This window comes from Rhizobium sp. AN80A (assembly GCF_030053015.1).
GTDB lineage: Bacteria > Pseudomonadota > Alphaproteobacteria > Rhizobiales > Rhizobiaceae > Rhizobium > Rhizobium metallidurans.
Genome location: NZ_JASJPX010000003.1, coordinates 1591414 through 1646415 on the forward strand (window position 1 = coordinate 1591414; position 55002 = coordinate 1646415).

At 65.0% G+C, this 55002-nt stretch carries 56 protein-coding genes and 7 pseudogenes (2 of these 63 cut by a window edge); 10 read left to right on the top strand and 53 right to left on the bottom strand.

Annotated features, from left to right (window positions below; genetic code table 11):
- Nucleotides 1–1201, top strand: a pseudogene (locus tag P3R82_RS19455) (ATP-binding protein); it begins 1125 nt to the left of the window's first position.
- On the opposite strand, the gene P3R82_RS19460 reads toward P3R82_RS19455, so the two are convergent.
- From P3R82_RS19460 to P3R82_RS19630, 35 genes and pseudogenes are all read right to left on the bottom strand, one after another.
- Nucleotides 1198–4152, bottom strand: a complete 2955-nt coding sequence (locus P3R82_RS19460; RefSeq protein ID WP_283194958.1) for a bifunctional [glutamine synthetase] adenylyltransferase/[glutamine synthetase]-adenylyl-L-tyrosine phosphorylase — start codon at nt 4150–4152, stop codon at nt 1198–1200. The pseudogene P3R82_RS19455 and the gene P3R82_RS19460 overlap by 4 nt on opposite strands.
- Before the next feature lie 125 nt (nt 4153–4277).
- Nucleotides 4278–5676 (bottom strand): annotated as a pseudogene (locus P3R82_RS19465) (ATP-binding protein).
- A complete protein-coding gene (locus P3R82_RS19470) occupies nt 5673–6350 on the bottom strand; it encodes a response regulator transcription factor (RefSeq protein ID WP_283196380.1) in 678 nt (225 codons plus the stop codon). Before P3R82_RS19470 ends, P3R82_RS19465 begins: the two are co-directional and overlap by 4 nt.
- A gap of 138 nt (nt 6351–6488) precedes the next feature.
- Nucleotides 6489–8058: pseudogene (locus P3R82_RS19475) on the bottom strand (Do family serine endopeptidase).
- A 159-nt stretch (nt 8059–8217) separates the two neighbouring features.
- A complete protein-coding gene (locus tag P3R82_RS19480) occupies nt 8218–8673 on the bottom strand; it encodes a cytochrome c-type biogenesis protein (RefSeq protein ID WP_283194959.1) in 456 nt (151 codons plus the stop codon).
- Nucleotides 8670–10658: a heme lyase CcmF/NrfE family subunit gene (locus P3R82_RS19485; protein ID WP_283194960.1), complete on the bottom strand. Its 1989-nt coding sequence runs from the start codon at nt 10656–10658 to the stop codon at nt 8670–8672. The genes P3R82_RS19480 and P3R82_RS19485 overlap by 4 nt, the downstream gene beginning before the upstream one ends.
- The gene (ccmE, locus tag P3R82_RS19490; RefSeq protein WP_183899447.1) at nt 10655–11107 is read right to left on the bottom strand and encodes a cytochrome c maturation protein CcmE; all 453 of its coding nucleotides are present in this window, start codon (nt 11105–11107) and stop codon (nt 10655–10657) included. Before ccmE ends, P3R82_RS19485 begins: the two co-directional genes overlap by 4 nt.
- Nucleotides 11104–12330 carry a c-type cytochrome biogenesis protein CcmI gene (gene ccmI, locus P3R82_RS19495; RefSeq protein ID WP_283196381.1) on the bottom strand — a complete coding sequence of 409 codons (1227 nt, stop codon included), beginning with the start codon at nt 12328–12330 and terminating at the stop codon, nt 11104–11106. Before ccmI ends, ccmE begins: the two co-directional genes overlap by 4 nt.
- A 111-nt stretch (nt 12331–12441) precedes the next feature.
- The gene (locus P3R82_RS19500) at nt 12442–12870 is read right to left on the bottom strand and encodes a hypothetical protein (RefSeq protein WP_283194961.1); all 429 of its coding nucleotides are present in this window, start codon (nt 12868–12870) and stop codon (nt 12442–12444) included.
- Nucleotides 12871–12978: 108 nt separating this feature from the next.
- Nucleotides 12979–14382, bottom strand: coding sequence for a HAMP domain-containing sensor histidine kinase (locus P3R82_RS19505; protein WP_283194962.1), 1404 nt, complete (start codon nt 14380–14382; stop codon nt 12979–12981).
- Nucleotides 14372–15043, bottom strand: a complete 672-nt coding sequence (locus P3R82_RS19510) for a response regulator transcription factor (RefSeq protein WP_183899444.1) — start codon at nt 15041–15043, stop codon at nt 14372–14374. Before P3R82_RS19510 ends, P3R82_RS19505 begins: the two co-directional genes overlap by 11 nt.
- A gap of 53 nt (nt 15044–15096) precedes the next feature.
- Nucleotides 15097–15345: a hypothetical protein gene (locus P3R82_RS19515; RefSeq protein WP_283194963.1), complete on the bottom strand. Its 249-nt coding sequence runs from the start codon at nt 15343–15345 to the stop codon at nt 15097–15099.
- Between the two features lie 190 nt (nt 15346–15535).
- Nucleotides 15536–15751 carry a hypothetical protein gene (locus P3R82_RS19520; RefSeq protein ID WP_183899442.1) on the bottom strand — a complete coding sequence of 72 codons (216 nt, stop codon included), beginning with the start codon at nt 15749–15751 and terminating at the stop codon, nt 15536–15538.
- 24 nt (nt 15752–15775) lie between these two features.
- Nucleotides 15776–19621, bottom strand: a complete 3846-nt coding sequence (locus tag P3R82_RS19525) for a glycoside hydrolase/phage tail family protein (protein WP_283194964.1) — start codon at nt 19619–19621, stop codon at nt 15776–15778.
- Between the two features lie 6 nt (nt 19622–19627).
- A complete protein-coding gene (locus P3R82_RS19530) occupies nt 19628–20077 on the bottom strand; it encodes an NlpC/P60 family protein (RefSeq protein ID WP_283194965.1) in 450 nt (149 codons plus the stop codon).
- Nucleotides 20074–20964: a DUF2163 domain-containing protein gene (locus P3R82_RS19535; RefSeq protein ID WP_283194966.1), complete on the bottom strand. Its 891-nt coding sequence runs from the start codon at nt 20962–20964 to the stop codon at nt 20074–20076. Before P3R82_RS19535 ends, P3R82_RS19530 begins: the two co-directional genes overlap by 4 nt.
- Entirely contained in the window at nt 20961–21602 is a 642-nt protein-coding gene (locus P3R82_RS19540; RefSeq protein WP_283194967.1) for a DUF2460 domain-containing protein, read from the bottom strand. The genes P3R82_RS19535 and P3R82_RS19540 overlap by 4 nt, the downstream gene beginning before the upstream one ends.
- Nucleotides 21603–21609: 7 nt before the next feature.
- A complete protein-coding gene (locus P3R82_RS19545; protein WP_283194968.1) occupies nt 21610–22155 on the bottom strand; it encodes a phage tail tape measure protein in 546 nt (181 codons plus the stop codon).
- Complete coding sequence (locus P3R82_RS19550; RefSeq protein WP_183899436.1) at nt 22145–22390, bottom strand: rcc01693 family protein; 246 nt, start codon at nt 22388–22390, stop codon at nt 22145–22147. Before P3R82_RS19550 ends, P3R82_RS19545 begins: the two co-directional genes overlap by 11 nt.
- Nucleotides 22391–22401: 11 nt before the next feature.
- On the bottom strand, nt 22402–22821 hold the full coding sequence (locus P3R82_RS19555) for a gene transfer agent family protein (RefSeq protein ID WP_283194969.1): 420 nt from the start codon (nt 22819–22821) through the stop codon (nt 22402–22404).
- Nucleotides 22821–23228: a phage major tail protein, TP901-1 family gene (locus tag P3R82_RS19560; RefSeq protein ID WP_283194970.1), complete on the bottom strand. Its 408-nt coding sequence runs from the start codon at nt 23226–23228 to the stop codon at nt 22821–22823. Before P3R82_RS19560 ends, P3R82_RS19555 begins: the two co-directional genes overlap by 1 nt.
- Nucleotides 23229–23336: 108 nt before the next feature.
- A complete protein-coding gene (locus tag P3R82_RS19565; protein ID WP_283194971.1) occupies nt 23337–23744 on the bottom strand; it encodes a DUF3168 domain-containing protein in 408 nt (135 codons plus the stop codon).
- The gene (locus P3R82_RS19570; protein ID WP_283194972.1) at nt 23741–24076 is read right to left on the bottom strand and encodes a phage head closure protein; all 336 of its coding nucleotides are present in this window, start codon (nt 24074–24076) and stop codon (nt 23741–23743) included. The genes P3R82_RS19565 and P3R82_RS19570 overlap by 4 nt, the downstream gene beginning before the upstream one ends.
- Nucleotides 24076–24645: a head-tail connector protein gene (locus P3R82_RS19575; RefSeq protein WP_283194973.1), complete on the bottom strand. Its 570-nt coding sequence runs from the start codon at nt 24643–24645 to the stop codon at nt 24076–24078. Before P3R82_RS19575 ends, P3R82_RS19570 begins: the two co-directional genes overlap by 1 nt.
- Nucleotides 24646–24890: 245 nt before the next feature.
- A complete protein-coding gene (locus tag P3R82_RS19580) occupies nt 24891–26156 on the bottom strand; it encodes a phage major capsid protein (protein WP_283194974.1) in 1266 nt (421 codons plus the stop codon).
- 25 nt (nt 26157–26181) lie between these two features.
- Nucleotides 26182–26796: an HK97 family phage prohead protease gene (locus P3R82_RS19585; protein ID WP_283194975.1), complete on the bottom strand. Its 615-nt coding sequence runs from the start codon at nt 26794–26796 to the stop codon at nt 26182–26184.
- A 32-nt stretch (nt 26797–26828) separates the two neighbouring features.
- Nucleotides 26829–27146 carry a DUF6107 family protein gene (locus P3R82_RS19590; RefSeq protein WP_283194976.1) on the bottom strand — a complete coding sequence of 106 codons (318 nt, stop codon included), beginning with the start codon at nt 27144–27146 and terminating at the stop codon, nt 26829–26831.
- A gap of 207 nt (nt 27147–27353) precedes the next feature.
- Nucleotides 27354–27662: a type II toxin-antitoxin system RelE/ParE family toxin gene (locus tag P3R82_RS19595; RefSeq protein ID WP_283194977.1), complete on the bottom strand. Its 309-nt coding sequence runs from the start codon at nt 27660–27662 to the stop codon at nt 27354–27356.
- Entirely contained in the window at nt 27659–27919 is a 261-nt protein-coding gene (locus tag P3R82_RS19600) for a ribbon-helix-helix domain-containing protein (protein WP_111561014.1), read from the bottom strand. Before P3R82_RS19600 ends, P3R82_RS19595 begins: the two co-directional genes overlap by 4 nt.
- Complete coding sequence (locus tag P3R82_RS19605) at nt 27916–28560, bottom strand: alpha-ketoglutarate-dependent dioxygenase AlkB (protein ID WP_283194978.1); 645 nt, start codon at nt 28558–28560, stop codon at nt 27916–27918. The genes P3R82_RS19600 and P3R82_RS19605 overlap by 4 nt, the downstream gene beginning before the upstream one ends.
- A gap of 40 nt (nt 28561–28600) precedes the next feature.
- Nucleotides 28601–29776, bottom strand: a complete 1176-nt coding sequence (locus P3R82_RS19610; RefSeq protein WP_283194979.1) for a phage portal protein — start codon at nt 29774–29776, stop codon at nt 28601–28603.
- 231 nt (nt 29777–30007) lie between these two features.
- On the bottom strand, nt 30008–30370 hold the full coding sequence (locus tag P3R82_RS19615; RefSeq protein WP_283194980.1) for a transcriptional regulator: 363 nt from the start codon (nt 30368–30370) through the stop codon (nt 30008–30010).
- Nucleotides 30357–30653 (bottom strand): DUF6516 family protein, encoded by a 297-nt coding sequence (locus P3R82_RS19620; protein WP_283196382.1) that lies wholly within the window; start codon nt 30651–30653, stop codon nt 30357–30359. Before P3R82_RS19620 ends, P3R82_RS19615 begins: the two co-directional genes overlap by 14 nt.
- A gap of 35 nt (nt 30654–30688) precedes the next feature.
- Nucleotides 30689–30997 carry a Dabb family protein gene (locus P3R82_RS19625; RefSeq protein ID WP_183899423.1) on the bottom strand — a complete coding sequence of 103 codons (309 nt, stop codon included), beginning with the start codon at nt 30995–30997 and terminating at the stop codon, nt 30689–30691.
- A 28-nt stretch (nt 30998–31025) separates the two neighbouring features.
- On the bottom strand, nt 31026–31712 hold the full coding sequence (locus P3R82_RS19630) for a glycoside hydrolase family 19 protein (protein WP_283194981.1): 687 nt from the start codon (nt 31710–31712) through the stop codon (nt 31026–31028).
- Nucleotides 31713–31861: 149 nt separating this feature from the next.
- Here P3R82_RS19630 and P3R82_RS19635 point away from each other — a divergent pair, with 149 nt between their 5' ends.
- Nucleotides 31862–31993: a hypothetical protein gene (locus P3R82_RS19635; protein WP_281393562.1), complete on the top strand. Its 132-nt coding sequence runs from the start codon at nt 31862–31864 to the stop codon at nt 31991–31993.
- Between the two features lie 54 nt (nt 31994–32047).
- On the opposite strand, the gene P3R82_RS19640 is transcribed toward P3R82_RS19635, so the two are convergent.
- The gene (locus P3R82_RS19640) at nt 32048–33313 is read right to left on the bottom strand and encodes a terminase family protein (RefSeq protein WP_283196383.1); all 1266 of its coding nucleotides are present in this window, start codon (nt 33311–33313) and stop codon (nt 32048–32050) included.
- 352 nt (nt 33314–33665) lie between these two features.
- Entirely contained in the window at nt 33666–34253 is a 588-nt protein-coding gene (locus P3R82_RS19645) for a hypothetical protein (RefSeq protein ID WP_283194982.1), read from the bottom strand.
- Nucleotides 34254–34571: 318 nt separating this feature from the next.
- Here P3R82_RS19645 and P3R82_RS19650 point away from each other — a divergent pair, with 318 nt between their 5' ends.
- On the top strand, nt 34572–34916 hold the full coding sequence (locus P3R82_RS19650; RefSeq protein WP_183899419.1) for an MmcQ/YjbR family DNA-binding protein: 345 nt from the start codon (nt 34572–34574) through the stop codon (nt 34914–34916).
- 21 nt (nt 34917–34937) lie between these two features.
- Here the strand turns inward: P3R82_RS19650 and P3R82_RS19655 are convergent, their stop codons facing one another.
- A complete protein-coding gene (locus tag P3R82_RS19655) occupies nt 34938–35429 on the bottom strand; it encodes a YcgN family cysteine cluster protein (protein WP_283194983.1) in 492 nt (163 codons plus the stop codon).
- Between the two features lie 185 nt (nt 35430–35614).
- On the opposite strand from P3R82_RS19655, the pseudogene P3R82_RS19660 reads away from it, so the two are divergent.
- Nucleotides 35615–37743: pseudogene (locus P3R82_RS19660) on the top strand (PBP1A family penicillin-binding protein).
- A 250-nt stretch (nt 37744–37993) separates the two neighbouring features.
- Here P3R82_RS19660 and P3R82_RS19665 read toward each other — a convergent pair.
- A complete protein-coding gene (locus P3R82_RS19665) occupies nt 37994–38284 on the bottom strand; it encodes a GIY-YIG nuclease family protein (RefSeq protein WP_112983289.1) in 291 nt (96 codons plus the stop codon).
- 313 nt (nt 38285–38597) lie between these two features.
- Between P3R82_RS19665 and P3R82_RS19670 the strand changes: the two genes are divergently transcribed.
- Together P3R82_RS19670 and P3R82_RS19675 are read left to right on the top strand one after the other, a co-directional pair.
- Nucleotides 38598–39185, top strand: coding sequence for a DUF1214 domain-containing protein (locus P3R82_RS19670; RefSeq protein ID WP_183901147.1), 588 nt, complete (start codon nt 38598–38600; stop codon nt 39183–39185).
- Nucleotides 39178–39729 carry a DUF1254 domain-containing protein gene (locus P3R82_RS19675; protein ID WP_283194984.1) on the top strand — a complete coding sequence of 184 codons (552 nt, stop codon included), beginning with the start codon at nt 39178–39180 and terminating at the stop codon, nt 39727–39729. Before P3R82_RS19670 ends, P3R82_RS19675 begins: the two co-directional genes overlap by 8 nt.
- 44 nt (nt 39730–39773) lie before the next feature.
- Here P3R82_RS19675 and P3R82_RS19680 read toward each other — a convergent pair whose 3' ends face one another.
- A complete protein-coding gene (locus tag P3R82_RS19680) occupies nt 39774–39962 on the bottom strand; it encodes a hypothetical protein (protein ID WP_283194985.1) in 189 nt (62 codons plus the stop codon).
- A gap of 530 nt (nt 39963–40492) precedes the next feature.
- On the opposite strand from P3R82_RS19680, the gene P3R82_RS19685 reads away from it, so the two are divergent.
- Both P3R82_RS19685 and P3R82_RS19690 read left to right on the top strand, forming a co-directional pair.
- Complete coding sequence (locus P3R82_RS19685) at nt 40493–40699, top strand: hypothetical protein (protein ID WP_183901144.1); 207 nt, start codon at nt 40493–40495, stop codon at nt 40697–40699.
- A 286-nt stretch (nt 40700–40985) separates the two neighbouring features.
- Complete coding sequence (locus P3R82_RS19690; protein ID WP_283194986.1) at nt 40986–42305, top strand: hypothetical protein; 1320 nt, start codon at nt 40986–40988, stop codon at nt 42303–42305.
- Between the two features lie 6 nt (nt 42306–42311).
- Here the strand turns inward: P3R82_RS19690 and P3R82_RS19695 are convergent, their stop codons facing one another.
- From P3R82_RS19695 to P3R82_RS19705, 3 genes and pseudogenes are all read right to left on the bottom strand, one after another.
- Entirely contained in the window at nt 42312–42668 is a 357-nt protein-coding gene (locus P3R82_RS19695; protein WP_283194987.1) for a DUF1491 family protein, read from the bottom strand.
- A 55-nt stretch (nt 42669–42723) separates the two neighbouring features.
- Nucleotides 42724–43863 carry a peptidoglycan-binding protein gene (locus P3R82_RS19700; RefSeq protein WP_283194988.1) on the bottom strand — a complete coding sequence of 380 codons (1140 nt, stop codon included), beginning with the start codon at nt 43861–43863 and terminating at the stop codon, nt 42724–42726.
- A pseudogene (locus P3R82_RS19705) lies at nt 43835–45372 on the bottom strand (ATP-binding protein). Before P3R82_RS19705 ends, P3R82_RS19700 begins: the two are co-directional and overlap by 29 nt.
- Nucleotides 45373–45825: 453 nt before the next feature.
- Here P3R82_RS19705 and P3R82_RS19710 point away from each other — a divergent pair.
- Both P3R82_RS19710 and P3R82_RS19715 read left to right on the top strand, forming a co-directional pair.
- Entirely contained in the window at nt 45826–46335 is a 510-nt protein-coding gene (locus tag P3R82_RS19710) for a DUF5330 domain-containing protein (RefSeq protein ID WP_283194989.1), read from the top strand.
- 204 nt (nt 46336–46539) lie between these two features.
- On the top strand, nt 46540–46962 hold the full coding sequence (locus P3R82_RS19715) for a SufE family protein (RefSeq protein WP_283194990.1): 423 nt from the start codon (nt 46540–46542) through the stop codon (nt 46960–46962).
- A 28-nt stretch (nt 46963–46990) separates the two neighbouring features.
- On the opposite strand, the gene P3R82_RS19720 is transcribed toward P3R82_RS19715, so the two are convergent.
- From P3R82_RS19720 to P3R82_RS19765, 10 genes and pseudogenes are all read right to left on the bottom strand, one after another.
- Nucleotides 46991–47818: a DUF6456 domain-containing protein gene (locus P3R82_RS19720; protein WP_283194991.1), complete on the bottom strand. Its 828-nt coding sequence runs from the start codon at nt 47816–47818 to the stop codon at nt 46991–46993.
- On the bottom strand, nt 47811–48248 hold the full coding sequence (locus P3R82_RS19725; protein WP_283194992.1) for a helix-turn-helix domain-containing protein: 438 nt from the start codon (nt 48246–48248) through the stop codon (nt 47811–47813). The genes P3R82_RS19720 and P3R82_RS19725 overlap by 8 nt, the downstream gene beginning before the upstream one ends.
- A gap of 270 nt (nt 48249–48518) precedes the next feature.
- The gene (locus tag P3R82_RS19730) at nt 48519–48950 is read right to left on the bottom strand and encodes a MucR family transcriptional regulator (RefSeq protein ID WP_018901192.1); all 432 of its coding nucleotides are present in this window, start codon (nt 48948–48950) and stop codon (nt 48519–48521) included.
- 443 nt (nt 48951–49393) lie between these two features.
- A pseudogene (mnhG, locus tag P3R82_RS19735) lies at nt 49394–49727 on the bottom strand (monovalent cation/H(+) antiporter subunit G).
- Nucleotides 49724–50203, bottom strand: coding sequence for a cation:proton antiporter (locus P3R82_RS19740; RefSeq protein ID WP_283194993.1), 480 nt, complete (start codon nt 50201–50203; stop codon nt 49724–49726). The pseudogene mnhG and the gene P3R82_RS19740 overlap by 4 nt, the downstream one beginning before the upstream one ends.
- Nucleotides 50200–50673 carry a Na+/H+ antiporter subunit E gene (locus P3R82_RS19745; protein WP_283194994.1) on the bottom strand — a complete coding sequence of 158 codons (474 nt, stop codon included), beginning with the start codon at nt 50671–50673 and terminating at the stop codon, nt 50200–50202. Before P3R82_RS19745 ends, P3R82_RS19740 begins: the two co-directional genes overlap by 4 nt.
- A complete protein-coding gene (locus P3R82_RS19750; RefSeq protein WP_283194995.1) occupies nt 50670–52229 on the bottom strand; it encodes a Na+/H+ antiporter subunit D in 1560 nt (519 codons plus the stop codon). Before P3R82_RS19750 ends, P3R82_RS19745 begins: the two co-directional genes overlap by 4 nt.
- Before the next feature lie 299 nt (nt 52230–52528).
- Nucleotides 52529–52906, bottom strand: a complete 378-nt coding sequence (locus P3R82_RS19755) for a Na+/H+ antiporter subunit C (RefSeq protein WP_283196384.1) — start codon at nt 52904–52906, stop codon at nt 52529–52531.
- Nucleotides 52906–53324 (bottom strand): annotated as a pseudogene (locus tag P3R82_RS19760) (Na(+)/H(+) antiporter subunit B). Before P3R82_RS19760 ends, P3R82_RS19755 begins: the two are co-directional and overlap by 1 nt.
- Nucleotides 53321–55002: the 3' portion of a putative monovalent cation/H+ antiporter subunit A gene (locus P3R82_RS19765; RefSeq protein ID WP_283194996.1), read on the bottom strand. Its footprint extends 697 nt past the window's final position; only the last 1682 of its 2379 coding nucleotides appear in the window; its start codon lies off the right edge, out of view — the gene reads right to left on this strand; the stop codon is at nt 53321–53323. The pseudogene P3R82_RS19760 and the gene P3R82_RS19765 overlap by 4 nt, the downstream one beginning before the upstream one ends.

The window sequence follows — 55002 nt, forward strand, 5'->3', positions numbered from 1 at the left end:
CCGTCTCGCGCAGCGCTACGCGGAAGCCGACCAGCGGCTGGCGGACGCGATCGAAAGCACCTCCGAAGCCTTCGTGCTGTGGGACAAGAACGACCGGCTGGTCATGTGCAACACCCACTTCCAGCAGGCCTATGGCCTTCCCGACAACGTGCTGGTGCCCGGCACGGAGCGCGCCGCTGTCAACGCCGCCGCCGCCCGCCCCGTCATCGAGCGCCGGATCGCCGACGCCCATGGCAGCGGCTACTCGCGCACCAGCGAAGTGCAGCTCGCCGACGAGCGCTGGCTGCAGATCAACGAGCGGCGCACCCGCGACGGCGGCATGGTTTCCGTCGGCACCGACATCACGCTTCTGAAGCGCAACCAGGAGCGCCTGCGCGATTCCGAGCGCCGCCTGATGGCGACGATCGGCGACCTCTCCTCCTCCCGCCAGTCGCTGGAAAGCCAGAAGTCGGCGCTGTCTTTGGCAAACGCCAACTACCTTGCGGAGAAGGAACGGGCGGAGGCCGCCAACAAGGCGAAATCCGAGTTCCTCGCCAACATGTCTCACGAACTGCGCACGCCGCTCAACGCCATCCTCGGCTTCTCCGAGATCCTGCAGGACGAGATGTTCGGTCCGCTCGGCTCGGCCAAGTACGACGAGTATGCCCGCGACATCCACCACAGCGGCCGGCACCTGCTCAACGTCATCAACGACATTCTCGACATGTCGAAAATCGAAGCGGGCCACATGAAGCTTCAGTGCGAGACGATCGACCTCGCGCCGCTGATCGAGGAAAGCCTTCGCTTCACCGCGATCCCGGCACGCGAAAAGCGGATCGAGATCCAGCAGCGCATCTGCGATGGCATGACGCTGACGGCCGATCGCCGGGCGGTGAAGCAGATCCTGCTCAACCTGCTGTCCAACGCCGTGAAGTTCACCGACGAAGGCGGCCGGATCGCGGTGCGCACGCGGCGCACCTCGGGCGGCGTGATGCTGACGATCGCCGATACCGGCATCGGCATCCCGACCACCGCGCTCAGCAAGATCGGCCAGCCCTTCGAACAGGTCCAGAACCAGTACGCCAAGAGCAAGGGCGGCTCCGGACTTGGCCTCGCCATCTCCCGCTCGCTGACGACGCTGCACGGCGGGCGCATGAAGATACGTTCGCGCGAGGCGATCGGCACGGTGATTTCGCTGCTGATCCCCGACAGCGCCGCTTAATTTTTGACGACCGACTGGAAGACCTTCCGCACCGTCCTTGACAGCTGCTTCATCTCTCCCTCGAGCGTCTTGATGTCGGGGCAATCCCCGGCCCGGCAGACGAGATCGATGAGACCCGCCGGAGCGTCCTTGGGGTCGAATGGGCCATCGATGCAGAGGCGGATGAGCTGCGAGAGCTCGGTGTAGAGCGCGAAGGCCTTGATGCAGCTATCGAGATCGGCCGCCGCCATCAACGGCGCGCCCAGTTCTCTCAGCGCTTCGCCGGTGCTGACCCCATTGACCTTGACCGCGACATCCTTCGCCGGCGCGATCAGCGCCAGATATTGCGCGATGAACTCGATATCCACGACACCGCCGGGGACGAGCTTCAGGTCCCACATGTTGGCCGGCGGCTTTTCCTGTTCGATGAGCGCGCGCATCTCGGCCACATCCTTCGCCACCTTCTTCACGTCCCGCCGCATCGACAGCACTTCCACGATCACGCGCTCGACGTCATCGATCAGGCTGGCATCGCCGCAGATCAGCCGCGCACGGCTGAGCGCCATATGCTCCCAGGTCCAGGCCTCCTCGCGTTGGTATTTCGCGAACGAGCCGACGCGGGTGGCGACCGGTCCCTTGTTGCCCGAGGGGCGCAGGCGCATGTCGACCTCGTAGAGCACGCCCTCGGCCGTCGGCGCCGACAGGGCGGCGATCAGCCGCTGGGTGATGCGGGTGAAGTAGCGAACCGCGTCCAGCGGCTTGGCGCCATCGGATTCCTCGGCCGCATCGTCGTAGTCGTAAAGCAGGATGAGGTCGATGTCGGAGCCCGCCGTCAGTTCGAAGCTCCCGAGCTTACCCATTCCGGCGACGGCGACGCGGCCGCCGGGGAACTTGCCGTGCGCCGCCTCGATTTCCGAGAGCACCGCATTCAGCGCCGCCTCGACGATGAGATCGGCCAGGTGCGTGAAGGCGCGGCCGGCCATCGCGCCGTTGATCGAGCCCGTCAGCAGGCGAATGCCGATCAGGAAGCGCTGCTCGGCGGCGAAGATGCGCAGTCGGTCCAGCACCTCCTCGTAGTAGCGCGCCTGCTGCAGCGAGCCCTTGAGCCGTCCCGCCAGATAGTCCCGCGTCGGAAGCTCGGCCATCAGGCCGGGATCGAGCATGCCGTCGAAGACGTGCGGCCTGGCGGCGATGACTTCGGCGAGCTTCGGCGCCGCCGACATGATGTAGACGATCAGCGACAGCAGCGCCGGATTGCTGCCGAGCAGCGAGAAGAGCTGGATGCCCGCGGGCAGCCCCGAGATGAAGCTGTCGAACCGCAGGATCGCCTCGTCGGCGCGCTTGCTTTCGCCGAAGACGCGCAACAGTTCCGGCGTCAGTTCCGTCAGCCGTTCGCGCGCCTCGACGGACTGCGTCGCCTTGTAGCGCCCGTAGTGCCAGGTGCGGATGACGCGCGAGATGTCGGAGGGCCGTTCGAAGCCGAGCTTGCGCAGGGTGACCAGCGTGTCGGGATCATCGTTCTGGCCGGTAAAGACGAGGTTGCCCGTCTCCGTCGACAGCCTGGTCTCCTGCTCGAACAGCCGGGCATAACGGCGCTCGACGGTCTTGAAGACCTCGACAAGGCGCTCGGAGAAACTCGGCGTGTCGCTGAAACCCATCATATAGGCGATGCGCTTCAATTCACCCTCGGTCTCGGGCAGCAGGTGGGTCTGCTCGTCGCGGACCATCTGGATGCGATGCTCGACGTCGCGCAGGAACCAGTAGGCTTCCGTCAGCTCCTCGCGGGTCTCCTCGTCGATCCACTTGGCCTTGGTGAGCTCGTGAAGCGTTTCCTCGGTGGCGCGCGAGCGCAGCGCCGGCATGCGTCCGCCGGCGATCAGCTGCTGCGTCTGGGCGAAGAACTCGATCTCGCGGATACCGCCGCGACCGAGCTTGACGTTGTGCCCCTTGACGGTGATCGCCCCATGGCCCTTGTGCGCGTGGATCTGCCGCTTGATCGAGTGGATGTCCGAGATCGCCGCGTAGTCGAGATACTTGCGGAAGACGAAGGGGGTGAGATCGCGCAGGAAGCGGTCGCCGGCCGCGATATCGCCCGCAATCGGGCGGGCCTTGATGAAGGCGGCGCGCTCCCAGTTCTGCCCCCTGCCCTCGTAATAGACCATGGCGGCATCGATCGACACCGCAAGCGGCGTCGCGCCGGGGTCCGGGCGCAGCCTTAGATCGGTCCTGAAGACGTATCCGTCGCCCGTCCGCTCCTGCATGATGCGGACGAGCCGCCGCATCAGCCGCGGGAAGATATCGATCGCATCGTCGGGATCGGACAGGATACCGGCATGCTCGTCGAAGAAAACCACGAGATCGATGTCGGACGAATAGTTGAGCTCGCAGGCGCCGAGCTTGCCCATGCCGAGCACGACAAGGCCCGATCCCTCGCTCGGGCGCGCCACGTTTTTCAGCTGCAGCTTTCGGGCCTCGTGCGAGGAGAGCAGCAGGTGATCGATCGCGGCAGAGACCGTAGCCTCGGCAAGCCTGCTCAGCCACGCCGTCGTGATGCGGCCATCGAAGACGCGGGCAAGATCGGCGAGCGCCAGCAGAAACGCCACCCGGCGCTTGACCGTACGCAGGCGACCCATGACCTCGCTCTCGCTCGGAGACGCGCCGTCGCGCGGCATCCAGGCGTCACGCGCCTCGAGGATCAGCGCCTCCAGGCGCGGCTCCAGCGGCTCGCTTATCGCAATCGTGAGGATGCCGGGATCGATGTTGGGGATGTCGCGCAGATAGGGCGAGAGTGTCAGCACCGCCGGGATGAAATCGCGGAGCGCGCCGTCGCTCTTCAGCATATCGGCCACGGCGGGTTCGTCGGCGCCGATCTTGTGCAGATCGTCAAGAACGAGCTTCAATTCGGTCTTGCTCAACGGCTTCAACAGGCCGTCGATCCCCTCGCTCAGGCTGTGCGTCGAATTCGTCAGCATGCGCCCTCCCTGGCATCAGGTGGCGAAAGTCGAAGCAGAATCAAAGCTGCCTGCGCCACCTGAGGCTAAGTTAGGGTCTGCGACGCAAATGGCCAACAGGCAAATCGGCGCGTCGCCGGCAACGCCTACTTCACGGGAAAGACGAGCGTGACGGCGAGGCCTCTATTGGCCGTCGCGTCCGGCTCGGTGTCGGACAGTTCCAGCTTGCCGCCATGCAGTTCCATCACCGCTTCGACAAGCGACAGACCCAGGCCGGTGCCGGGCTTGGAGCGGCTCTCGTCAAGCCGCACGAAGCGCTTCAGCACGTCCTCGCGCTTGTCGGCCGGGATGCCGGGGCCATGATCGGCGACCTGCAGGCAGATGGCATCGGGACGGCGCGTTAGCCGCAGCGAGACCTCGCCGTCCGCGCCCGCGGAATATTTCACGGCGTTGTCGATCAGGTTGAAGATCGCCTGGCCGATCAGTTCGCGGTTGCCCTGCACCTCGATGCCGGGTTCGATATCAGTGGTCATGGCAAGGCCCGCCTCGTCGGCCACCGGCTCGTAGAGTTCGGCGCTGTCGGCGACGATGGCCGAGAGATCGATCGTCGTCATCTCGGCGGCGACGGAGCCTGCCTCGACGCGCGAGATCATCAGCAGCGCGTTGAAGGTGCGGATCAGCTGGTCGGATTCCGAAATGATCCCTTCCAGCGCCACGCGGCGGGTATCGGCGTCGGGTGTATCGATCGCGTCGGCCGCCTTGTTGCGCAGTCGCGTCAGCGGCGTCTTCAGGTCGTGGGCGATGTTGTCGGAGACCTGGCGCAGTCCCTCGTTCAACTTCTCGATACGGCCGAGCATCGCATTCAGCGACACGGAGAGACGATCGAATTCGTCGCCGGAGCCGCCGACCGGCAGGCGTTGCGAGAGATCGCCGGCCATGATCTTTTTGCTCGCCGCCGACATGCGATCGATGCGCTTCAGCGCGTTGCGGCCGATGCCGAACCAGATGATGACCGCGCCGAGGCCCATGATCGCCAGCGCGACCATCAGTGCCTGCCTGACGAGCACGCGGAACGCCTCCGGCTCGCCGAGGTCGCGGCCGATCAGGATGCGCAGGCCATTGTCGAGCACGTTGATGTTGGCGACGGCCATGTGCGGCTTGCTCTGGCCGGCCTCCGCGTATCGCTGGTAGCGAAACGGCACGCTGGTCCAGCCCTGCTCGTCGAGTACGCCCGGCTGGACGGAGGCGACGTTGCCGGCAAGGATATCGCCCGAGGGGCCGGCGATGATGTAGAGGTTGGCGCCCGGCTGACGGGCTCGGCGCTCCATGGTTCTCAGGAGCAGGTTCATGCCGCCGTTGTCATAGGCGCGCTGAACCTGATCGACCTCCTGCTGCACGGCCTCGCGAGATCTGGTTGGTCATCAGCCGCTCGGACATCGCCGTCACGTAGAAGACGAGCGTCGCGGCGCAGATGGCGAAGAGCAGGATGTAGAGAGCCGAAAGGCGGACTGCCGTGGACTTGAAGAGAACCAGGAAGCGGTTCATCCGTCATCCTTGATCATGTAGCCGGCGCCGCGAATGGTTTTCAGCAGCGGCATGCTGAAATCCTTCTCGATCTTGGAACGCAGCCGCGACACATGCACGTCGATGACGTTGGTCTGCGGGTCGAAGTGATAATCCCAGACGTTTTCGAGCAGCATGGTGCGTGTGACCACCTGGCCGGCGTTCTTCATCAGATATTCGAGCAGGCGGAATTCGCGTGGCTGCAGCGGAATGTCCTTGCCGCCGCGGCGCACTTCATGGGCGAGCCGATCGAGCTCGAGATCGCCGACGCGGTAGACGACGTCCTGATCGGGCGTTCCCTTGCGACGGCCGAGCACCTCGACGCGCGCCAGAAGTTCGCTGAAGGCATAGGGCTTCGGGAGATAGTCGTCGCCGCCGGCGCGCAGGCCGGTCACGCGGTCGTCGACCTGGCCAAGGGCGGAGAGAATGAGAACGGGGGTGTGGATGCCCTTGCGGCGCAGCTCGGCGATGACGGAAAGGCCATCGCGGCGCGGCAGCATGCGGTCGATGACAAGCACGTCGTAGGTGTTTTCGGTCCCCATGAAGAGGCCGCTTTCGCCGTCGCTTGCGTGGTCGGCGACGATACCCGCCTCACGAAAGGCTTTCGTGAGATAGGCCGCCGCTTCCAGATCGTCTTCGATGATGAGAATCTTCATGCGGCCGACATTACCCGCCGGCTGTGTTTCGGCAAGGCTCAAAGCGTGATCGTCTTGCTGGAAGGTCATTGTCGTCACCCGCGGTGGTTTGACAGGAGGAGCCGCGCGCTGGCGCGGCTCCTCATTCAGTCTGATCGCTTAGCCCTGGTTTTCCACCGGAAGGGCCACGAAGCGGCTGCCTTCCTTGGACTGGATCTGGAACAGCGCGCGGGTGCGGCCTTCCTTCTTCGCCTGGTTCAGCACCTTGACCACATCGTCGGCCGAAGAGACTTCCTGGTTGTTGACCGAGGTGATCTTCTCGCCTTCCTTGATGCCCTTGTCGGCGGCGTCGGAGTTCGGGTCGATGCCGGTGATCTGCAGGCCCTTGCCGTCGTCGGCGGGGCCGACCGACAGGCCGAGATCGGCGAGCGCCTTCTCGGATGCCGGGGTCTGTGCTTCCGGCGCCTGATCGCCGTCGTCTGTCGAGGCCTGCTGCTGTTCGGCCGGCAGCGTACCGAGTTCAACCGTCACCGGCTGCACCTTGCCCGAGCGCCATACAGAGAGCTCGACCTTCTTGCCAGGGGTCATCGCGCCGATGCGGCGGCTGAGGTCACGGGCGTCCTTGACGGTCTCGCCATTGACAGCGGTGACGACATCGCCAGCCTTGAGGCCGGCCTTTTCACCCGGCGTTCCGGCCTGCGCCGAAACGACCAGCGCGCCGCTTGCCTCGGACAGGCCGAGCAGAATCGGCGATATCCTTGTTGACCGGCTGGATCTGCACGCCGAGATAACCGCGCGAGACCTGGCCGTTCTTCATCAGGTCGGCGACGACGTCCTTGGCGGTCGAGGCGGGGATGGCGAAGGCGATGCCGACGCTGCCGCCCGACGGCGAGAAGATGGCGGTGTTGATGCCGACCACCTCGCCGCTGAGGTTGAAGGTCGGGCCGCCGGAGTTGCCACGGTTCACCGCGGCATCGACCTGGAGATAGTCGTCATAAGGACCGGAGCCGATATCGCGGCCGCGGGCCGAAACGATACCCGCCGTCACCGTACCGCCGAGGCCGAACGGGTTGCCGACGGCCACGACCCAGTCGCCGACGCGGACGTTGTTGTCGTCGGCCCAGTTGACGTAGGTGAACTTCTTGCCCTTGCCGTCGACCTTCAGGACCGCGAGATCGGTGCGCGGGTCCTTGCCGATCAGCTTCGCCTCGAGTTCGGTACCGTCCTTCATGACGGCGACGAAGGCCGCGCCATCTGCGACGACGTGATTGTTGGTGACGATGTAGCCGTCTTCCGAGATGAAGAAGCCGGAGCCCTGGGCGACGGGACGCAGGCGACCCTTTTCGTCATGCTGGCCCGGGCCGCCTGGACGCGCGCCGGGAGGTCCACGACGACCCTGTTCCTCGCCGAACTGGCGGAAGAACGGCTTCAACGCATCGGGCACGTCATCGAAGTTGCGGCCGCCGAAATCGAAGGAGAAGCCATTGCCTTCTTCCTCGGAGACCGGCTTGATGCGGCTTTCGACGCGAACCGACACGACGGCCGGAGAAACGGCGTCGACGACATTGGCAAAGCTCGGAACGGACGGCGCCTCGACCTTGACCGCCTCGGCGTAGGACGGCGTGAGTTGGAGAGGAATGCCGGTCGCCAGAACGGCGGCGGCGAGGCCCGCGACGGTGGAGGCCTTGAGCACGGTCGACAACGACGGAGCTTTGATAGTCTTCAGCATGAGACGCACCTTTTTATATTCAGATCCACGGGACCGACGATTATCGGATCGGTCAATGGATGAAGATATAGAACGGCACACCTTACTGCGAACTGTCCGAGGCATGAAAAATTCGTAATGTCCGTCCCTTTCGCGCGAATGGCGGACAAACGGACGGCGCTACTTCTTCAACAACTCGTCCAGACGGGCCTGCTCGTCCGTCGTCAGCGGCGATCCCGTCGGCTGCCCGGCATAGCGCCGGGCGAAAACGACGAGCGACAGAGCGCCCAGCAACGCCAGAAGGATCGGCGCGCCCCACAGCAGAACCGTCTTCGTCCCGAAGCGCGGCTTGAGCAGAACGAACTCTCCGTAACGCGACACGATGTAGTTCATCACCTGTTGGTCGCTGTCGCCATCGGTCAATCGCTTCCTGACCAGCAGCCGGAGATCTTTCGCCAGTTCCGCGTTGGAATCGTCGATCGACTGGTTCTGGCACACCATGCAGCGCAGTTCGGCCGATATGGCGCGCGCTCGGCTCTCGAGCGCGGGATCGGCCAGCATCTCGTCCGGATTGACCGCGAAGGCGGGAAACGACAAGCCCAGCAGCATGACGGCCAGAAGCAGGCGACGTATCATTCGGCCGGCTCCATGGCGGGTTGCACCGGCCTTGCCTTGCGGCGCGGGGCGCCGACGCGCAGACGCCGATCGCTGAGCGAGACGAAGCCACCGATCGCCATCAAGATCGTGCCGCCCCAGATGAACAGGATGAAGGGCTTCCACCATATGCGCACGACCATGCTGCCGTCGTCGGCGGCATCGCCCAGCGAAACGTAGAGCTGGCTCGCGCCGAAGGTGAGGATGCCGGCTTCCGTCGTCGGCATCTGGCCAGCGGTGTAGATACGCTTGGAAGACCAGAAATCGCCCACCTCGTCCACACCCCTGGACACGGTGAAATGGCCCCGCTCTTCGGTGAAGTTCGGGCCGTTGGCCTTCTTCATGCCGTCGAAGCGCAGCCTGTATCCGCCGGCGTCCGTCACCTGGCCCGGCTTCATCTGAATGACACCTTCCGTCTGGAACGTCGTCACCGCCACGATGCCGAGTACGGTAACGCCGAGCCCGCCATGCGCGAGCGCCGTGCCGAAGGCCGAGCGCGGCAGTCCCTTGAGGCGTCGCCAGGCAATATCCAGCCGCTGCTTGCCGATGCCGGCACGGTACCAGAGGTCGGCGATGGCGCCGAAGACCATGAACAGGCCGGCGGCTAGGCCGAGGACCGACAGGATCGGCCCGCCGTGCTGGATATAGAAGAAGACGAGCGCGACGACGAAGGCGAGGATCGCGACCATGTAGAGCCGCTGCAGGGCGCCGAGCATATCCCCGCGCTTCCAGGCGAGAAGCGGGCCGAACGGCACGATGACGAGCAATGGCGCCATCAGGAGGCCGAAGGTCATGTTGAAGAAGGGCGGGCCGACGGAAATCTTGTCGCCGGTCAGCGTTTCCAGCACCAGCGGATAGAGCGTCCCGGTCAGCACGGTGCCGCAGGCGACCGTCAGGATCAGGTTGTTGACGACAAGCGCGCCTTCTCGGGAAATCGGCGCGAAGAGGCCGCCGGCGGTCAGCCTCGGCGCCCTGAAGGCGAAGAGTGACAGCGAACCGCCGATGAACAGCAGCAGGATGCAGAGAATGAAGAGGCCGCGCGAGGGGGCGCTGGCGAAGGCGTGAACCGACGTCAGCACGCCAGAGCGCACGAGGAAGGTTCCCATCAGCGACAGCGAGAAGGTCAGGATCGCAAGCAGCACGGTCCAGATCTTCAGCGCCTCGCGTTTTTCCATGACGAGCGCGGAGTGCAGCAGCGCCGTGCCCACGAGCCAGGGCATGAAGGAGGCGTTCTCGACCGGATCCCAGAACCACCAGCCGCCCCAGCCGAGCTCGTAATAGGCCCAGTAGGAGCCCATGGCGATGCCGAGTGTCAGGAAGGTCCAGGCGGCCAGCGTCCAGGGACGGACCCAGCGGGCCCAGGCGGCGTCGATGCGGCCCTCGATCAGGGCCGCGACGGCAAACGAGAAGCAGACGGAGAAGCCGACATAGCCGAGATAGAGCAGCGGCGGATGGATGGCGAGACCGATATCCTGCAGGATCGGGTTCAAGTCCTTGCCCTCGGCCGGTGCCGGATCGAGGCGCTCGAAGGGATTGGAGGTCAGCAGGATGAAGAGCGCGAAGGCCACGCAGATCCAGGCCTGCACCGAGAGCACATTGGCCCTCAGCGTCTCGGGCAGATTGCGGCCGAAGAGGGCGACGAGCGCGCTGAACAGGGCAAGGATCAGCAGCCAGAGGAGCATCGACCCTTCGTGATTGCCCCAGACGCCGGAGTATTTGTAGATCAGCGGCATCAGCGAATGCGAATTTTCCCAGACGTTCTTGACCGAGAAGTCCGACGAGACATGCGCGTAGGTGAGCGTGGCGAAGGAGAAGGCCACCAGCAGGAAGGTGACCAGCGAACCGACCGGCCCGACATCCATCATCGCCTGATCCATGCGCCTGGCGCCGACCAGCGGGACGATCGAAACGACGATCGCGGTGGCGAGCGCCAGAATGAGAGCGTATTGGCCGATTTCGATAATCATTTCCGCGCCTCGTCCTCTTTCCAGAGCCCCTGCTGCTTCAGCCTGTCGGCGACGTCCTTGGGCATGTATTTCTCGTCATGCTTGGCAAGCACGGTATCGGCGGTGAAGACGTCGCTGCCGCTTTCGAAGGTGCCCTCGGTCACCACGCCCTGCCCCTCGCGAAAGAGATCGGGAAGAATGCCGGTGAACCGCACGGGGACCAGATCGCCCGAGGCATCGGTCACCGCGAAACGCACCGTGGAACCCGCCCCTCTGATGACGCTGCCCTCGCCGACCAGGCCGCCGAGGCGGATACGGGTTCCGGGCGGCACCGGGTTGCTCGCCAGATCCGCTGGCATGTAGAAATAGGCGACGGAATTGCTGAAGGCGAACATGACCAGCAGCACGGCCGCGACGATGAAGCTCATGCCGCCGCCGATCACCGCAAGGCGTTTCTGCTTGCGCGTCATTGCACCGTTCCTTGTGTCGCCGTGGCGTCCGCCGGCAGACCGAGCTCGCGGGCGAGCGCGACCAGCTGCTTGCCCTTCTCGCCGTCGGCGGGGAAAGCAGCAAGCCCGCGCTGCAGCGCCGCCGCCGCGCGGTCCTTGTCGTTCAATACCATATAGGAGCGAACCAGCCGCAGCCATCCATCGAGATTGTCGGGGTTCTCGGTCAGCTTCGCGTCGAGACTGTCGACCATGCCGCGGATCATCTGCTGGCGATCGCCGCTGTTCATCTGGTCAGCCGCCGCGACATCGGCCTGCGTCGGTCCGCCGAGCGGGGCCGGCGCGGCGGAAGCGCTGCCGGCGGCCGGCGTGCCGCCGTTTTCGCCCGCCGCCGTCTCGGCGCCACCCTTCTGGGCGCCACCGTTTTGGGCGCCACCGTTCTTGGCGATATGCTCGTTGACCAGCGGCATCCATGGCGCATCGGCCGGAGATTGGCTGGCGATCGCCTCGAAGCCGGCGCGGGCCTCGTCGGCCTTGCCCGCCTGCTCGAGGCCAAGCGCGATGTAGAAGCGGGCGCGCGGGTTTTCCGGTTCCAGCGCCAGCGATCGCGTCAGCGCGTCGCGGGCATCGTTGGTCACCACACCGCTCGATGCCGCCATCAGCGTTTCGGCGAGCCCGTCAAGCCGGACCGGCGTTTCGCCGAGCAGCCGGATGGCGTTGCGGTAGGCTGTCTCGGCATCGGCGATACGCATGGTGTTGAAGTAGATCGGCGCCAGGATATCCCAGCCCTTGCCGTCATCCGGGTTCTGGGCCAGATGCCGCTCGGCCTTGGCGACGAGAATCGCCATGTCGTTGCCCGGATTCTCCAGGCGCGCCTGGAGGGGCTGCGAGGGCAGATCGGGCCTGCCCATCATGATGTAAAGACAGAGCCCCGTCAGCGGCAGCATTACGATGACGAAGAGCTCGGCGGCGCGTCGATATCCGCGTGTCTGCCTGGGAGCGGCCGCAACTCCGGCGCTCGATACGGCAATCAGCCGGCGGCCGATCTCGGCGCGGGCGTATTCGGCCTCCTCGGCTGAAATCAGGCCGACGGCGCGGTCACGGTCGAGCTCGGCAAGCTGGTCGCGGTAGACCGCGCTCTCGCCGGCACGGCTATCCTCCCCCGCCTTCGAGCCCCGCATGAGCGGAAAAAGCAGAATAGCGGCGACCGATGCCGTCATTACGGCCAGGAGAATCCAGAAGATCATCATCGCCAATTACTCGAAGCGCGTGATCATTCCAATATGCAAAGCCGCGATGACGATGATTTGAAGCAATTTGCCGCATCTTACCGGGCGGGCGAGACGTCAGGCGTTCGTTCAGCCCAGTGGCGACCAGCTGCCATCGCCGTTGCGGCAGGCCGAACCGCGCGCCAGGGTGTCCTTGCCGTCGATGGTGAGCGTGTGGGTGTACTGGCGGCAATTCTGCGAGCCGACCTGATAGGGCGCAGAGGCGACGACCTTGCCGCTGACGTTGCGGCCGCTCCACGCGACCGCCTGACCGGCGGCGGCCCCTTCGAGCGCGCGATATTCGGCTTCCAGCGCCCGCTGCCGGTCGCTGTTGCTCAAGGTCACGCCGGTTCGCCCGACGATGCCGCCCTGCAGGGCTTCGATGATGGAGGCGGAGGCCGAGGTCTTGTGTCCGCCGAAAAGGCTGAACGACGGGCTGCTCTTCGTCGTCTGGCAACCGGACAACGTCACGCATGCCACGAGAGAAAGACCAATTATGCCTTTTGAGCGAAGTATCATCCAGCTGAACCCGAACAAGGTGTCAAACGCGCCACAGATGCAGGCCCACCCGCCTCAGGCCAAGGTAAAGCATGCTATGCAAGTGCCTTTCTGGCATCAAGCCGCCCGTCACGCAACATCCTTTGTCACACCGGGAAGAATAAGGCGCGCTTTCAGCCCGCCCCACTCGCCGCGCGACAGTTCCAGACGCCCCTGATATTCGTTGGCGATCTCGGTGACGATCGACAGGCCAAGGCCGGTGCCGGGCTTGCTCTCGTCGAGCCGGCGTCCGCGTTTCAGCGCCTCGCGGATCTGGTCGGGCTCCAGACCCGGACCATCATCCTCGACGATCGCCTCGACCCAATGGCGGCGGGCGCTGCCCTCCCCGCCCTTGACGTCATCGGGCGCTTCGGCGACCGAAAGCCTGACCTTGTGCACGGCGAAGCGCGAGGCATTCTCCAGCAGGTTGCCGACGACCTCTTCCAGATCCTGCTGCTCCAGCGCCACGGCCAGATGCGGCGGATTGACGACGAGGTCGAATTCCTTGTCGACGTTGAGGCGGCGCATGACGCGCACCAGCCGTTCCAGCGCCGGCTCGGCGTCGGTGCGGGCGAGAACGGATCTGCGCTGGGCGGCGATGCGGGCGCGGTTGAGATAGGATTGCACCTGGCCCTGCATCGATTCCGCCTGGCTCTTCACCAGCTCGCCATGCGAGCGCTCCAGCACGCGCGCCTCGTTGAGCAGAACCGCGATCGGCGTCTTCAGCGAATGCGCGAGATTGCCGACCTGCATGCGGGCGCGCTCGACGATGCGGCGGTTGCTGTCGATCAGCGCGTTGACCTCGTTGGCGAGCGGCAGGATTTCGCGCGGGAACTCGCCCTTCAGCTGCTCGCTTTCGCCGGCGCGGATGCGCTCCAGCGCGGCGCGCGCCTTGTCGAGCGGCTTCAGGCCATAGAGAATGGCGAGCGCGTTGACGATCAGACTGCCGACGCCGAAGCCGGCGAGCGCGAGATAGAGACTGTGGGAGAAATTGCGGACGTCGTCCTCGACGACCCCGACATTGCCGGTGACGCGAAAGCGCGCCGCGCGTCCGTCGGTGTCGAGCACCACTTCCGTCTCGGCCACCTGGATGCGGTTTTCGGAGGTGTCCGTCACCTGGTAGTAGCGCTCGTAATTCTTGTCGAACGGCGCTTCCAGTACGGAGGGAACGGGGATGGTGGTGACGCCGAGCGAAGGCGAAACCAGCGGCGGGGCGGTGTAGGTCCCGAGCGGCTCGACCATCCAGTACCAGCCGGTCTTGGGCTGGGCGAAGCGCAGGTCGCCGAGTTGCGGGCTCCCCGACAGCGCGCCCTGATCGCCGATCGCCACAGAGTTGATGACGTTGTAAAGCTGGGCGCGCAGGAGATCCTGAAAGCCGCGCTCGGCGCTCTTGCGATAGAGCGTCGAGATCAACAGGCCGATCACGACAAGCGCCACGGTCGACCAGATCGTGGTCAGAAGCAGGACGCGTGCGGTGAGAGACTTAATTCGCATTGGTCGGCGCTTGGATGCGGTAGCCGAGACCGCGCACCGTTTCGATCAGATCGACGCCCATCTTCTTGCGCAAGCGGCCCACGAAGACTTCGATCGTGTTGCTGTCGCGGTCGAAATCCTGGTCGTACATGTGTTCGACCAGCTCGGTGCGCGACACCACCTCGCCCATGTGGTGCATGAGATAGGCGAGCAGCCGGTACTCGTGCGAGGTCAGCTTCAGCGCCACGCCGTTGACCACGGCCTTGGAGGTCTTGGTGTCCAGGCGGACGGGGCCGCAGACGATCTCGGAGGACGAATGGCCGGCGGCGCGACGGATGAGCGCGCGGATGCGGGCCAGCACCTCCTCGACGTGGAACGGCTTCGTCACATAGTCGTCGGCGCCCGCGTCGATGCCGGCGACCTTGTCGCTCCAGCGGTCGCGGGCCGTCAGGATCAGCACCGGCATGCCGCGACCGGCGCCGCGCCACTTCTCCAGAACGCTGACGCCATCAAGTTCGGGAAGGCCGATATCGAGGATGATCGCGTCATAGGGTTCGGTATCGCCGAGGAAGTGTCCCTCCTCGCCGTCGAACGCCTGATCGACGACGTAGCCGGCCTCCTTGAGCGTATCGCTCAGCTGACGGTTCAGATTGACGTCGTCTTCGACTACCAGGATGCGCATCGGTCCGCTTTGCTCCGCTTAATGTCTTCGATGTCTAGATAGGGCGATTCTGCCTACATCGGAACCTTGACGGTCACTTTACGCGGTCGCTGGCCGTTGCCCTGGACGAGCACGGTGATGATGCAACTGTCGCCGGAGGGCTGAACGGAGAGCAGCTGCCCCCCGGTCTTGTCCACGACCTGCTGGGCGGCTTCACTGCAATCGCCTGCTACGCGCACCAAAAGGTTGTGCGTATTATCCGGTGAGGGCGACGGTACCGTCAGCCAAACGGCCAAGGCTGCGACGCTCATAGGAGAGGCCATGTGCTATGCTTTCAATGGATACCAACTTGACCTGACTATGTACTCAGGAGACCTGAATGGCAAATGAATGCACTGTAATCCGGGGCTTTTGAGAGGCGCCGAAAGCAGGCGGCAACGCAGCGGGGACCGTTGCTGTGGCCGGAAAGGCACGGTCGGCGGCAGCGCGCCCGCCGCCGCGCGCCCATGCGATTCACGTTTTCGGTTTGATCACCGATGTCGCGGTCACCCGCCCGTAGACCGCCAGCAAGCCACCCAGCGCGCCCGCGATGTTGACGATCGCATCGACGATCTCGCCACGATCGGCGGTCGCGATGTCCACACCCGTAAAGTGCAAAGCCGAAGCGATCATCGCAACGACGGCGCCCCATATCGTCTTCGAGCTGTACCAGTTTTTCAATTCAGGCATCGTGCTTCTCCTTCTGTTGAAATGTCATGTCTGAAAGATCGCCCGCGCGGGCAGCCCAAGCGGCACGCGCTCGCCGATCTGGCGAATGCTGACCGCGAGGCTCGTCTGCCGCCCGCCGAAATCGAGCACCTCGTCGGCGAGCGGATAGGTCCATTCCGGCGTCCCGACCTCCGCCGCCCGGATCACGGCGTCGACACCATCCAGCACCTCGACCCGGTAGCGCTCGAAGGGTTCGTCGAGCGGAATGTCGGCGCCGGTCCAGCTGTCGGCATTGTCGCGTCCGCGCCGTGTCCACGAAATCCGGGCATCCCCGGCTTCGGTGCGTCGGCAGCGCAGGTGAACCGGCGCGAGCGGTGTCTCGGCCCTGAGGCCGCCCGCGAATGTGAACGGCCCCGCCATCGCAAGCGAACCGGCCGCCTCGGCGATCCAGTTGAGCGACAGGCCGGCCTCGTCGCCACGCAGACCGAGCGGTTTGACCGCCTCGTCGAGCAGCACGACCGCGGCACCCTCGGGAAGGCCTGAGACCATCGCGTCCTCGGTGCCGGCAAGCGCGCGCAGCAATCCTCTCAGCCGCCAGCGGCCGGCCGCGATCTCGTCGGCCTGCAGGAAGGACAGGATTTCCCAGACGCCGCTCGCCGAGCGCACAGCCAGCCGATTGGCACCGTTCAGCACCGATATCCCGGCCGCCGAGGACAGTTCGCCGTAAGCGAGATCGACGACCAGCGCCTGCGACCAGTCGAAGCGGCCGGTGACACCGGGCGCGAGTGCGGCCACAAGCGTTCCCGTGGTTGCCGGACGGTCGAAGACCGCCCTGCCCCGATATCCCTCCGTCGTCGCCGACGACGACAGGCCGACGGTGCGCCACGGCTTGGCGAAGACCGCGCCGCGCGCGAAGCTCGTCGCCGCCTCGCCGTCGAACCGCGGGAGATCCATGAGGTGCACGACGGGCTTGAACAAATTCGACGCGGTGCCGCCGCCATTGCGGCCGTCGGTCATGGCCGGCGGCGCGCCGCCAGCGGACGGCGCAAACGCCCGCGCCTCGATCCGGCGCGCATCGCCATCCTCGATGCGCGACACCAGGAAGCGGCCATCGGGGCCATCCGCGGGCGAGACGACATCGCCCGGCTGCACATCCAGCCGGCCCGGCGCCAGCGAGAAGCGCAACGAGCGGCGGGCGATGCGATTGTCGCGCAACAGCGCCTCGGCCGCATGGAGCGCCGTTTCCTCGGCGAGAACGGCCGGCAGATCCTGCTTGATCAGCCGGCTCGTCGCCTGCCCGGCGCGGTGCGAGCGGGCGCTTGCCTGCTCGTAATCGAGATCGGGATTGTAGAAGGTCATCACCGCCTCGGCGGCGAAATCGCTGTCGTGGCCGCGGGTCTCCTGCCACAGCGGCTCATCCTCCCTGTCGACAAGCGTTGTGATCGCCAGCGCCGGCATGCTGGCGCGGGCCCGCGAGCGGAAACGCAGGAGGCCGGCATCCTCGAAGACATCGATCTGGAATGCCTGCAGCAGCGGCTCGATCAGGTCGCGGGCGGAACCGAGCTCGCCCTTGACGTAACCGATCAGGTCGCCGCTCACCTCGGAGATGTCGAAGTCCGAAAAGCCATGGTCACGCAGCACCGCCGCCATGACGTCGGCCAAGGTGCCGGCTCCCAGCCTGCCGTTCAGCCAGTGCCCGGTGCGCCAGTTGTTTCCGTCCGACCAGATATCCGTCGACAGCGGAAAGGCCGGGAATGGCCGCGCGTCCCAGCACCAGACGAAGAGATGCGAGGGATCGACCATGCCGGCAGGCGCATCATCGCCGGCCCACCGCAAATGGTGCGCCTCGAGGAACCGGCGCTGCATGCCGTCCGCGCGCATGCCGGTCGAAAAATACGGCGCCCCGCTTTCGGCCGACTTCGGGTCGGCGAAGACATTGGGCTGGTTGGCGCCCTTGTCGACGGCGCCGCAGCCGAGCTCGGTGAACCAGACCGGCTTCGACGATGCTACCCAGGCCGTCGGCTGACCGCGCTCGGCGCCGCCGATGCGCTCGTAATGCGGATTGGCCCACCAGGCGGCGATATCCTTGTAGCGGAAGACCCAGGGCTTGCCGGCCAGGCCATCGGTGATCGGGCTGCGCTGCCGGGCTTTGCGGGCATCGCCATCCTGGTAATACCAGTCGAAGCCCTCGCCCGCGCTTATCGCCGCCATCAAGGCGTTTCGATCGTCGGCAAGGCGGAAGCCGTCGGGATTGGCGCTGGCCAGATCGCCGTCGCGCCAGTCGGCGAGCGGCATGTAGTTGTCGATGCCGACGGCATCGATCGCGGGCGAGGCCCAGAGCGGGTCGAGATGGAAATAGACGTCGCCGCTGCCATCCGCCGGGTGATAGCCGAAATACTCGCTCCAGTCGGCGCCATAGGTGATCTTGCTTGAAGGCAACAGCGCCCTGACATCGGCCGCCAGCCGCACCAGCGCCTCGACGAAGGGGAAGGCATCCGCGCCGTCGCGCAGCTGCGTCAGGCCGCGCAGCTCGGAGCCGATCAGGAAGCCGTCGACGCCGCCCGCGAGACGCGCCAGCTGCGCGTAGTGCAGGATGAAGCGCCGGTAGCTCTCCTCGCCGCCGGGATAGGTCACATGGCCGCCCGCGATCGTGAAATCGCTTGCTCGCGCATTGCCGGCGAAGGCTTGCACCTGGCCGCGCGCGACCGCCGTACGGTCAGCGCTGCCTTGTCGCCCCGGCGCCGGGTCGCAGGTGATGCGGCCGCGCCAGGGATAGGACGCCTGACGCGCGCCGCCATAGGGATCGGCGAGTGCGTTGTCGGCGGGAATGTCCATCATCACGAAAGGATAGAGATAGACCTGAAGGCCCCGCGCCTTGAGATCGGCGATCGCCGAGAGCACGCTGGCATCATCGGGCGTGCCGCCATAGGCCGGGCCGCCATTGCTGCGGCTGACGAGACGGGCCGCGGCGCGCGTGACGCCGGAGACGGACCACGGTGCGCTTTCCTCCGCGCGGCTCGCAACCTCGACGCCAGGCACGACGCGGCATTGGCCGGCGCGCAGATCGGTCCCGAACCAGGAGACGACGAGCGCCACGCGCTCGAGATTGGGGCAGAGCGCCATCAGTTCGTCGATCGAGATATCCCAATCGCTTGCGCCGCGCAGGCTGTTGCGATTGAGAATGCGCGCACTGCCGGCACCGAGGCTTTCCGAAACCTGCGCCAGCTGGTAACCATGCTCGGTGGCGCCGGGAATGATGCAGACGGCCCTGATCTCATTTTCCAGCTCGCCGACCGATCTCACGACCTCGAACTGCAGCAACGGAATGCGGTTTCCGTAGGCATCCAGCGGCAGCCGTTCGAAGACGACATAGGCAAGGCCGCGATAGGCCGGCGCGTTGCCCGCACCCTGCTTGGCCTCGACCAGCGGATCGGGCAGCTGCGCCTCGTCGCCACGGTAGACACGCATCTCGATCCCCGTCAGGTCGAGTTCCTTGCCATCGGCCCAGACGCGCCTGACATGCCCGATCGGCCCTTCGGCGAGGCCTACCGCGAGATTGGCGAAGTAGCGGAAGCTCTCGACGCGGGTGCCGCCGGTGGCCTTGCCGCCCTGCCGCTCGGTCGTCACCTCCTCCTCGAAACGCGTCGCCCAGATCAGCGTGCCGCCGATGCGGACGCTGCCATAGACGCGGTTGACCGCCGTGCCCTCGTCGGCGCCGGGAATGCGGGCGCTCGACAGGCGGGCGCCGCGCACGGTGGAGCGGCCGTTGATCAGCGCCTTGTCGACGACACTGCCGGCAAGAGCGCCCGCCGCGCGGCCGATGACGGCACCGACGGGGCCGAAAACGCCGCCCAGTGCCGCGCCGGCCGCCTGGAAGAGAAGCGTTGCCATTTTTCTCTACCTCTCCGGAAAACGAAAGACGCCCGAGATGCGCCGGCGCCAGCTCGGCACCAGCGGCGAGGTCACCACCGCCGCCTGCTCGTAGGCATGGATGAACCGCCGCTCGCCGCAGAGGATGCCGGCATGCTTGGCGGCCAGCTGCGGGCGCCAGCGAAACAGAAGCACGTCACCCGGCCTCGCCTCGACAAGCGGCAGCGACGGGCCGAAATGCCTGAGTGCCGCCTCCATCAGCCGGTCCCCGCCGCCGCGCTCGGCCCAATCGGGCGCATAGGGCGGCGGGCGCTCCGGCTCCTGTCCGTAAAGCTCGCGCCAGATGCCCCTGATCAGCCCGAGACAATCGCAACCGACGCCCTTCAGCGAGGCCTGATGCCGGTAGGGCGTGCCGATCCAGCCTTCGGCCAGCCGCAGCACGTCGTTGGCGATGCCGGTGCTCGCGATATCGGTCATTTGAACAGCGCGCTCCCGTCGTGAAGGCTCTCGCCATCGGCATACGTGTAGGCGAAATCGGTGCCGGGAATGTGTGGGAAGCCGCGAAAGTTCAGATAGTTGGCGAACTTTGCCCGGCAGGTCGAGAAGGCCTTGTCGCAGCCCGCCGTGAGCACGACGCGATCGCCCGCCCGTGGCGTCGCCTCGAGCGGCAGCCAGAGCGTCACCTCCAGGAGATCGTCCTTCACCGCATGCGTCTCGATCTCCAGCCGCTGGCCGTGATTGCCGCCGTCGATAAAGCTCAGTACGCCGAACCGGAAGAAGCCGTCGGGCACGGCCCTGATACCCGAGAGCAGGAGCCGGCTGGCATCCGGCACCGAGGCCACGACGCCTTCGGCGCGCATGCCGGGCGCCAGGAGATCGACGCCGCATCTGCCGTCGCCCAGCGTGGCGTCGCAGCGCCTGCCGTAGACGCGCCCCTGCGGCTCGTCGAGGCGGCTGGCGAAGCTGCGCAGTTCCGCCTGGAACTTGCCCGCGTCGCGCGTGACGTCACCGATTTCCTGCACCTTCAGCAGTATATGCTGGTCGGGTTCCGCCCAGTTTACGAGATGGACCTCGACGCGAGCACCGTCATAGCGGCCGCGCTTGAGGTCCTCCTCGGTGATCGCCGCGCTGGAGAATCCGCCGGCGACATCGCTGGTGGCGGCGGGCAGGCCCGCCTCCTCTTCCGCGGCACTGGCGGAAAAGCCGCTGGCCGCCAGGAAGGTGGTGCCCGAAAACGTCAGGTCGCGATCGTGTTCGGTGAACCCAAGCACGACGCCATCGCGACGCGTCACCCGCCAGGCCCGGCATACCGTGGTGGCGTCGCCCGAAAGATGCGCCTGAAGTGCTTGCGGAATATGCCTCATGGCACGATCTCCATCAGCGGAATGCTGGGAATGCGCCCGGCGTTGAAGGCCGAGAGGTTGACGTCGATGCGCCCGGTCGCAAAGCGCACCGGCACGTCGAAGAGGAACCCCGCCGTCACCGACGCACCCTGTTGCGGAACGGCATCGGCCGCGAAAGTGACGATGCCGGTCGCGACATCGCAGGCGAAGGCGGACGCCGGCAGCGGTACGCCATCCACCGCGACGACGACCGAGCCCTCGACGGGCTTGGCGATCCGCCGCGTGGCTCTGGCCCCGGCATCGCCATAGGTCTTGACGAGCGGGAAAGCGGCGGTCACGCCGTCGCCGATCCCGATCGGCTGGTCGCCCGGTCCGATCTCGGCACCCGGCCGGGTCGAGGTCCAGTCGACCGGGTCGCGGAAGCGGAAGCCATAAAGCTCGCCGCTACGCGCCTCGAAGAATTCCAGCACCTCGTAGAGATCCGCCACCGAGCGCAGGCCGGAGCCGGCATCATAACTGCGGCGCGCATCGCGCCAGCGGCTGTTGCGGCTTTCGCGGCCGTTGGAAAGATTGACGATATCGGTGCGCCTGACCGGCCCGCCGCTCGTCGACAGCGACAGGCGGAGCGGAAAGCGCACCTCGTGGAAACCGGATGTCATCATCACCTCACAGGTTGCGCTGGCCGCGCATCGCGGTGCGCGCCAGCATCGAGGAAATCTGCGCCTCGCTCTTGCGGAAGCTTTCCGCATCCGTCGCGGTAACGTTGAAGACGATCTGCGGTGCGGCCCCGGCACCCGGTGCGGCGACGCCGAGCGAACCGTCGGCACCGCGCTTCAAGGGCAGGATCGCCTCGCTGCCCGCCTCGCCCATCAACCCCGTGTCGCCGCCGAGAGGGAAATAGGTGGGCTGCGACACGACACCGCCATTGGCGAAGGGCAGCAGCTTTCCCGCGCCGCCGAAAAGGCTCGATGCGGCGCCCGAGATCATCGTCTCCAGCGGCTTCAGGCCTGCCGAGAGCGCGATATCCGTCATGCGATTGGCCAACCCGCGCAAAACATCGTCCAGCCCCTTGCCGCCGGTAACCGCGCTTCGCAGCGCCCCTGACAGCGCCGAACCGAAGGAGCGCGAGCGGCCTTCGAGATCGTCGAGCGCGCGCCGCAGCGTTTCGGCTTCGTCGGTCATGGCCGACAGGTCGGCCTGGTCATCGGTCATGGTCGTTCCTCGCTTCGGATGTTGCCCGGCTGTCGGGAAAGCGCGCCATCAGCCCGTCGAGATCGGCGCGTGAGACGGGCGCGCGCGGCGGCGAGAGGCCACCGGCGGCCGCGTGAAACTCCACGGGCGTCATCGCCCAGAAGGATTGCGGGGGAAGCCGCAGCAGGCAGAGACCGACATGCAGAACCCGCGCCCAGGGGAATGGCGTGGCACCCGCATTGTCCGTCGTCTTCATGTCCGCTGCGGCTAGAGGGGGCGCGCGGAGGCGTCGGCGCCATCCCCCAGGAACGTCGCCGTCAGCAAATCGCCGACGATCGCGGCATAGCCGCTGATGCCGCCCTCGACATCGGCCTCAGCCACATCCTCGTCGGAATAGAGATTGCCGCCGCCGCGCAGGCCGGCGCCGATGATGCGGATCATGTCGGCCGCCTTCAGCCGACCACCGGCGAAACGCTCGGCCAGCCCGTTCAGGCTATCGACCGAAAACGCCGTCTCGAGCTCGGCCAAGGCCCCCAGCGTCAGGCACAACACCCGCCGCTCGCCATCGATTTCGGCCTCGATCTCGCCGCGCCGTCGATTGGCCCTTCGCCCGCCAACTGCCGGCCCTCCCGCATGGCCCGACAAAGCCTGTTCGCGAGCCTGTCCGCGTACGGCCCCGCCCGCCATCACAGCGCCTCGAACGATATTGCGCCGGCCGATTCCAGCGCCAGCTCGAACATCACCTCACCATTATACTGGCCGGAATATTCGAGCGCACTCGCCTGGAACGGGCCGGTGACGGTGCCGAAATCCGGCACGACGATCTGCCAGCCGAGGATCGAGGCATTGAAGAAGGCATTGCGCACAAGCTGGTCGGAGGCCGCGTCCTTGAAGATGCCTGACCCCGACACCGAGGCCCGCTGCACGCCAGCCCCGCCCAGAAGCTCGCGCCAGCGCCCGGCGCTTTCGGCATCGGTCACATCCACCGTCTCGGCATTGAAGGCCAGCCGCTTCGAGCGCAGCCCCGCCACCGTTTCATAATCCGTGCCGTTGAAAACCCTCAACAGCAGGTCCTTGCCCGTCTGCGCCACCATGGCCTTATCCCTTCCACGAAAAAGGGCGCCCCGTGAGGGACGCCCGCGATGTCATCGACGATGTATTGAATTGGCCGGCCGGGGCCGGGCTGCGTCAGTGTCTGCTTCTCAAACCACCACCTCCGTCACCGCCCGGAACCGCATCTCGGCGACATGCAGCCGCGTCTTCGGTTCGCGGCGGGTGCGGGTCGATTGATGCAGCAGGCCGACGAGGTGGTGGGTCTCCAACGACAGCGGCGCGTCTTGCAGCATTGCGCGCAGGCGTTCCGCGATGGTGGATGCCTGCCCGCGGCCGCCGGCGTCGGTCCAGATCTCCAGCGTCAGCAGGTGCTCGGCGCCGGTTTCGGTCGCCGTCGAATAGTCGTTGCTCGCGATGTCGGCGACGACGACGGCGGGGAGTTTTCGGCCCGAGACGAGCCGGTCGCGCAGGCCTTCCGGGCCGATCATGGCCGATAGTTCCGTGTCGTCGGCGAGGCGTGCCTGGATCGCCGTCAGCAGCTGGTTTGCGGCGCTCATCGGCTTTCCTCCTCGCACAGGCAGACGAGATAATTGCCGCGCTCGTCGGGATCGCGCCAGGCACGAATCGAAAAGGCGCGCGTGCCCTTGCGCAGCCGCATGCCGGCCTTGAGATCGTCGCGGAAGCGCAGCCAGACGCGGTGGGTCAGCGTGAAGACGTCGGCTCCCGCCTGCTCCTCGCGGAGTTCGCCGACAGGTTCGATGCGTGCCCAGAAGGAGGCGATTTCGGCAAACGCGACGGTGGCGCCGCCCTGCCCGTCCGGCGTCTCGACCGGCGCTTCCAGCGCCAGCCGCGCGGTCATCTGGCCGGGGTCGAAGAAGACCGAGCGCATCAGAGCCTCCTGATCATGAAGGGCGCTATCAGGCGGTCGTAACCCGAGGGAATATCGGCCGGCTGATCCTCCGCCGCGACCGTGCCGCGAAACGAAAACATCTGCGCGACATGCATCAGCATCGCCCGCTTTAGGGTGTCCGGCACCTCGGCGCCGCTCTCGCCAAAGCCTGAGGTGAAATCGATCTCGATGCCGTTGATGGGCTGGCCGGCACTTATGGCGCGGCCGAGTACGAGACGCGCCGGACGGGCGCGGCCGTCGAGGACGTGGCCGGTCAGCGGCAGTTGGACCTCTTCGCCGGATGCATCGTAAAGCCTCAGGCTTTCAATGGTTTGGACGGGACCTCTCGCGATCTGAATCACGCCGTCTTCAGGAACTGAATCAAGATAGAGGCGCCAGGTCTGGGTGATGAGGCTGAGGCCGGTGGTGCGCTCCAGGTGCTCGCGGGCGGTGCGGATGAGGGAGATGAGCAGTGTGTCCTCGTTGGTATCGTCGAGGCGCAGGTGGGATTTGGTCTCGGCGAGGGTGATGGGTTCGGATGCGGGTGGGGTGATGAGGGCGTAGGTCATGGGTGGGGTTCCTGGTATGGTAGAAGGTGGAGGCTTCTTGTGAGAGGTCGTGCTGTGTGGCCCCCTCATCCGCCTGCCGGCACCTTCTCCCCGCTGGGGAGAAGAGACTCGGGGTTGGCCGCTCGCGCCGACCTCCCCTTCTCCCCCATGGGGAGAAGGTGGCCCGAAGGGTCGGATGAGGGGGCTCCGGGCGCGACGCCAGCCGCATTCAAGGCTGCGCACCGCACCCACACCCTCTCACCCACTCAACTCACGGCAAACTTCACCAGCTTGATCGCCTCGAAGTTCTGCACCCCGCCGCCAACCCGTTTCGTCGTGTAGAACAACACATACGGCTTGGCCGAATAGGGATCGCGCAGCACCCGCACCCCCGTACGATCAACCACCAGATAGCCGGCGCGGAAGTCGCCGAAGGCGATCGACAGCGCATTGGCGGCGATGTCGGGCATGTCCTCGGCTTCGACGACGGGGAAGCCGACGAGCGAGGCGGCTTCGCCCGCCGTTGCCGGCGGCTGCCAGAGGTAGCGGCCTTCGGCGTCCTTCAGCTTGCGCACCTCGGCCTGGGTCTTGCGGTTCATCACGAAGTTGGCGTTCTGGCGGTGGCCCGCCTTCAGCGAATAGATCGTGTCGATCAGCGTGTCGGAAGCACCGGTCGCCTTGAAGCCGCCGGCGGCGCCGGTGGCGATGTAGCCGAGATTGCCCCAGCTCCAGGCGCTGTCGGCGACGGCCGGATAGGCAAGAAGACCCTTCGGCTTGTTGACGCCGTCGCCGGCGACGAAGGCCGCACCTTCCTGTTCGGCGAAGACGGTATCGACCTCGCTAGAGATCCAGGCCTCGATATCGACGGCGGCATCGTCGAGCAGCGCCTGGGTGGCGGCCGGCATGGCGTAGAGCTCCATGGTCGGGAAGCTCAACTCGGCAAGCTGGGCGCTATTGGTCTGCGGCCGCGCGGCGGTCTCGGCCACCCAGCCGGACGCCATGCCGGAGATCGCGAAGGGCTTCTTCAGCACCGCGCCGGAAACCTGACGCACCGTCGCGATCGAGCGGATCGGCGAGACCACGGAAAGGCGGCGGCCGATCGCGCTGTCGGTTTCGTCGGGCACGAGATAGCCGCCATCGGCACCCGAGCCCGAGGACATGGCCTTGGCCTCGATCTCGCGCAGGCCGGCCTCGTCGCCCCGGCGGATGTACTGCTCGAAGGCCTGCTTGTGCTCGGTGATCTCGGCGCTCGCCGATGCGGTGCGGCCAAGCGGCGGGCGGGCCTTCTTCAGCGCCAGCTGGTCGAGTACCTTCTTCTGCTCGTCCATCGCGCGGCTGATGCGGTCCATCTTGTCGCGGGTGACGACATCCGACGTCAGCTTCTGCTCGATCTCGCCGAGCCTGGCATCGTTGGTTTCCTTGAAGGCCTCGAAGGCTTCCATGAACTCGTCGAAGGCGGCGGTCATTTCGGGCGCGGCCTTGATCTCGGGTGCGGCCTTCGCGTGGGAGGCGGCAATCTGCGTGTCGGTCATTGCGGGATCATCCTTTCTGGAGGGTCTACTTGAATGTGTCTTGCAGCATCATCCGGGCGGCCCGGCGCATGGCGCGGACGAGCTCGGTCTCCTTGTCGCGGAACCACCGCGCATTCTTGATGTTCTGCACGCGGGCGGACGGCAGCATCGGGAAGGTCACCACCGAGATCTCCCAGAGGTCGGCCTCGAGGATGCGGCGCACGCCGGACTTGGCATCGGTCCTGGCGCGGACGGTGCGAAAGCCGATCGACAGGCCATCGAGCGCGCCGTTCTTCAAAAGCTGATGCACCTCGCGGGCTCGACTGACGCCATCGGCGAGCACGCCCTCGACATAGAGCCCGCGGCTATCCTCGCGGATCGTCTTCCAGGCGCCGATCGGCTCGGCCGGATCATGCTGGAAGAGCATGCGCACGCCAGCCGCACCACGCGTCTTGAGCGAACGCAGAAAGGCGCCGCGCTCGATCGCGTCCTTGCCGAGATCGACCTCGCCGAAGACGCTGGCATAGCCGGAGAAGGTGCCGTCACGGCTGAGGCCGCGCAGCTCCAGATTGGCGAACTTGCGCGTATCCGCGCCGGGAACGGCCCGGGTGGACAAGCGCGTGGGGGGTCGCGCCAGCGCGCGGCTTGCGGTCATGATCATGCTCCTCGTTTCATGGTTCTGTGGCCGGTGCCTTACCGATTGCGGGCGCCGTAGCGGCCGGCGATGCGCTGGAGAATGCCGAGCCCCCACCAGGCGCAGAGGCTGGATGCGGCCGAGCCCGACAGCATCACCTCGGACACGGAGAGCTGGTCGGAAAGCTGCAGCTGCTCGGCGATCCAGAGCCCGCTCGGACCGCCGAAGATGAGGCCGCAGGCAAGGCCGGTGAAAAACCGGCTCGCCGCCTCGCGCCGGCTCTTCGGCAAAAGATAGATCAGCGACACGGCGGCACCCGCCGACGCGCCCAGCGCCCTGGTCGCCCAGAGCCCTGTTTCGTTGGAGAAATCGGCCATTGGTTTGGGCCTTTGTGCGTGGGGTGTGGGGGTGCGCGAGGCGCACGTCTTCCATCGCAGCGATGCTGCGGCCGATTCAATTCTGCTGTCTTTTGAGTCTGTTGCGGATAGCCGTTCTAAGATTGAGTCCGGCGGTTCACACGGTGAATCAATTACCGATGAGGTCAGCCCAACGAGGCTCAAAACCCGCGCGGCACCCGTGACGCGTCAGTCGCTCTCGTCGAGCCCGTCGTCCCTGTCCAGTTGCTCGCGCTGTCTGCCGTGGGTGATGTTGGAGACCATGATGGCATCGCGGCCGATGCGGTAGGTGATGATATAGGGGCCGACGACCAACTGGCGGCGTCCTGTCAGCACAGGCACGGGAGCGCCGACCTGGGGATAGGCGGCGAGCCTTCTAATGCCGCCTTGGATTCTTGCCATGGCGGCGTCGGCAGCGCGGGAATTGAACGCGCTGAGATAGCCATATTCGTGGCTGAGATAGTCCGCGGCATCCTTGGAAAGAATGACCTTCATCATGCCGCGTCATCTCTGGGAGACGATGTCAGTTCCCGCATGAACTCCTCGAAATCAACGGTCTCGCCATTGCGGATCTGCTCTTCGCCCTTCAGCGTCTGCAGAACATCATTCCCCTCTTCCATCAGATAGTATTTCAGCGCCCGGACAATGACCCAGCTGCGGCTGCGGTCGGTGGCCTTTGCGATGGTCTCGATGTCCTTCAGCATGTCTTCTGGAATGCGCAGGGCAATCGGGTCGGAGAGAACGGGCTTGGTCATCGGCTTGCTCCTCGATTTGTAATACGCTGTATAACAAATTTCGAAACAGGCCTCAACGTCAGCCCCGCACTCGTCGTCCTGACGACGTTGCGAAACGTCAGCGATATCCGCCGTCCGCGTGGGCGCTTCTCGCCATCGACGATATCGGCAAGCCGCGCTGGAATCTCATGCGTCCATTCATAGCGCGCCGGGCCATCCATTTTCAGCAGCGAACGCGGTTCCAGCGTCAACGTCCGTTTCTCGCCGGTGGCGGGATGACGGAAGATCATCTCGCAGGGCGACAGGAGGCTGAGCGAGGCGATGTCGCCGAAACAGGGGACGCAATCGACGTGGGCGCTGATCCCCTGCCCCGGATGATATTCGTTGGCGATGACCTGATCAGGCGGCTCTACGAAGTGCTGACCCGATACTAGGCGGGCAACCACGTCGCGAAGCCAATCCGGCAGAGCCCCAAGATAGGCATCACCGGTCACCGCCCGGGCGCGATAGTCATAGCGATATCCGAAATGCTGGACGCGGCGCTTCAGGGTCTCGTCCCATGGCGACCCATCCAGCGCCGCGACGAGCGCATCGGCCATCTCCTCGGAGATGAAATCCGGCCGGTATGTCAGACCGTCGGGAAGCGCTGAGTGCATCGGCATCATTTACACTCTATGCCTGCATTTGGCCAGACGACTCCCCTCAATACCCCACCGCCTGCCGCTTCTCCTCATCCGTCAGAAACGCCGCCTCGCCCACGCGTTTCCAGAGCTCGCCGCGCTCGGCGCCGAGACCCGCGACCTTGTCGAGATCCGGTTCCAGCCGCAGCCCGTCGCCGTAGCCTGCGGCCGCCCAGGTCGACAGCGCCGCCAGCGTGCGGGTCAGCATCGGCAGCACGGTCAGCCTATAGAAGGCGCGGTTGGCTTCCTGGTAGTTGGCGTAGGTGTTGTCGCCGGGGATGCCGAGCAGCATGGGGGGCACGCCGAAGGCGAGCGCGATGTCGCGGGCAGCACCGTTGCGGGCCTCGACGAAGTCCATGTCCTTGGGCGACAGGCCCATGGATTTCCAGTCGAGCCCGCCTTCGAGCAGCAACGGCCGGCCGGCGCGCATCGGGCCGGAATAGCCCTCGTCGAGCTCCTGCTTCAGCCGCTCATACTGATCGGGCGAAAGGTTGCCGCCCTCCTTGGGCTGGTAGACGAGCGCACCGGAGGGGCGCGCGGAATTATCCAGCAGCGCCTTGTTCCAGGTGGCGGCCGCATTGGAGAGATCGAGCGCCACCTGGGCTGCCGCCAGCGGCGGAAAACCGAGATGATCGTCGAGCGGGTGGAAGAGTTTCAGGTGCAGCAGGCCAAGCCCGTCCGTCTCGACGGGAAAGCGGCGGACGAGGCCGCCGGCGCGATAATCATAGGCCTCCGGCCAGCCGTCGCGGCCCTCGACGAGGCCAATGCGATCCGGCCGCAACAGATGCAGCTCGCGCAGCGCGCCGCCGATCTCGACCGGCTCGACGTAGGCATTGCCCGACAGCAGCAGGTGGCCGTAGAGCGCCTCGAAGAAATCGGGGCCGCTCATGCGGGCGTTCGGCTGGCGCAGGAGATGAAGCAGGGGGTGATCGGGCCGCTCGCGGTCCTGCTCGTAGATCAAGAGCGGCACCGAGGCCGCCGCCTCCGAAATCATCCTCACGCAGCGATGCGCCACCGGATTGCGCATGAAGCCCTCGCGTGACAAGGCCGCGTAGGAGCGCCCGGTCCAGCTCGCGCTGCCCTGCGATGTCAGCGACACGAAGCCGGTGGCGGCTTTTCGTTCGGGTACGTCATGACGTTCGGGCACGGGCTTGCGGCCCGCCGGGGAGCCCCACGGCAGGAGAGATCGAAATTTCATGATCCGGTTTCCTGATGTTTGCGACCGGCATTTGGCCGGCCGATGCTGTCGTCTCTATCTTGCGATCGAGCCTAAGTCGCCTCGGCGGCGTGGTCGCGAGCATTTCCCGGCAACGTGAACACTCCAGGATGAAGCGCGGCCGAACCACGTCCAGCCGCCGGCATCACAGTGCCGAGCCGATGATGTTGCAAAGCCGGCGCGCACCACGCACCGGGTGGTGCGCGGCGGCGATCAGGCTGCCAGATCGATCGCCATCTCGGCTATGATCCGGTCCCACGGGACGAATATCTGGTTATTGTCGTTGCGCTCGATCAGGTCGATCAACATCAGCGCATGCACGTCGTTGTGCACGGCGCGGTAATCGCGCTCCAGAAGCCTCGCGAGTTGGCGGATGGAGGTTTTGCCCTGGTGCCTCAGCGTCCGCAAAAGCTGCCAGCGGCTGGCGGTCAGGACCTTCAGCAGCGTTTCCATGCTCTCGAAGGCGACGACACCCGGCTGCTCGCTGACGTCGCCGCTGTCGATACGGCGCGCACCTTCCATCGCACCCTTGAAGAATTCGTCGAGATCGGTGACATGCAGCTTAACTTCTGGCATTCGCAATCTCCCGTCTCACATCCATGTCGAAATCGAGAAGCAGCTGCTCCAGCGTCTTGAACGCATAAGGCTCCTCCCGGTCGCGGTAGTGCCGGTGGTCGCCTTTACCCGCTTCATTGTCATAAGCGATGATTCGCTCGCCCGGCCTGCCGTAAAAGAGCGAATATTTCAGGCCATGCGGTCGCTCGGGGCTCGGCGCCTGCAGCCGCCAAACCCTGATCTGCAAGATCGCTCCGTCGTCTAGAACAACCTTTCGGCTGTAAATCAGGGTCGCAGGCGGCATATGCTCTATATAACATATGCTCCGGAAGCCATCAATCACCCCAGCGGCTGCTTCACCGCCAGGTCGCTCTCGTAGTCCGCCGCCATGCGCAGTTCGCGGATGGGGCGAACGAGGCTGGTGGAGAGCTGGTAGTTCGGGTGCGCCTTGTAGGCGGCGAGCGCTGCTTCGTCGTCGAACTCGCCGTAGACGACAAGATCGACCTCGGTGCCGAACTGGTCGGTCTTCACGTTGGTGCCGATCTCCAGCAGCCGGGCGTGCGGGATGGCCGTCAGGATCGACAGGCCCTCGCGGACCTTGTCCATGTTTTCGATCGGCGCCGTGAAGAAGACGATGTGACGGATCACGCGGGACTCCTGTATGTCTGATGAGGGCTCAGCCCATAAGCCGGGCGATACCACGGCAAAGCCACTGCTTCAACCGGGCGAACCAGCCCCGCGGGCGGTCGGGGCGCAGGGCGGCGAGAAAGGTCTTGCCATAGCCCGCCAGTTTTTCGGCCCGGTCGGTGCCGTTGACGATGCGCCGCGCGTTGATCCAGTCGTCGCTCGTGGCGTTCAGATGGTCGGCAAGCTTGTGCCTGGAGAAGCTGCCCCGCACCATGCCCTCGATCAGGATCGACACCGCCGGCCCCATCTCCATCGCCCGGTCGGGATTGGCGACGAGATCGATGCCGACGAGCGGGCTCATGGCCTCGTAGTTGCGCTTGTGGGTGAGCTGCACGAGGCCGCGGCCGAGCCAGCTCTTGCCGTCCGCGTCGGGCCGCCAATAGGGCGTCTTCACCCAGGAGAGCTTGCCGCCGGCGAAGGCTTTTTCGAGAATCTCCACGGCGCGGGCATCCGTCGTCGCCAGCGTCTCGCGCACGGGCTGCATGGTGTAGGCGGTCTCGTGGAAGGCGGTCGCCAGGATATAGGCCAGCCAGCGGGGGTCGGCATCGGGCATCCGCTCCTCCCAGAAATTCAGAATCGCCGTCATGCCCTCGACCTGCGGCGCGGAAAGCGTGCCGTTGAACAGCGTGCCGCGCACCGTGTCGAAGAAAAACCGCCTGTCGATGTGGATAACCATAGCGTGTAATCCTAAAAGCTAATGAGCACTTCGTGTCCTTAATCGATTAAATTTATTTTAATCGTTTAAAGCGTTTAAGGCCCTGATTTACAGACCGTTTGGCGCGTGGCAGTGATGATCCATCATTCAATCCGTCTCTGGAGGACCGCATGACGCAGCCCGTTCACAGCAATCAGCCAATCATTCCGCAGCACGTGACGGACCAACTCGAAAGCGAGTGGCGTCAGGTTCGCCCGGTGCCGCAGGCGCCGCGCCCGGCCCCGCAGCAACAGCAGCGTTAAGCGCAAGTGCCAGGGGGTGTCAAACACCCCCTCATCTCCAGGCATTGCGGAATTTCATATTCCCCGCACCCTCGGCTCGCCGCCGCCTTCAAGCATCAATGCCGTCAGCGCCCAGACCAGCGCGTCCAGCCGGTCGGGAGAACGGCCCGAGGACAATCCGTCCGGGCCGAAATCGCACATCTGATCCTCCAGCGCCATGAAACGCCCGGCATGGGCGACACGCCCCTGCTCGTAGAGAGCCGCCACCGGCTCGGCACGCAGGAACTTGCCGCGCGTGGCGCGCACCGTCGCCACCGGCAATGTCTCGTCGATGCTTTTGAGCATGGCGGTCACCATGTCGCCGCCCTGGTTGATCTCGGCCACCACGCGGTCGGCGGCGAAGCGGCGATAGGCTTTCGCCACCGCGCTCGCCCAGCCGGCCGGGCTCGCGCCCTCCACCGAACAATCCGCCAGCACCACCGCGCGGCCCGCGCCATCGAGCCCGGCCACGACGATGCCGCAGCAGGAATTCGGTCCGGCCGCCGCCGGCGGATCGACCGCCACGACGATGCGGCGCAGATCGCCGGACATGCGTATCGTCACGGCGTCGAACATCTCGCGGCGCCACAGCGCATCCTCGCGATCCTCGATCAGCTCACCATCGAGCTCCTGGCGCCCCAGCCGGGTGCCGCCATAGCGATTTGCCAGCGCCTCGATGAAGCCGGGCGCCAGGTTGTGTTGATTGTCGCGGGTGCTGATGCGTGTCGTCAGCGTCGCCGGGTCCGATATCAGCGCCTTCAAGAGCGGGACCGGGCGCGGCGTCGTCGTTACCAACTGGCGCGGCGCGGTGCCCAGTCTCAGGCCAAACTGCAGCATGTCCCAGGTCTCCTGCCCGTGCTTCCATTTGGCGAGCTCGTCGCTCCAGGCGAAATGGAATTGCGGCCCGCGCAGGCTTTCGGGATCTTCCGACGAGAAAATCTGCGCCACCGCGCCGTTCGGCCAGACCAATCGGCGGCGGGATATCTCGAACTCGGGACGGTAGCGGCGGGCGATCCGCATGATGCCCGAGATGCCGTCGATCATCACCTCGCGGGCGTCGCCAAGCGTTTCGGCGATCAGCGCAATGCGCAGATCCGAGGAGCGACCGGCGCTGGCAATAGCATGCACCCATTCCGCGCCCGCCCGCGTCTTGCCGGAGCCGCGTCCGCCCATGATCAGCCATGTGCGCCAGTCTCCCGGCGGCGGCTGCTGTTCGTCGCGGCCGGTGAAGGCCCAGAGGTCGCCGAGCGATGGCCAGAGCTTCAGCCGTTCCGCCAGGTGCTCGGCGGAGAGATCGAGCATGTCGGCCGGCGAGAGATTGGGCTGGCCGTTATCGGGAACGGCGCCAGCTTCGGCATCGGCGCCAGCATGGACATCGGCGTTGGCATCAGCGTCAGCATGGAGGTTTGCGTTGGCGGACCGGGGCACACTGTTCGCCACTGCGTCAACCACCGGTGCCTCACCGGAAACCACCGCTGCGACCGTCCCGTTATCCGTTTGCGACATCGCCCCGATCAGCGTGGCGCCGGGCCTGCCGGCACCCAAGATCACTGCGCGGTCATCAGCCCGTTTCGCCACGATCGCATCCATCTTATGACTGTAGTCCAGCAAGGCGCCAACGACCTTGCTCGCATTGGCGTCCGCGACGCGCTTCTCAACCCGGTTCGGCTTCGCGACTGGCGAGCGCTGGTCCGTCGTCAGCGGCTGGGGGAGCGCCGTCGCGCTGCCATTCGGCCAGCAATTGCCGGGCGCGGGTTTCGGCCCGCTCTTCGATGCGTGCGAGGAATTTCGCTTTGGCATGGTCGAGTCCCTTCGCCGCTTCGCTTTCCTCGGCAGCCTGCTCGCGGTCGCGGGCGAACTGGCGCTGCAGCTGGTCGATTTTCTCCAGCGTGCGCACGATCAGCGACATGGCATCGGTCGCGGCCTTCAGATCAGCGCGGGCAAGCTTTGCGGCGGCATCGTCGCCACCGCTCGACGCCACCTGCTCGGCCGCCCTTCGCAGGTCGCGAAAGGCCGCGAACTGCTCACGCATCTCGGCCGTCATCTCGTTCAGGAGCACGCGCAGCTCTTCGGCGGGCGATGCGGCGGATTTAGTCTCCAGCAAGCAGGCCTCGGCCACTGCCTTCGCCCTGTCCGCGTCGAGCGCCTGCGAGGGATCGCCGTCATAAGCATGGTATTGGGAGGCATGGTGAGCCGGCCAGAGCCCAAACAGCTCCAGCGCGAAATCGTCGATATCGGTCATGGGAAATCCCGTGGCAACTGGTGTTGCGTGGAACGGCGGAGGGCCGGCAAGGCCTGTCGATCGGCCAGGAGACCATGCTCCCCGCCGCGTTCTGCCCGCAACTTTCCGACTATGCCATAAACCTATCAAAGCACCGTAACGCCGTCAAGGATTATTTTCCTATTCTCGCCGATTTCATATCAGCGGCCTTGCGGGCGACAACACGGTCGAGCGCAAGCCATTGCGCGACAATGGTTTTCCTTGCGCGTGCCGATCACCGGCGGCGGGTCAGTATTTCTGATTGGCCTCGCAATATTCTATTGTGCTAAAATAAAAATCATGACCCGCGAAGAGCTTGCATCTTTCGCGCTCAGCCTGCCCGAGGCGGTCGAGAGCGCGCATCACGGCACACGCGATTTTCGCGTGCGAACCAAGATTTTCCTGACGATGCCGGAGCAGGATTATTGCGTCGTCCGGCTGACGCCGGAACAGCAGCACATGACGCTGGCGGTCTCGCCGAAGGAGACGGTCGCGGTTCCCGGCGGCTGGGGGCTGCGCGGGTCGACGCGGCTGTTCTTTCAGCTGGCGAGCGACGCGCTGGTGCAGGATCTGGTGCGCCGCTCCTGGCAGAACGCCGCGCCGAAAACCCTGCAAAGACAGTTCGTTGTCATCCCTTCCCCATAAGTCGATTCAGCTAGAACCAACTCAGCGATTGCCCACCTCATCCGGCGTCTTCGGCGCATCGTCGCCCACCGTCAGCGGCCAGTCGACCACATAGTCCTCGTAATTGTCGACATCGATGCCGGTCTCGTCGATGGTGCGTCCGCGCGCCGAAATGCCGGCGATGTGCACCGTCTCGGGGTCGCCCGAGACCAGCGGATGCCACCAGTAGAGTTCGCGTCCCTCGTTGAGCAGCCGGTAGCCGCAGGTCGGCGGCAGCCACGGGATCTCGTCGACATTCTGCTTGGTCAGCTGCACGCAGTCGGGCACGAAATCCCAACGGTTCGGGTAGCTGGAACACTGACAGCTCTCGCCATCCAGCAGCTTGCAGCGGATCGAGGTGAAGTAGATATCGCCGCTCTCCCACTCCTCGAGCTTGTTGAGACAACAGAGACCGCAGCCGTCGCAGATGCTTTCCCACTCGGCATTGGTCATCTCGTTCAGCGTCTTTTGCTTCCAGAAGGGTTGCTCTTCCATCATTCCGTTCTTGCAACAGCACCCGCAAAATCGCGTGAGTGCTTTCCATTTCTCTTGTTCTTCCGTGGCAAATCAACCAAAGATTCACCCTGTGCCGGTAACCCCGGATGCGAGCGGCAGATTTGCCATAGTTCGACGTCAGGCTATTCCACGTCGAACCGACTGATCGGGCGGGAATATAAGACGTGACGGATCCGGACAATCCAGAAAACCAGCCGCGCAAGAAACGCCACTTGCTGCTGAAGATCGATTCCTGGATCGATTCCACGATCTGGAACGCCGGTTTCCGCTCCGCCGAAATCTGGGAAGACATCACCATCTTCTTCCGCCGCTTCCGCGTTCGCGGCTGGAAGCGCGCGGTGTTCGAGGTCGCCGGCGAAGGCCTGACATGGGGGTCGGTCGGCGCCGTCTTGATGCTCGCCCTTGCCCAGCCAGCCTTCGAGGCTACCAAGGAAGATTGGCGCAATCGCGGCGACTACGCCGTGACCTTTCTCGACCGCTATGGCAACGTCATCGGCCATCGCGGCGTCATCCACCAGAATTCGGTGCCGATCGACGAGCTGCCCGACAGCCTGATCAAATCGGTGCTGGCGACCGAAGACCGCCGCTTTTTCAGCCACTTCGGCATCGACGTGATCGGCCTGTTCCGCGCCATGGTCACGAATGCGCAGGCCGGCGGCGTGGTCCAGGGCGGCTCGACGCTGACGCAACAGCTCGCCAAGAACCTGTTTCTCTCCAACGAGCGATCGATCGACCGCAAGATCACCGAGGCCTTCCTGGCGCTCTGGCTCGAAGCGAACCTCTCGAAGAAGGAAATCCTCTCCACCTATCTCGACCGCGCCTATATGGGCGGCGGCACCTTCGGGGCGGCGGCGGCGGCGCAGTTCTATTTCGGCAAGAACATCACCGACGTCAACCTCGCCGAATCCGCCATGCTGGCCGGTCTCTTCAAGGCACCGGCGAAATACGCGCCGCATGTCAACCTGCCGGCCGCGCGCGGCCGCGCCAACGAGGTTTTGACCAATCTGGTGCAGAGCGGCATGATGACCGAGGGCCAGGTGATCGCCGCGCGGCGCAGCCCGGCCACCGTCGTCGACCGCAACCAGGTGGAATCGCCCGATTTCTTCCTCGACTGGGCCTTCGACGAAGTGATGCGGCTTTCTCCGCGCTTCAGCGAGCATTCGGTGATCGTCCGCACCACGATCGACATGGGCATTCAGAACGCCGCCGACGATGCCATGGAGACGTCGCTGCGCGAATTCGGCGAGAGCTACAAGGCCAAGCAGGGCGCGCTGGTGACGATCGAAAACGGCGGCGCCGTGCGCGCCATGGTCGGCGGGCGCGATTACGGCGAGAGCCAGTTCAACCGTGCCACCAAGGCGATGCGCCAGCCGGGCTCGTCCTTCAAGGTCTACACCTATTCGGTGGCCATGGAGAACGGCATGACACCGGACAGCATCGTCGTCGACGCGCCGATCTCCTGGGGCAACTGGAGCCCGCGCAACTACGAGAACCGCTATGCCGGCCGCGTCACCGTCGCGAACGCGATCGCGCAATCGATCAACACCATTCCGGTACGCCTTGCCAAGGAGAAGTTCGGGATCGCGCCGATCCGGGCGATGGCCACCAATCTCGGCGTCGAATCGCCTGTTCGGGACGACGTGACGATCCCGATCGGCACCTCCGAAGTCACGGTGATGGACCAGGCGACCGCCTATGCGGTGTTCCCGGCCGGCGGCTACCAGTCGCGCCGGCACGGCATCACCCAGATCCTCGACTATGGCGGCAAGGTTCTCTACGACTTCGAACGCGACGAGCCGCCGGCCAAGCGGGTGCTCTCCGAGAAGGCCGACGCCTACATGAACCAGATGCTCTCGCGCGTGCCCTATGTCGGCACGGCGCGCCGCGCGGCGCTCGACAACGGCATCCTGACGGCGGGCAAGACCGGCACGACGCAGGCCTACCGCGATGCCTGGTTCGTCGGCTATACCGGCAATTTCACCACCGCCGTATGGTTCGGCAACGACGACTACACCTCGACCAACAAGATGACCGGCGGCACGCTGCCGGCCATGACCTTCAAGCGGGTCATGGACTACGCCCACCAGGGCATCACGCCGCGCCAGATCCCCGGCGTCACCGCCCCCCGCCCCCCAAGACCATCGCCGCCGCCAAGCCCGCCGCCGACGCCCCGCCACCTCTGGTGCGCCCGCGCATGCTCTCGGTGGAATCGACGAAGTTGCTGAAGGATATCGGCGAAGGGTTGAAGACAGCCGCGCCGCTGGCGCCGCAGAAGGTGGCGAGCGCGGAGTGACGGGCTCTCTTTGACGTTAAGGGAAGGGAGCCATTCACGGCGCAGACGCGCCGTGGCTGGATTCCTGTGACAAGCACAGGAATGAGGGTGAGATTGGAATGACCGTCTCGACCCAAGGCCCGTAGATAGCTGAAACGCTCGAGAGCGAATTTATATACCGTCGACAGCTCCCACATTCCCTCATTCCTGTGCTCGTCACAGGAATCCAGCAGCCGTGTGTCCACACGGCGTAGGACTCTCTTCTTCAATCTCACAGCCCATGCAGATAGGTCGATATGTCTTCCCAGTCTGGATTCATCGACTCGATCAGATTGAGCTTCCACTGTCGCGGCCATTTCTTGATCGTCTTTTCGCGCGTGATCGCCTGAACAAGCAAGTCGTGCTCCTCGAACCAAACGAGGGTTTTGACACCATATCGCGAGGTAAATCCGGGTGTCAGTTCGTTCTGATGGTCATAGAGGCGGCTCGCCAGATCACGGGTGACGCCGGTGTAGAGCGTACCGTTCCGCTGCGAGGCGAGAATGTAGACATAGCCCTTCATGGTTGAAATCGTGCGGCAAGTGCTTGTTCTTTGCAAGTGCTGAGATGTGTCTCTCGCCGTGTGGACACACGGCTGCTGGATTCCTGTGACAAGCACAGGAATGAGGGAGTTTGAGGAGCTGCTTTCGTGAACAAGTTTCGTCAGTGCTTTCAGAGCCGTAGCAGGTGGTCAGTGCAAAACCTATCGGCTGGCGACAGCGACACTCCATCTCCACCCTCATTCATGGCACACCCCACCTTTTCCCCCTCCGCCATTCCGCCCGGCCAGAATCAGTGGTAACCCTTTCAACTGATTTGGCTATCAAGGGCGACCGGTGTTTCGATTTCCTCTCTTTATCGCGATGACGCTGATAATCGCCTTCGGCGGCGGCATTCTGATTTCGCTTTACGCGCTGAATGCGACCTCCGGTTTCGGCGCCATCAAGCTCGGCGCCTGGGAGGCCTTTCCGGAGTTGCAGACCGAGAATGCCGATCCTTACGCCAAATCGCACCGGGCACGCGCCGGGCGGCTGCTTTATGGCTCGGCCGAGGGGCTGATGTTCACCGCGAAGGTGGATGACGCCGGCAACCGGCTGGAAGCCGGATGCAGCTACAGGATCACGGGGCAGACGCCGCCGGCCCGGATCTGGACGCTGTTCACATCGGATAATTCGGGCAATCCGGCTTCGCTGCAGCCGGGGCTTCCGGGGGCGCTCAACTCGTGGACGGTGCTGCGCCAGCCCGACAGCAGCTTCGTCATCGATATATCGACCCGCGCCCGGCCGAACAACTGGCTGGCGCTTCCCGCCGCCGGCAGCTTTCAACTGGTGCTGACGCTGTTCGACACGCCGACGGCCGGCAGTTCAGGCGTCATCGACCTTGCGATGCCGAAGCTCGAAAAGACAGGGTGCGGCAATGCTTAGGGTCCTGTTCGCGCTTCTGGCCGGGCTCTTCGGGGCGGCGCTGCTTCATCTCGTCATCATCCTGTCGCTGCCGCATTTCACCGGCAAGGACGCGGCAACGCGCGTCGCCCTGGAAGGCGATCTCGAAACCTTCTACCTGCTCGGCCCCAGCGCGGACACGGCGGGGCTTTCCAACAACGACCCCTTCGTGCGCACGGCGGTGTGTTCGTTCGATATCGAGGAGAACCCGGTGCGGTTCACCGCCAGGGGCAATGTGCCGTTCTGGTCGGTCGCGCTGTTCGACGACGCCTCGAACGAGATTTTCAGCATGAACGACCGGACGTCGGTCGGCGGCGCGGTGGATATCCTGATCGGCAGCCCGATCCAACTCACCGAATTGCGCAAGTCGCTGCCGCAGGAACTGCAACGAACGATCCTCGTCGAAACGACGCGGTCGGGTGGATACGCGGTGCTCAGGACGCTGGCGCCGCAGGCCAGTTTCGAAGACGCCGCCAAGAGCTTCCTGTCGGAAGCCAGCTGCCAGGAGTTCGCCCCCTCCAACTAGGGGCGCTTGCCAATAGAACCGACGAACCGGGTAGCCGATCGCGGCTACTTGCGCTTCGTGCGCGAGGCGCTGCCGACGGCCACCGGCTTGACGGGGTCGGCGAGGCGCTCGTAGCGCACGCCGGTGTAAAGCAGTATCTGCGCCTCGGCGGGCGATCCTTCCACGCCGGACGATCTCTCCTTGCGGCCTGCCGTCCGAGATAGACGATCAGCCAATGCGATGACTATTGCCATTGTCGTCTCCCTGCACTGCCCGAGACGGATGAAGCTCAGATCTCACCCTGCCCGCCTGCGCGGACCGGCGCCCCTTGGCCGGACCAACCGGCATCGGGTCATTCGCGCCTTTCTCACGGCATATCGTGAACAATACCGTGATGCGTATCGATGTCGCCCGGTCGTCGGGCGCGTCCTGCTTCCCGAATTGAGACAGATGGTGGTTAACAGAATATTAATTTCTGGCCGAGATTTCCTCGCGATCCGGATATCCATTAAAACGCGGGGGCCCGCCCTTTGGTTGCACGACCAACCGGAAAGATTCGCCGTTCTGTCCGGGCATAAATTTTAGCATCGAATCATATAGTTAGCGCTGGCGCGCCGAATACCGGCCTGGCCATGGCCGATGTTGCGTATTTGCATCACAAAAATATTAATTGCAGTTCGCCGAGATGCCGCTAATGTCGCCTTGTCGGCCGAGGGCAAAACGCGGTCGCCCCTGGACTTGGTCCGGGGACTGGGTCTGACGGTTAACCAGGGTGGGCAGACAGATGTCTCTGTTGATTGGGCCGACATTTTCGCCTGAGGATCTCGATATCATGCGCCATGCGCTCGATGCCTGGTGCGCGGAAAAACGGATCGATATCAAGAGTTCGAAGGCTCAGGTCGCCGCCTCCACGGCGCTCGATCTCTACCAGTCCGGCTATGACGACGCCGACAGGCTGCTCTCGGCGCTGCGCGGACACCGGGCGCTTTAATCCATCCATGATGCCCGCATGACGGGCATGAGACACGCCACCGGAGCGCCTCGAACCGCTGCCGGCGGAGGATGCCGCATGTCACCATTTCGGGACGGTTCGCGGCAAATCTTCAGCAACGGTTAACCGTGTCCCTGTAGGATTTGTTCATATCCCGTATGTGGTAGAGGCGTCTTCGCGTCCAGGCCAGCGGCATCCCTCTAGCGTGTTCAGGGTGTGTTTTGTGCGTGACCGGTTTCGAGACCTAGAGGCCCCCTCCGCGAGCCGGAAGAAGGACGTGGTTCTCATGGCGACAGTGAGCAGTTTCGAGGGATTGCAGCCGCCGACCCGATCGGAGCTTCGCCAGTTCGCCGAATTGTTCAGCCCCCTCTTCGTCGCCTCCTCCGATGACGCCAAGCGGCAGGCCGTGGCAGCACTCTCGCAATGCGCCACCATTCCGCAGGCCGTCGCGCTGTTCATCGGCTGCCAGCCGATTTCGATTTCCGCGCCCTTTCTCATCTCCTCGCCCGCCATCGACGACGATACGCTGATCGCGGTCGCCCGCATGCAGGGCGTCGAGCATATGCGCGCCATCGTCAGCCGCGACGCGCTGTCGCCACGGGTGATCGACGTGCTGGTCGGGCTCAGGCATGCGACGCGGAAGCGGCAGGTGGACACGGTCGAACCCACGCCCGCCATCGACAAGGCCGAGGTCGCCGAAGCGCTGGCCGGCGCCGCGATGCCGTTCGCCGCACCGGTCACCGGGGAACCGACACCGGTCGTCGCCGAGACCGCGACGGCGACGGCGACCATCAAGTCCGCCGCACCGGTCGCCGAGGCTGTCGAGCCCCCGTCCATGGCGGCCGAGATTGTCCCCGTGGCCAGCGCGACCGTATCCGTCGTTACCGCTGAGCCCGTGGCCATCGAGGTGCGGACCCTAACCGTCGAAACCGACGCCAAGGTCCATGTGGTCGAGACGATCGCCGTCCTTGCGGTCGAGCCGGCACCCACCGCCGAAGCGCCAGCCGTTGCGGCCGAAGAGCGCAGCGCTCAGCCGACGGCGTCCCCTGCCCCTTCGGCGTCGGCCGAGACACCCGCGAGCGATGGCGGACGCGAGGAAGAGGTTCGCGATACGCTGCGCGGTCTGGCGCGTCATCTTGGACGCGACGACAACGACCGGCTGGGCATACGCACATTGTCGACGCTGCAATCGGCGCTCCTGGTGCGCTTTGCCCGCGGCCGCGAGGCGGTCGCCTTCGCCACCGCGCTTGCCGACACGCTGTCGGCCAGCCGCTGGCTCTCGGAGCGCATCATGCTCGACACGTCGGGCCAGCAGATGGCGACGACGCTGACCAGCATCGGCATGGATTTCTCGGACGCCGTCTTCGTGCTGGAGAAACTCTATCCGCACCTGGCGGAAGCGCAGCACAGCGTGACCCGCGCCTGGATGGTGCTCGACGCGCTGGATCCGGAAGAGTGCCGCGAGCGCGTCGAGGCATGGCGCCGGGCCGACAGCTACACCTACCTGCCGGAACAGGCGCCCGCCGCGCCGGTGAAGACCGCGCATAGCCGCGCCGTTCACCAGCCGCCGCCGCGCGCCATGCGCCTCGTCGGGCGTTCGCGCTGATCTGAATTAGAGCCGATCGTCGCGCTCGCGCGCCAGCGGCACGATATCGGCGACGTCATCGGCTTCGAGCTCGACGATCCAGAGATCGTGATCGAACCTGCGCTCCCGCTCCAGCATCGTCCTCACCGCATCCGCATCCTTGCGCTCGAGCCTGATCTCGAACAGCCGTTCGCCGCTGTCTTCCTCGTCGAAGAAGCTTTGCGGCGCCGGGCCGTAGAGCGTCTCGGAGCCATCGCGAAAATGCTGGCGGATGAAGATCGCCCCGGCCTCGTCGGCCCCCTTCTTCTCGACGGCGGCGAAATCGCCCCTGGCGAAGACGCGGCGCAAAAGCGCGGATACGAAGATGTCGGTGCGGAGTCTCATGCAGGCGGTATAAACCGGCGGAGGGGCGGCCGCAACGCGGCGGCCGATCACGCGCTCAGAGCGCGCCGATATCCCGCAGCTTCTTCAGCACCGCTTCGCTGGGCTCGCCGTTTTCGGGGAGATTGTAGTGCTTCTGGAAGCGGCGGATGGCAACGCGGGTCTGTTCGCCGACGACGCCATCGACGCCGACATTGGTGTAGGCCATGTTGGACAGGCCCTGCTGGATCTTCAGCACCATATCGACGCTGTTGAGCGTTTGCGACGGCGCGGTCGAAGGGGTTGCGGCGGCGCGGGCGACGGAGGCCTGCTGGGCCGGGATCGGCTGGGCGGAAACCTTCTGGGCCGGGATCTTCTGGGCCGAGATCTTCTGCACGGAAACCTGGCGCACCGGTACCTGGCCCACGGGCGTCTGGCTTACGGGCGCCTGGCTTACGGGTGTCTGACTTACGGGCGTCTGGCTCGCGGAAGCGTGGCTTGCGGGCGTCGGGGTCGGCGCCGTCTTCATCGACCTCTCGGCGCTGCGGATGGCGGCGGCCACGGGGTCTTCGGCAAGCGCCTCGGCGGAGACATCCTCGCGCGGGCGTTCGGCCGGGATGGCCGAGGGGCCGATGGCATCGGTTCTGAGCGCGGCCAGCAGCTCGGGCGTGGCGTCGCCGCGCTGCGGCATGCCGACGGTTTCCTCGAAAAACAGGATGGCGGCGCTGGTGCGCGGACCGATGACGCCATCGGGCGCGCCGTTATAGAGGCCGCGGCGGACGAGCTCGGCCTGGATATCCATGACCAGCTGGTTCGCGGGTTGGCCGGCGGCCGTCGCCGGCGGCACGGTGTTGGTGGTCGCGACGTCGCCGTTGTTGTCGCCTTCGCGTTCGATCTTGAAGGTGGTGACCTGGCCGGTGTGTTCCTCGGCCTGCTGGCGGCCGATGAGCGCGCTCGGGAACAGGGCGTCGCGCGTGCGCAGCAGCGGGCGCGGATGGGTGCCCGGCTGATACCACAGCGCGTTGGCGGCGACGAAGGAGAAGATCACCAGGAAGGCGACGGTGCCGCCGGTGATGGACGGATTGCGGCCGACGACGCCGCCGATCAGGCCCACGCCCTGCAGCCCCAGACCGCCAACGGCGGCAGCCCCAGTGAGAAGAAGGCTCGGCTTCTGCCTGCCCCTCTTTCCCTTAGGCGATCTTCGCTTGCTCGCGGCCATCGAAAAGCCCCTCTTCCAAGATGTCGGTCATGCCGGGCGACGTCTTCAGCCGTGGCGGAAATTCGACCGGGTGATTGGCCGAGATGTCGGCTGGAACGCCGGAGCCATCCGCCGCGATCGAGATCGTGATGATGGTGCCGGAACCCGGCGTGCTGGCAATGGCGAAGTCGCCGCCATGCAGCGCCACCAGGCCCTTGACCAGCGACAGGCCGAGGCCCGTGCCTTCGAACCGGCGGGTGTAATCGTTCTGGATCTGCACGAAAGGCTGGCCGAGCAGCTGCAGCTTGTCGGCGGGAATGCCGATGCCGGTGTCGGAGACGCAGAGCGTCAGGATGCCGTCGCGCACCGAGGCGTCGAGCGAGATGGCGCCGCCGGCTTCGGTGAACTTGACGGCGTTGCCGACCAGATTGATGAGGATCTGCTGGATGGCCCGCTGATCGGCCACGACCTCGTCGAGACCGCGCTGGATGCGGCTGGTCAGCGACACGCCCTTGGTCTTGGCCTGAAGCCCGAGCATGGCCTCGCAGGAGCGGACGACGGTGGCGATATCGAAGGGTTCGGGCACCAGCTCGTAACGGCCGGCCTCGATCTTGCTCATGTCGAGCATGGTGTTGACGACGGAGAGCAGATGCGCGCCGGAATCGCGCACAAGGCCGACATATTCGCGCTGGCGATCATTGGCGAGCTTGCCGAAATACTCGCCGATCAGGATATCGGAGAAGCCGAGAATGGCGTTGAGCGGCGTGCGCAGCTCGTGGCTGACGGCCGCGAGGAACCGCGACTTGGCATCATTGGCCGAGCGGGCGTCGGCCGCGTGGGCTTCGGCCTCGACGCGGAGCTGATGCTCGGTGGAGACATCGCGCAGCTGGGTGACGACGCCGATGAGCGCGCCATCGCCGTCGCGCCGCGCGGTCATGTCGGTTCTGAGATGGGAGAACTGGCGGTTGTCGACCGAGACCGACGGGCGCTCGAGCCTGAGATCGACGGCCGCCTGTTCCTCGCCCTGGCGCAGCTGATCGAGCGCCTGGAGGAAGAGGATGCGATCGGAGACGTGGATCTGCTCCATGAAGCCGCGACCGTCAGGCGCGCGCATCCAGGCGAGATAATCGCGCCTGTCGCGGCCGCCGACATTGACGACGGAGCCCTGCGGATCGAGGAACAGGATCAGGCCGGCCGAGGCTTCCATGAAGAATTCCTCGGCGGACTGGGTGGCGACACCCGAGGTGGCGATGCTCTGGCGCGACAGCGCGATGCTGCCGACGGCCGAAAACAGAAAGCCGCCGACGACGGCCGCAACGCCGGCCGGAAGGGCGACGGCCGGGCTGGTGACGACGGAGAGAGCAGCGGGAGCGACAACAAGGGCCGCCGAGGACAGGAGCGCAAGCCGGCGCAGGATCGTCAGCTCGCGCTGGCGTACCGCGGCACTTCCCCCGTCCGGGAGAGCCAGCGATCCGCCGCCCGGTCCACGAGGGCTGTCGCCCGATCCACGATGTCACTCAATACAAGCACGCAATACCCGCCCTGAAAAGGCTCTTCACTAAGGCCCGAGAATAGGCCCCGGGCGCTTAAGGAAAGAATAAGGGAAACGGCCGCTCCACAGCCGCAAAGCGCGAAAAGTCCCATTTTGGACCATCGTAAGGGCCCTTTGTTTTTTACGGTTAACAGCGAGTAAGCGACGGATTTCGCTCATATTTCGGCAAGTTGTTAACGCTTGTGGCGAGCGGCTTGCTCTGAAAGCCTGCAATTACAGGAAGCAGACTGTGGCATGCTTAACGGCAATGGCTACAATTCGACGGAAATGCGCCGGACGCGGTTTCGATTAAAATTTGAACTAAATTCGACGCAAATGCCACCGAGTTTCGAAAACCGGCATTCGCAAGTTTTAGCTAGGGTGAAAGCACACCGGAAAACGGACCTGATTCGGCGCCAAGACCGAGCGGGAAAACAGGATGGGCAAAGACTATGTGGTTTCTGATCAAATCATCTGTATGGCTCGGGCTTCTCTTCGTCGCCCTGTCGTTCTTCAGCGGCGAGCGCCCGGCGAACAGCGGAGCCGGATCGACATTGCAGATCTCCGACGCCTTCGTCGCGGCGACGGGCGCCTATGACTATCTGAGCGGCCTGTGCGGCGAAAAGCCCGAGGTCTGCGCCAAGGGCGCCGAAACGATGGCGGCACTCGGCCAGCGGGCCCGCACCGGCGCCCTCGTCGCCTTCGAGCTGCTCGACGACAAATTCGGCGGCGGCAAGACCGACGCCACGGCCGCAACGCCTTCCGTCGGCCTGGCGCCATCGGCCGCCCAGAGCGCGGCGGCCGGCCAGCAGCTGCGCGACAACCCGACCGTGGCGCTGAACCAGCCGATGCCTTACCGCCCGCCCGTCGACGACGGCGAGGACGGCCCGACCGCCCAGGTGGCGACCGACCGCGTGACGACCGGCGCCATTCCGCTGCCGACGCCGCGCCCGGCCATCTGACGAATTCGCGGCCAACGCCGCATCCCAAGCTTGCACCGGCGACGGCCAGATGGCCCCGCCCTGTGCCTGACGTGCCTGCCCTGTTTATTCTTCAGCATTTTGCTGCGCCGCGAGGATGCCCATCCTTCGCGGCGTTTCTTTTTAATGGTTCAAATCCAGCGGCCCATCGCCTATATGAGCGGGAGACAACGAAAGGCCACTCGCATGACGTCCCTCGATCAGATCATCGACGATTTCACCTTCCTGGACGACTGGGAAGATCGCTATCGCTACGTGATCGAACTCGGCAAGGCGCTGCCTGACCTTTCGGACGACAAGAAGACCTCCGCCAACAAGGTCATGGGCTGCGCCAGCCAGGTGTGGCTGGTGACGCATGCATCCGACGACGGCGACAATCCCGTGATGACCTTCGAGGGCGATTCCGACGCGCATATCGTGCGCGGGCTGGTGGCCATCGTGCTCGCCACCTATTCCGGCAAGACCGCTTCGGAGATCGCGGCACTCGACGCCTTCGAGGTGTTCGGCAAGATGGGGCTGGTCGAGAACCTGTCGGCGCAGCGCTCCAACGGGCTGCGCTCGATGGTCAACCGCATCCGCGAGGAAGCGCGGCTGCGGACAGCGGCGTAAGGGCGAGCTTGCCTTTCAGCTTTGACAATCAGGACCAGAGCTCCGGCCGGTAATCGGGCGCGCCCCAATGCTGCGTGCGCGGGCGGCCGGCGGGCGGTTGCGGGTTGTAGTGGCGCGACAGCGCCAGCAGCGCGGTGCGCAGCATCAGCTTGGCCGAGCGCACCGGCCATTGCCGTTCGCGCTCGACGGTCTCCAGCCCCTTCATGAAACAGCAGACGTCCAGCGCCACGCCTGACAGTTCCGGCCCCAGCGCCTCCAGCGCGCGGTTGACGGCAAGGCGGGCGGCGACGGCCCTGTCGGTGAGATCCGCCATGCCGCCGCGTCCGCCGCTGGCGCGGCTCGACAGGCGCGGCTCCCATGAGGCGGTGACGCGCGGCTGCAGCTGGGCGCGGGTGAAATCGGCGTGCAGCCTTTCGCCGGCCTTGATCGCGGCCTCGGGCATGAAGGCGGCGCCGTCGCGGTCCTTCAGCCGTTCGAGGCTTGCGAGCGGCGATCTGTCCCTGTCGACCCGCAGCCGCCTGACGACGCCATCGACCTCGCGGGCGCTTGTCTCGATCTCCGCGTGCTGCGTGAGAAAGGCCTCGTCCGTCTCGGCGGCGGCGCGGCGCAGATAGGCGCGCGCCTGATTGGATGCGCGCAGCAATTCGCCCTGTTCCTCGACGAGGCCGGAGGCGCGTGCTTCGGCGATGAGGGTTGACGGAAAGCCGGCGGTGGTTCCGTCGGCGAAGAGAATGTCGGTATCGCTCCCCTCGCCCTGATGCCGGCGCGCTTCGCCGCGGATCAAGAGCTTCAGCAGTCTCACCATCGGCTTTTGCGAGGGCGTCGGCTTCGTCTTCGCCTTTGGGGATTTACTCATGGCCGTATCCTTCGCCGGACCGGAAGATGGAATTGACGGTGCGCTCGACGGCGGCGACGAATTCGTCATAGGCGGGATCGTCGCGGCGATCCTCGACCACATGGCAGGCATGGCCGACCGTGGTGCGATCGCGGCCGAAGCCGAGGCCGATCTCGTGGAGCGGGATCTGCAGCGCGACATGGCAGACATACATGGCGATCTGCCTGATGTGACAGAGCGTGCGGCGGCGATCGCGGCGCATCTGCACGGGATGGCCGGCGATCATCACCATTTCGGTGGTGACCTCGCAGCAGATGCGGCAGACGCGGCGCACGGCCTCGGCGGCGGATGGCGGGGAAAAATTCCGGGAAAGCCCGGTCTGCTCGTCCCCATGAAACGGGGATAGCGGCGCATTCGCTGCGCCGGGCGGGGAAAAATGTCCAATCGGCATATGAATACTCCTATGAATAGGAATTAATTCATACACGCTATACAGGAACGGGGATAGACGAAAGCGCGCCGTGATCGATTTCGTCTGATTCCGCTCACGAATTTTAACGGGCGTTGAAATTTTGTGGGATTATTTTCCTCGTTCGGCAATCCTGGTCTCTGCTTTCCGAGCGTCTCCCGAAACCGGCGCCCACTTTCGGGAGATATGCCTGGATACGAAAAAGCCGGGCTTTCGCCCGGCTGATCGTGATCAGGCAATGCTAAAACAGTATCAACCGCGGCCGCGCTTGCGGCGCTGACCGAGACCCATTTCCTTGGCAAGGCGCGAGCGCGCCTCGGCATAGGCTGGCGCTACCATCGGGTAGTCGACCGGCAGATCCCACTTTTCGCGATATTCCTCGGGCGAGAGGCTATGATGAGTCATCAGATGGCGCTTGAGCGACTTGAAATTACCGCCACACTCAAGGCAGGTGATCTGCTCATCCTGGACGGACTTGCGCACAGAGACGGCAGGCTTCTGCTTTTCAACGACAGCCATGGCCGGTGTCGGCGTCGACGTGTTGCTCAACGCCGAATGCACGTCCGAAATAAGATTGGCGAGGTCGCCAACCGGAACGACGTGGTTGCTGACATACGCTGCGACGATATCCGCGGTAAGCTCGACCAGCAATTCTGGCCCGCTACCGGCTGCAGTATCCGTCATATTTCGTTTCTCCTGTTTGCATGCTCAAAAGGTCTAGAACCGCCTTGGCCCGGGACCGCTATCGTAGAGCGAACAGCAAAAAACTCAGTCTGCGGCTACATGTTTCGAAAAACTGAAATCCACCCCTAGATTCCTGAGGCCGAAACCCGTTCTTATACTGCCTGATCTTGCATTAGTACGCACACACCCGCACACGACCCTCAATTAAACATTGAAATTCAAAGCGACCGAGGAAATATGCAATGTGATTCTAATTCAATATCAGAACTCTACTTGAGCATCAATTATCACCGTTTTGCGAAAACGCCAATTAATATTTCATATATATCTGTCAAAAAGCGCCTCTATCCCAAGAATTAGTGGGCCGAAAGGGAAACATTAATCATCCTCACATCTGCTTAAAACTGCAAAAATCTGCTTAAAATCTTGAATATGCGGCACTCTTACCTTTCAAGAAGATCGTCCCGCACCGAAGGCGGCAAAAGACGATAACCTGTCTTGTGTGCCGCCCTGGCCAGCAGATGGGCGGCGAGCGGCGCCGTCAGTATAAAAAACACGAATCCAGCAAGCGCACGTGCAAATACCGCGATTTCCCCCGATCTCGATGCCGGCCGCAAATAATAACAGCCCCGAGCCCACCGTTCCGGCCTTCGACGCAGCATGCATGCGCGTGTATAGATCGGGCAGCCTGACAATACCGATCGCCGCCACCAGCGCGAAAAGCGCCCCTGACAGCAATAGTAACGCGACGACGATGGCGGCGACGTAATCCATCATGTCCTGTCCTTCTTCGTCTTGCGGCCACCGCTTTTTGAAACGGGTTTGAGCTTGGCATCCGGTTTGCGCTTGGCATCGGCCTTCAACTTGGCGCCGTGTTTGGGCTTGGCATCGCTCTTCGACTTCGCATCGGGCTTTTTCGAGGCCGGCCGGCCGGTTTCATCCGTCTGCGTCGCCACGGCGGCCCGCGCGCCCGACATCGGCCCGCGCGAGAGAACGAAGCGGGCGAAGGCGACGGTGGCGAGGAAACCGACGAGGCCGAGCGAAATGGCGATGTCGATGTAAAGCGCGAAGCCGGTCTTGACGGCTACGACGGCGAGAAAGCCGATCGCCGTGCCCGAGAGGGTGTCGAGCGCCAGGATACGGTCCGGCAGGGTCGGCCCCACGATCACCCGCCAGGAGGCGACGAGGAAGGTGACGGCAAGGATGACGAGGGCCACGGATGCGGCGGTGGAGACGATCGCGCCGGGCGTCATCGGAAGGCCTCCATGATCTTGCGCTCGAAGCCATTGGCGATATCGCGGCTTATCGCCTCCGGATCGGCGCAATCGAGCGCATGCACGTAGAGCGTCTTCCTGTCGTCGGAAACATCGACCGACAGCGTTCCCGGCGTCAGGGTGATCATGTTGGCGAGCAGCGTGATTTCGAAATCGCGATCGACGGTGAGCGGAAAGGCGAAAATGCCCGGTTTCAGGTTCATCTTAGGGCTGAGCACCGTCGTCGCCACCTTGATGGCCGACAAAGCGAGATCCTTGAGAAACATGAGCGCCAGCGAGGTGATCGCCATAACGCGCCATAGATAGGCCTTGCTGCCGAAAGGCTCGCGCACGAGAAAAAGCGCCAGCGCGCCGAGCACGAAACCGAGGACGAGATTGTGGGCGGAGGCGCTGCCGCTCAGCGCCGCCCAGGTGATCGCAGCCAGGAGATTGAGAAGCAGGGCGATCATGGCGCGACGCCTCCGGGGAAGACGGACTGGATGTAGGGATAGGGATCGGCTAGCTCGACGGCGACCGATTGCGTCAGCGCCAGCAGCCGCTCCGGCAACAGGCCGAAGCCGACGATGAACACCGTCAGAAGCAGGAGCGGCAGCATCGCCCGCCAGCCGGCGGCGACATGGGTCTCGGCGCTTTCGGTGGCGGGGCGCCAATAAGCAAGCAGGAAGACGCGGCCGAAGCAGATGGTGGTGAGCAAGCCGCTGACCAGCACCGCGGCGGCCAGCCACCAGGCGCCGATATCGAGCGAGGATTTGACCAGGACGAGCTTCGGCCAGAAGCCTGAGAATGGCGGCAGGCCGCAGGCGGCGAAGAACAGGATGAGCGAGATCGCCGCGAAGAGGCCATTGCGGCGATAGAGGCCGCCCTGCCTCGTCAGCGAGAAGCTACCGCCGAGAAAGGCCATCTGGCCGGCCGCGAGATAGAGTGCCGTCATCAGCAGCATGGAGTTCAACGCATAGAAGACCGTGCCGGACAGCGCGCCCGGTGTTCCCACCGCGATGCCGATCAGCATGTTGCCGATCCCGGATATGACGACATAGCCGAGCAGCTTTCTCATATCGTCCTGCGCCAGCGCGCCGAGCGCGCCCAAGATGGCGGTAGCCGCGCCTGTGATGGCGATCAGCAGGCTGAGCTCCTCGCGCTCGAGCGGGAACAGCATCACCAGTACACGGATCAGCGCGTATATGCCGACCTTGGTGAGCAGCCCGGCAAACAGCGCGGAGACGACGATGCGCGGGGTGTGATAGGAGGCAGGCAGCCAGAAATTGACCGGAAAGGCGGCCGCCTTCATGGCAAAGGCGAGCAGGAAGAGCGCCGCCAGCGTCGTCAGCGGCGCGGTCTGGCTGCGCTCGGCTGCCTTGGTGGCGATGTCGGCCATGTTGAGCGTGCCGAAGATGGCATAGAGAATGCCGACCGCGATCAGGAACAGCGTGGTGCCCAAAAGATTGAGGACGGCGTATTTCATCGCGCCGTCGATCTGCCCGCGCTCGGAGCCCAATATCAGCAGGCCGAAGGACGAGATCAGCAGCACCTCGAACCAGACGTAGAGGTTGAAGACGTCGCCCGTGAGAAACGCGCCGGTGACGCCGGCCATCAGCATCATGAGAAACGGGAAGAAGCCGTAGCGCCGACCACCATCGTCGATATCCGACAGCGCGTGGATGCCGGCGGCCAATGCCGCGATCGCCGCCGCCAGCGCCATGACGGCGGAGAGCGTATCGACGGTGAAGGCGATGCCGAACGGCGGCAGCCAGCGGCCCATCACCATGGTGAGCGGGCCGCCCGCCATGACCTTGGCGAGGAGCGCCGCGTCGAGGGCGACGAGCAGCGCGAGACCGGGAATGGCGAGTGAGGCCTGCAGGCGAACGGAGCCGCGCGCCATCAGGAGGATGGCGCCGAGCGTGATGCAAAGCGCCACCGGGGCGATGACGAGCCAGTCGGCGACCGGCACGGGGGACGTGACGAGGGCCGCGGAGAAATCGGGGATGGGTTGGGTGGGGGTGGCCATCTAGGGGGTGGCCTCGCATGGGCGTGGTGCGGGTGCTCTTGGGCGTGGTGCGGGGATGCCCTGCTCTGTCGACGGTGCTGAGGCTGAAGAGTGCGGTGCTGGCCGTAGGCGTGGTGCGGATGCACCCCCCTCTGTCCTGCCGGACATCTCCCCCACAAGGGGGGAGATCGACTCGTTGCGACGGCATCCCCAAACAATGAGCGTGGAGCGAGCGATTACGCCCAGCCAATCTCCCCCCTTGTGGGGGAGATGCCCGGCAGGGCAGAGGGGGGTAAGCCACGGCACAACACCAGCCATCATCAATACCCCACCGGCGGCAACGTCGGCTGGTCCGGCTCGGCCACCCGCATCTCGTCGGTGTTGTCGGTGCCGATGTCCTGATAGGCGCGGTAGGTCAGCACCAGCAGGAAAGCCAGCAGCGAAAAGGAGATGACGATCGCCGTCAGGATCAGCGCCTGCGGCAGCGGATTGGCCGCCCCCGCCGGCAGCGCGTCGAGGCCATCGGGGATGATCGGCGGCACCTCGCGGGTCAGGCGGCCCGCGGTGAAGAGCAGCAGGTTGACGGCGTTGCCGAGGATGGCGATGCCGAGCATGATGCGGATCGAGAATTTCGACAGCATCAGATAGACGGCGGCGGTGAAGAACAGGCCGACCAGGATGGCGAAGAGCGACTCCATCATTCGACCTCCCGCTCTTCCAGCGACAGCGCGATCGACGTGACCGCGCCGACCACGACGAGATAGACGCCGATGTCGAACAGCAGGACCGTCGACAGCGGCACCGTGACGCCTGCTATCTCGGGATAGATCCAGAGGCCGGTCATGAAAGGCACGGCGAAGACGATGGAGATCAGCCCGGCCACCGAGGCCATCAAAGGCCGGCACCCGCTATCGACAGCGGGTGGAAGACGATGGCGCGGCGCACGGCGCCGGTGCCCCTGATGATGCCGAAGATCGCCAGCGCGGACGCCGCGATCAGGCCGCCGATGAAGCCGCCGCCGGGTTCGTTATGGCCGCGCAACAGCACGAAGACGGAGAAGAGCAGCATCAGCGCGGTCAGCACAGGTGCGATGGTGCGTGATATCAACGTGTTCATGGGCGTTCCACTCCGAGGTCATCGGGCGCATCGGGATCGTTTTCGGCAAGCTTGCGCTCGGTTCCCGCCCTGATACGGATCAGCGCCAGGATGGCGAGGCCGGTCATGGCGACGACGGCGATCTCGCCGAGCGTGTCGGTGCCGCGGAAGTCGACGATGATGACGTTCACGACATTGGCGCCGTGGGCGATGGTTTTCGAATAGGTGTTGAAGAAATCGCTGAGCGTGGTGCTGAACGGCGCTTCGGTCGCCTTCATCAACAGCAGCGTCAGGCCGGCGCCGCACGATAGCGCCACGGCGCCGTCGAACACCATCTGTCTGATGGGGCGCGGGTCGGTGCGCGACAGGCGCAGCCTGGTCATCACCAGCGCCAGGATGACCACCGAAAGCGTCTCGACCATGAACTGGGTGAAGGCGAGATCGGGCGCGCCGAAGAGCAGGAAGATGAGGGCGACGGCAAAGCCCTGGATGCCGAGCGAGACGATCGCCGTCAGCCGGTCGCGGGCGATGACGACGGCGACAAGGCCGATCACGGCGAGCAGGAAGACGCCCCATTCATGGATCTGCACGCCGGCCGGCCAGGCGGGAAGCGACGGTCCCTCCCCGAACAGCCAGAGCGGCAGAACGAGGATGGCGGCGACCGCGAGGAAGGTGCAGGTGACGTAGATCTCCAGCCGGCCGGGCTGCAGGATGCGGGTGATGCGCACGGAGAACGAGACGAGGCCCGATATGGCGTTGTCGAAGCCCTGGTCCGGCCCCGGCCCCAATTTCCGCAACAACGCCGCCATCAGCGCGCGGGCGCGCTCGAGCCGCCAGTAGACGGCGATCCCAAGCGCGATGGTGAAGAGCGACAGGAGAAGCGCAAGCCCGATATCCGGCACCAGCGAGATCTTGATGGTGGTGGCCACTCCCCTGACGGACGAGGCCATGGGCGAGGAGATGAAGTCATGCGTCGTCGCCGAAAACAGGGCGGCCAGCAGGCCGAGCAGGGCCAGCGCGGCGGGACCGAGCCAGAGAAGCGGCGGGGCTTCATGCGGATGCCTGGGCGTTTCGACCGGCGTGCCGAGGAATGGCTTGAGAGCGACAGCGAAGGCAATGGCGAACATCAGCGAGTTGGCCGCGATCACCACGACCGCGAAGAGGATCGAACGCGGATCGCCATGGGCAAGGGCGGCGTAGATCTCCTCCTTGGCGAGGAAACCCATGAATGGCGGTAGGCCGCCCATCGAGAGTGCGGCGGCGAGCGCGATCACGAAGGTGAGCGGCATCGCCTTTCTCAACCCCGCGAGACGGGTGACGTCGCGGGTGCCGGTCTCGTGATCGATGATCCCCGAGACCATGAACAGGGCGCCCTTGAACAGCGCGTGGGCGACCAGATAGAGCACCGCCGCCTCGATGGCGTAATCGGCACCGAAGCCGGTGAGCAGCACCAGCAGGCCGAGCGAGGAGACCGTGGTGTAGGCGAGCTTCAGCTTCAGGTCGGTCTGGCGGATGGCGAGCAGCGCGCCGATCACAAGCGTGACGCCGCCGAAGAGCGGCAGGATGACCATCCAGGGCGCCGTGCCGCCCATGGCGGGGTTGAGGCGCATCAGCAGATAGACGCCGGCTTTGACCATGGTGGCCGAATGCAGATAGGCCGAAACCGGCGTCGGCGCTTCCATGGCGTTGGGCAGCCAGG

Bases quoted from the DNA above. Each gene is read 5' to 3' on its own strand.
- P3R82_RS19460 (WP_283194958.1), bottom strand. From the start codon at position 4,152: ATGCTGACGAATTCGACGCACAGCCTGAGCGAGGGGATCGACGGCCTG.
- P3R82_RS19470 (WP_283196380.1), bottom strand. From the start codon at position 6,350: ATGAAGATTCTCATCATCGAAGACGATCTGGAAGCGGCGGCCTATCTC.
- P3R82_RS19480 (WP_283194959.1), bottom strand. From the start codon at position 8,673: ATGATACGTCGCCTGCTTCTGGCCGTCATGCTGCTGGGCTTGTCGTTT.
- P3R82_RS19485 (WP_283194960.1), bottom strand. From the start codon at position 10,658: ATGATTATCGAAATCGGCCAATACGCTCTCATTCTGGCGCTCGCCACC.
- ccmE (WP_183899447.1), bottom strand. From the start codon at position 11,107: ATGACGCGCAAGCAGAAACGCCTTGCGGTGATCGGCGGCGGCATGAGC.
- ccmI (WP_283196381.1), bottom strand. From the start codon at position 12,330: ATGATCTTCTGGATTCTCCTGGCCGTAATGACGGCATCGGTCGCCGCT.
- P3R82_RS19500 (WP_283194961.1), bottom strand. From the start codon at position 12,870: ATGATACTTCGCTCAAAAGGCATAATTGGTCTTTCTCTCGTGGCATGC.
- P3R82_RS19505 (WP_283194962.1), bottom strand. From the start codon at position 14,382: ATGCGAATTAAGTCTCTCACCGCACGCGTCCTGCTTCTGACCACGATC.
- P3R82_RS19510 (WP_183899444.1), bottom strand. From the start codon at position 15,043: ATGCGCATCCTGGTAGTCGAAGACGACGTCAATCTGAACCGTCAGCTG.
- P3R82_RS19515 (WP_283194963.1), bottom strand. From the start codon at position 15,345: ATGGCCTCTCCTATGAGCGTCGCAGCCTTGGCCGTTTGGCTGACGGTA.
- P3R82_RS19520 (WP_183899442.1), bottom strand. From the start codon at position 15,751: ATGCCTGAATTGAAAAACTGGTACAGCTCGAAGACGATATGGGGCGCC.
- P3R82_RS19525 (WP_283194964.1), bottom strand. From the start codon at position 19,621: ATGGCAACGCTTCTCTTCCAGGCGGCCGGCGCGGCACTGGGCGGCGTT.
- P3R82_RS19530 (WP_283194965.1), bottom strand. From the start codon at position 20,077: ATGACCGATATCGCGAGCACCGGCATCGCCAACGACGTGCTGCGGCTG.
- P3R82_RS19535 (WP_283194966.1), bottom strand. From the start codon at position 20,964: ATGAGGCATATTCCGCAAGCACTTCAGGCGCATCTTTCGGGCGACGCC.
- P3R82_RS19540 (WP_283194967.1), bottom strand. From the start codon at position 21,602: ATGACATCCGGTTTCCACGAGGTGCGCTTTCCGCTCCGCCTGTCGCTG.
- P3R82_RS19545 (WP_283194968.1), bottom strand. From the start codon at position 22,155: ATGACCGATGACCAGGCCGACCTGTCGGCCATGACCGACGAAGCCGAA.
- P3R82_RS19550 (WP_183899436.1), bottom strand. From the start codon at position 22,390: ATGAAGACGACGGACAATGCGGGTGCCACGCCATTCCCCTGGGCGCGG.
- P3R82_RS19555 (WP_283194969.1), bottom strand. From the start codon at position 22,821: ATGGCGGGCGGGGCCGTACGCGGACAGGCTCGCGAACAGGCTTTGTCG.
- P3R82_RS19560 (WP_283194970.1), bottom strand. From the start codon at position 23,228: ATGGTGGCGCAGACGGGCAAGGACCTGCTGTTGAGGGTTTTCAACGGC.
- P3R82_RS19565 (WP_283194971.1), bottom strand. From the start codon at position 23,744: ATGAGCGCCGCAAACCAGCTGCTGACGGCGATCCAGGCACGCCTCGCC.
- P3R82_RS19570 (WP_283194972.1), bottom strand. From the start codon at position 24,076: ATGCGCTCGGTCTTCTTCGACCCCGGCCAGATGACCGCGCGGCTGGCG.
- P3R82_RS19575 (WP_283194973.1), bottom strand. From the start codon at position 24,645: ATGACCTACGCCCTCATCACCCCACCCGCATCCGAACCCATCACCCTC.
- P3R82_RS19580 (WP_283194974.1), bottom strand. From the start codon at position 26,156: ATGACCGACACGCAGATTGCCGCCTCCCACGCGAAGGCCGCACCCGAG.
- P3R82_RS19585 (WP_283194975.1), bottom strand. From the start codon at position 26,796: ATGATCATGACCGCAAGCCGCGCGCTGGCGCGACCCCCCACGCGCTTG.
- P3R82_RS19590 (WP_283194976.1), bottom strand. From the start codon at position 27,146: ATGGCCGATTTCTCCAACGAAACAGGGCTCTGGGCGACCAGGGCGCTG.
- P3R82_RS19595 (WP_283194977.1), bottom strand. From the start codon at position 27,662: ATGATGAAGGTCATTCTTTCCAAGGATGCCGCGGACTATCTCAGCCAC.
- P3R82_RS19600 (WP_111561014.1), bottom strand. From the start codon at position 27,919: ATGACCAAGCCCGTTCTCTCCGACCCGATTGCCCTGCGCATTCCAGAA.
- P3R82_RS19605 (WP_283194978.1), bottom strand. From the start codon at position 28,560: ATGCCGATGCACTCAGCGCTTCCCGACGGTCTGACATACCGGCCGGAT.
- P3R82_RS19610 (WP_283194979.1), bottom strand. From the start codon at position 29,776: ATGAAATTTCGATCTCTCCTGCCGTGGGGCTCCCCGGCGGGCCGCAAG.
- P3R82_RS19615 (WP_283194980.1), bottom strand. From the start codon at position 30,370: ATGCCAGAAGTTAAGCTGCATGTCACCGATCTCGACGAATTCTTCAAG.
- P3R82_RS19620 (WP_283196382.1), bottom strand. From the start codon at position 30,653: ATGCCGCCTGCGACCCTGATTTACAGCCGAAAGGTTGTTCTAGACGAC.
- P3R82_RS19630 (WP_283194981.1), bottom strand. From the start codon at position 31,712: ATGGTTATCCACATCGACAGGCGGTTTTTCTTCGACACGGTGCGCGGC.
- P3R82_RS19635 (WP_281393562.1), top strand. From the start codon at position 31,862: ATGACGCAGCCCGTTCACAGCAATCAGCCAATCATTCCGCAGCACGTG.
- P3R82_RS19640 (WP_283196383.1), bottom strand. From the start codon at position 33,313: ATGCTCGATCTCTCCGCCGAGCACCTGGCGGAACGGCTGAAGCTCTGG.
- P3R82_RS19645 (WP_283194982.1), bottom strand. From the start codon at position 34,253: ATGACCGATATCGACGATTTCGCGCTGGAGCTGTTTGGGCTCTGGCCG.
- P3R82_RS19650 (WP_183899419.1), top strand. From the start codon at position 34,572: ATGACCCGCGAAGAGCTTGCATCTTTCGCGCTCAGCCTGCCCGAGGCG.
- P3R82_RS19655 (WP_283194983.1), bottom strand. From the start codon at position 35,429: ATGGAAGAGCAACCCTTCTGGAAGCAAAAGACGCTGAACGAGATGACC.
- P3R82_RS19665 (WP_112983289.1), bottom strand. From the start codon at position 38,284: ATGAAGGGCTATGTCTACATTCTCGCCTCGCAGCGGAACGGTACGCTC.
- P3R82_RS19675 (WP_283194984.1), top strand. From the start codon at position 39,178: ATGCTTAGGGTCCTGTTCGCGCTTCTGGCCGGGCTCTTCGGGGCGGCG.
- P3R82_RS19680 (WP_283194985.1), bottom strand. From the start codon at position 39,962: ATGGCAATAGTCATCGCATTGGCTGATCGTCTATCTCGGACGGCAGGC.
- P3R82_RS19685 (WP_183901144.1), top strand. From the start codon at position 40,493: ATGTCTCTGTTGATTGGGCCGACATTTTCGCCTGAGGATCTCGATATC.
- P3R82_RS19690 (WP_283194986.1), top strand. From the start codon at position 40,986: ATGGCGACAGTGAGCAGTTTCGAGGGATTGCAGCCGCCGACCCGATCG.
- P3R82_RS19695 (WP_283194987.1), bottom strand. From the start codon at position 42,668: ATGAGACTCCGCACCGACATCTTCGTATCCGCGCTTTTGCGCCGCGTC.
- P3R82_RS19700 (WP_283194988.1), bottom strand. From the start codon at position 43,863: ATGGCCGCGAGCAAGCGAAGATCGCCTAAGGGAAAGAGGGGCAGGCAG.
- P3R82_RS19710 (WP_283194989.1), top strand. From the start codon at position 45,826: ATGTGGTTTCTGATCAAATCATCTGTATGGCTCGGGCTTCTCTTCGTC.
- P3R82_RS19715 (WP_283194990.1), top strand. From the start codon at position 46,540: ATGACGTCCCTCGATCAGATCATCGACGATTTCACCTTCCTGGACGAC.
- P3R82_RS19720 (WP_283194991.1), bottom strand. From the start codon at position 47,818: ATGAGTAAATCCCCAAAGGCGAAGACGAAGCCGACGCCCTCGCAAAAG.
- P3R82_RS19725 (WP_283194992.1), bottom strand. From the start codon at position 48,248: ATGCCGATTGGACATTTTTCCCCGCCCGGCGCAGCGAATGCGCCGCTA.
- P3R82_RS19730 (WP_018901192.1), bottom strand. From the start codon at position 48,950: ATGACGGATACTGCAGCCGGTAGCGGGCCAGAATTGCTGGTCGAGCTT.
- P3R82_RS19740 (WP_283194993.1), bottom strand. From the start codon at position 50,203: ATGACGCCCGGCGCGATCGTCTCCACCGCCGCATCCGTGGCCCTCGTC.
- P3R82_RS19745 (WP_283194994.1), bottom strand. From the start codon at position 50,673: ATGATCGCCCTGCTTCTCAATCTCCTGGCTGCGATCACCTGGGCGGCG.
- P3R82_RS19750 (WP_283194995.1), bottom strand. From the start codon at position 52,229: ATGGCCACCCCCACCCAACCCATCCCCGATTTCTCCGCGGCCCTCGTC.
- P3R82_RS19755 (WP_283196384.1), bottom strand. From the start codon at position 52,906: ATGGAGTCGCTCTTCGCCATCCTGGTCGGCCTGTTCTTCACCGCCGCC.